Below are 50,172 nucleotides of genomic sequence, written 5' to 3' on the forward strand. Positions count from 1 at the left end.
GAGCTCCGCTCGCCGGTCGCCGGGTCGACCTCCAGCACGGTCACCCCTGCCGCGGCGACGACGGCCTGGCGCGCGGCGTCGCACAGCGGGGCACGTCCGAGGTTGGTGTGGATGACGATGCCGGTCGCGTTGATCGCCGGCGCGAGGCTCGGCGCGACCCGATCGACAAGCCGCGCCTGCACGTCGGCGAGCAGCGCATCCACGCTCACCGCGGCAGGTTCCGGGCCCCCCCGGAGCAACGTCGCGCGGGCCTGCTCGACCGCGTCCCGCGTACACGCCACGACGAGCGCGCGGGGATACGCGGCCAGCGTCCCCAACGCTTCGAGCCGATGGAGAATGCGCTCGACCGAAGGTAGCTGGCGGAGCGGGGTGGCCCCCATCCCCTGCCTACCGCACGCCGGCTACTTGAAGAAGGTGCCCAAGCCGAGTCCGACGACGATGACCACGGCGATCACCCACACGATGCGCAGCAGGTCGTACGTCAGCCGCCGCCTGAGCTCGTCGTCGCTCTCGCGGGCAGCCACCCCTCCGGGCGTCCCCGCCGCGATCGGCCGAATCCGGGCGCCGCAAACCCGGCAGATGATCTTGCCGGTCGGGTTCTCAGCACCGCACTTTGCACACTGCATGGTTACCCTCCATCTGCGATAACGAACTCAGGACAGCCGCGCATCCCGGGCGGAAACTCCGGGACGCCGCCCGGCCCAGCGCGCTCGGAGGGCCGGAACGACCTCCGGAGGGACCGGGACGCTCCCCAGCTGAACGCGGGTGGCAAACGCGCCCCCGTGGAAATCGGTGCCGCCCGTCGCCACCAGCCCATACCGACGGACCATGGCCAGGTAGGCCGCCAACATCTCCGGGGTGTGGTCGGGATAGTACACCTCGATCCCCGCGAGGCCGTGCGCGACGAGTTTCGGCACCCGATCGATCACCGGCCCACTGGCCTCCCAGCCCGGGTGGGCCAGCACCGGGACCCCCCCGTGACGCGCGATCACCTCAACCGCCTCTTCGGGCGCCAGCTTCAACCGTGCGACATACGCGGGTCCGTTCCGGCCAAGGTACCGTTCGAACGCCTCCTGGGGCGTGTCAACCCGGCCTGCCTCGACCAGCGCGCGGGCGATGTGCGGGCGCCCCACCGCGGCGCCGGCGGCGATCCTCTGGACTCTCGCCCACTCCACCGTCACACCGAGCGCGGCCAGCTTCCGCACCATTTCCTCGGCCCGGCGCAACCGCCCATCTCTCATCCGCCGCAGGAACGCCTGGAACGCGGGGTCGGCGAGGTCGATGAAGTATCCCAGGATATGGACCTCGTACGCGTCGACATCGGTGTTGATCTCGACCCCCGGGATCACCTCGACCCCGTACGTCCGGCCCGCGGCGATGGCCTCGGCCAAGCCATCGGTGGTGTCGTGATCGGTCAGCGCCAGGATCGTCACCCCGTGCTCGCGCGCGGCCATGACGAGGCGGGCGGGGGGGAGGAGACCGTCCGATGCCGTACTGTGGGTGTGCAGGTCGATCCGCAGGGGTCGGCCGGGCCTACCGCGGGGAGACGATCAACTTGATCGCCGTCCGATCTTGACCGTCGATCTGCACGTCCGCGAACGCGGGCACGCACACCAAGTCCAGCCCGCTGGGGGCCACGTACCCGCGGGCAATGGCGATCGCCTTCACCGCCTGGTTGATGGCCGCCGCCCCGATCGCCTGCAACTCTGCGGTCCCCTTCTCGCGCACGACCCCTGCCAGCGCGCCTGCAACGGCCGTGGGATTCGACTTAGCGGCGACTTTGAGAACGTCCATGGGTGCGTGCCTCCTCAACGGAGCGGCGACGTGTCCCCGCGGGGTGCCGCAGGGGACCCTATTCTTTCGCGGGCACCCTGGAGAATCCTCCCCCCTGAGCCCTGGCGGGGCGGCCAAAAGCGCGTGAAAGGGAAGAACGGCCAACCCCTCGGGGCCCGGCGCGCGGGGCGTTTGGGGTCCTAGGGACGCCAGGACGGCGGCCCGCACCCCCGGGACGCCGCCACTGCCGCCGTCCCCCACCTTCGACTCTTGAGGGTGCCGGACCGCCTGGGCGGCAGGGCCCGATTGTGAGGATGCACGCCTTCCGGGACTATCCTTCCGCCCGGTATACGCGCTGGATGTGCGTGGTGCGACCGGTCTGATCGTCCACCTCGAGGACGACCGCGTTGAGCTGAGCGGGGCCCTTCGCAACGTCGAACCGCGCGGGGAGCAGGGTAAGGAACCGCTGGAGAACCTCCTCACGACCCATCCCGATGACCGAGTCCCGCGGCCCCGTCATGCCGACATCGGTGATGAACCCCGTCCCGCTCGGCAGAATCCGCTCGTCGGCCGTCTGGACGTGGGTGTGGGTCCCGAGGACCGCAGATACTTGACCGTCGAGGTGCCAGGCGAGGGCGATCTTCTCCGAGGTGGCCTCGGCGTGGAAATCGACGACGATCACGGGCGTTTCCTGCCGCAGCCGCTCCGCCTGCTCCTGCCCGACCCGGAAGGGCGACTCCAGGGGATCGAGGAAAATCCGGCCCTGCATATTGAGCACGCCCACCGACGGCCCGCGGCGCCCCCCCGAGAGCGGGAAGACCCCCGCCCCCCGCCCCGGCGTTCCGGGAGGATAATTGGCCGGCCTCAAGAGCCGCAGGTCGCTGTCGAGCAGGGAGAAGACTTCGCGCGCCTGCCAGGTATGGTTGCCCCCGGTGACCACGTCCACCCCGGCGGCGACGATCTCCTCGAACGTCTCGCGGGTGATCCCGAATCCGCCGGCGGAATTTTCCCCGTTGGCAATCGCCAGGTCGACGCCCAACTCGCGGCGCAAGCCGGGGAGCATCTGAGCAAGCACTCGCCGCCCGGGTTTGCCCACGATATCGCCGATGAACAAGAGCTTCATCCCGATCCCCGCTCCTCCACACGCAATGAGGGGACGGGCCATCGCGACCCGTCCCCCCGAGCTTCCCGCAGACGCCGCTCGGGCTCGGTGGTCTACTTGGCGTATTCGATCGCCCGAGTCTCGCGCAGCACCGTCACCTTGATCTGCCCCGGGTACTGCAACTCCTCCTCGATCTTTTTGGCCATGTCCCGCGCCATCGACGCGGCAGTGGCGTCATCGATCTCCTGCGGCTTGACCAAGACGCGGATCTCCCGGCCAGCTTGGATGGCGTACGCTTTCTCGACCCCGATGAAGGACGTGGCGATGCGCTCGAGGTTCTCCAGCCGCTTGATGTACATCTCCACCGTTTCTTTCCGTGCCCCCGGGCGCGAGGCCGAAATCGCGTCGGCCGCAGCCACCAGGATCGACTCAACGCACGTCGCCTCGGCGTCCCCGTGGTGGTAGGCGATCGCGTTCAGCACCTCCGGGGGCTCGTGGTACCGTCGGGCGATATCCATGCCGAGGTCGCTGTGGGTTCCTTCCGCCTCGTGAGTGAGCGCTTTCCCGATATCGTGCAGCAACGCGGCTCGGCGCGCGAGCTCGACGTTGGCCTCGAGTTGCGTCGCCATCAGTCCCGCGAGCAGCGACACCTCGATCGAGTGTTGCATCAGGTTCTGTCCGTAGCTGAATCGGAAGTTCAGCCGGCCGAGGAGCTTCAACTCCTCCGGGTGGAGCCCGTGAACGCCGGCCTCGAAGGCCGCGCGCTCGCCGGCTTCGCGGATCCGGGTGTCGATCTCTTTTTGCGCCTTCTCGACCATTTCCTCGATCCGCGCGGGATGAATCCGGCCGTCGCTGAGGAGCTTCTCCAGAGCCATCTTGGCGACTTCGCGACGAATCGGATCAAACGACGAGAGGGTCACCGATTCGGGAGTGTCGTCGATGATCAGATCGACCCCGGTCAAACTCTCCAGGGCACGGATGTTCCGGCCTTCCCGGCCGATGATCCGCCCCTTCATCTCGTCGTTTGGAAGCGGGATCACCGACACCGTTACCTCGGCGGTGTGGTCGGCAGCGCACCGCTGAATGGCCAGGGCCACAATCTCCCGCGCCGTCCGCTCGGCTGTCTCCCGAGCCTCCGTCTCGATTTTCTTGGCGGTTTGAGCCGCCTCGTGCTGAATTTCGACCTCGACCTTTGCCAGCAGTTCGTGACGCGCCTGCTCCAGCGTCAGACCCGCGATCCGTTCCAGCTCGGTCCGCTGACGCCGCTCCTGATCGTGCAGCTCCTCCCTAACCTTGGTAACCTCCTGCTCTCGCTGCGCGAGGGTCTGGTCCCGCTTCTCCACTGCCTCGAGCTTCCGGTCCAGGACCTCCTCACGTTGAATCAGCCGTCGCTCGAGCCGCTGAGACTCCGCGCGCTGCTCCCGGATCTCCCGTTCGGCATCCCGCTTGATTCGGAACGCCTCATCTCTGGCCTCCAGAAGGGCTTCGCGCTTCTTATTGTCCGCCTCCCGCTCCGCTGTGGCTTTCGCGTTCTCAACGATTTTCTGCGCAGCGACTTCGGCCGTGCCGATCTTCGCCTCGCCGGCGAACTTCCGCAGAAGGTATCCAAGGAGGAAGGCCACCACCAACAACCCAAGTCCCGCACCAACATACAGAACGGGGTTCAAGGGTGTCACCCCCCCCAGTCAGCGTATGATCTATCTGTCGGCCGCTACCCCTCCATCCTGACCGCGTGGCCAGTGTTTGGTGTTGATGCTGGCATCCTCATCGGCAGATCTTCACCCTATTGTATCGTGATGGTAAAATGCGGTCAAGAAACCCTCAACGCGGGCGGTAACACCTCGGCGTCCATGGTATACTCGAAACGTGGCAGCTTCGAGGCAAGAACCAGAGGCACCCGCGACGGGGGCGTCCCGTCGGCGCCGCCTGCCGTGGGCCTGGGTCGTCGTCGGACTCGTCGTGATCGCCGCCGCCGCGGCGGTCGTGGCGCGGACGCACGTCGCCGCGGTGACCCTCCAGGGGGCCGTCGTCACCCCGCCCGCGCCCGCACCGGACTTCACCCTCTTCGATCAGGATCGCCGGCCGGTTCGGCTCTCAGATCTCCGCGGCAAGAGCGTCGCGCTGACGTTCCTGTACACGCACTGCCCGGACGTCTGTCCGCTGATCGCGACCAAGATGCACGAGACCTATCTCCAGCTTGGGGGCGCCGCAACACGGATCCAGTTCATCGCCGTCACCGTCGACCCGAAGGGCGACACCCCGGGCGCCGTCCGCGGGTTCCTCGCCACGCATCAGGTGGACGGTGAACTCCTCTATCTCACCGGGCCCGTCCCGGAGCTCCGGTCAGTGTGGGGCGAATACTTCGTCGGCACTGATGCCAAAGAGGTAAACCCCCAAGCGGTTTCCGCAGGGCCCACGTCCCCTGACGTAGTGGACCACACCGCGATCGTGTACGTGATCGACCCGCGTGGGATGCTCCGCGTCTTCCTTCCTGCGAACTTCGACCCCAAGGACCTTGCCGCCGACCTTCGGATTCTCAGCGCGGGCGCAAAGTAGCGGCACCGGTCAAGACCATCGCGGGTCGCCGGGCGCGGGCTCGCCCCTCCCGCCACAGCGCACCGCTCGCTCCGATCAGGAGTGACCCGCCCGGTTACGGGCCGTTCGCGGAGACTTCGTCGGGGGCGGCCGCGGAAAGGCCCAACTCCTGAGGGATGGCGCCGACGTCGTGTCCCAGGATGATCAGGTGATCCGCGTAGCGATGGTAGTCCTCGTGGCATGTAAAGAGAAAGATCTGCCGCTCGCGGGAGAGGTCCCCGAGGAGGCGCATCGCCGCGGCCTTTCGCCCTTCGTCGTAGGCGAGGAAGGGATCATCAAGAAAGAGGGGCGGGCGGCGGCCCTCGCACAGCACATCGATCAAGGCGAGCCGTAGAGCGAGATAACACTGATCCGCGGCCCCGCTGCCGATCTCCCGGGACGCCGCGTCGACCTCCGCCCACCCCTTGGGAGGACCCACCCACACGCGCGGCGCAAGGGTGTGTTCGTCCACCTCCACGCGGTCGTAGGCACCGTCCGAGACCACGCGCAGGTACCGACTCGCCCGTTCCTCGAGCAACGCCTTCCCCGGAACCACGGTGAGCCGGTGGGCCTCCCCCAGCACGCGGCGGGTCAGTCGGAGAATTTCGATGAATCGTTGGAACCGCACGATCCGCTCGCGGACCTCCGCGAGCTCCTCCTCCACCCGGGCCAGCTCTTCGTTCGGTGACCGTCCGCTCAACCGGCCGTCCAGCCGTTGCAGAGCCCCCCGCCCCTCCTCGAGCCGGCGTGCTCGGGCTGCCGCGTCGTTTTGGAGTCGTTGAAACCCTACGGGATCCAGCCGCCGCAGCGCCAAGTTGGGATCCTCTCGTTCCGCGCGGACCATCGCGAGGTCGAGCAGGCCCCGCCGGTGCTCGTCGACGATCTCCTGCAGCCGCCGGCCCCCCAGGAGCTCGTCGACGAGTTTGCCTGACGAGGCCTGCCGGTGGCGGGCGCGCCGACACCGATCGGCGAGGTCCGTCGCGGCCTGAACCGATGGCACGCCGAGCGATTCCAGTTGATGGCGGAGCGCGGCGGCGGCCTCCTCGGCGGCCCGGCGCCGCTCCTCGAGGTCGCGAACCCGGCCCTGACGGGCCGCCCGGGTCACCGCTTCCAGCGCTGCCGCCCTGCCCCGCACCCGCGCCGCGACCGCAGCACTCCCCAGCAGCCCTGCGACAACCAACAGGGTTATACTCCAGCCGATCCTATCGACGGCGAGGAGCGCCACCCCCACCGCTCCAGCCACCACGGCCGCGAGACCGAACCCGGCCGGGCCCACCCCCAAGAGCGCGTGGTCGACAAACGATCGTGCCGCCGGCCCGGACCTCTCGATCGGGAGATCCGCGTCCCCCCCGTCCCCGAGAGCGGCCCGGAGAATGCGAAGCCGGGCGTCTGCCTCTTGCAGCCGCTGCAGGGCCTCGGCGTCCGGCTCAGAGAGGTGCAGAGCCTCGTCCTCGGCGGCCAGGGCGGCCTCGCGACCCGCTTTCTCCAGGCGGTCGAGCAGCGATTGCAGTTCCGTAGCCCGCTCGGTCAGCTGCGTCGACCGGGCGTCGAGCTCCAGGAGCCGCCGATTGCCCCTCATCAGCTCCCCGTCGTCCCGAACCTGCTGCTCCAATTCCCCGACCTGGGCGAGCAGGCGGTCCCGATCGGTGGCCGCCCGCTCGATCGCCTCGACTTCCGAGGCCAGCCGGCTCTGCTCGGCGGTGAGCGCCGCGATGCGGTCCTGATTCCGCTTGAGCGGGCCCGGCGTCTTCGAGGGGTGCGAGAGCCCGACTTCGAGCCCCCGGATCTTGTCGTCGATCGTTCGGAGCACGCGAGTCGCATCGGTGTCGGCCCCGGTCACAATTCTCGCCAGGCGGGTCCCGATCTCGCGACCTTCGTGCTGGATTCCCGCGAGGTCCCACTGGCGAATGTGCGCGGTGGCACGAAACAGGGTGAGGCTGGTCAGGCCGAGCACCTCGCCGATCTGCCGCTCTACGTCCTTGGGGTTGTCCCACGTCTCGCCGCCAGCCGCCAGCGAGACCTTCTTTGCCCCGAGGTCTCGGTGCAACCGATACGAGCGATCCCCGGCCTCAAACTCCATGCTAACTTCGCCGGCCTCCGCCTCTCCCCAGGTCGCGTACGATCTGGCTTCCGCCGGCCTGACGGGAAACAGCGCCGCGGACACGGCAAGGTGGAGGGTCGACTTGCCGGCGTCGTTGCGTCCGTAGATGACGTTGAGCCCCGGGCCGCACTCCAGCGCCTGATCGACCAGTTTTCGAAACCCTCGGATCCGCAGGCGGCGGATGATCATCCGAGGACCTCCTTCCCCTCCAGCAGCGCGATCCCGAGCCGGAGGGCATCCTCCCCCACCGCGCGGGCCTCCCCTTCCCGGGCGGAGATTTCCGTCTGCATCAATTGCACGAAGCGACCGAGCACAGTGCTCTCGGGAAACTGCGCGGGATCGATCACATCGGGGCGGAGGTGCGATTCGTCGCGGATCTCGAGTCGGAAGAATTCCCCGGCAAGGTCCTGGCGGAGGCGGTTGGGGCTGAGGCGATCGGCCAGGGCGGCCAACCCGGTCAAGACGACCGTAAGGGCAAGATCCGGGTGCGCCTCGGCTTGGATCATGCGGGCCGCCTCTTCCTCCCCGCCCACGGTGGCGACGTCCAAGCTCAGGCGGCGGCTCCGGCGGCGCCCGACCCGCCGCGGAGTGACCTCGACGCGCCCCGGAGCCTCCAGGGTCACGAGGCAGACGTTCCCCGAGTCGGGCTCGTCCAGGTCGATCATCTCCGGCGCGCCGCTGTACCAGGCGGCCACCCCGCCGCTCGACACTTCCCGAGTGGAATGCCAGTCCCCCAACGCGAGGTAGTCGACCTTGCTCGCCGCGATCTCCTCCGGGGTGATGAGCCCGAACTGAACGGGGAGGTCCGGACGCTGGATGCTGCCGTGGGCGAGGCCGACCAGGAACCGGGTCGGGCGTTCGGCGGGCGGCGCTGCCAGCGCACTCTCGGCGGAGAGCTGACGCTGCCGCGAGCGGCCGATCACCGTCAGATCCAGGTCGGGGAATACCTGCGCGCCGGGCTCGGGGCCGAAGACCGTGACGGCCGCCGAGGCGGCGGCGAGATCTCGCCACACGACGGCACTTCCCTCGCCGAGGGGATCGTGGTTGCCGGCCACGGCGCACACCCGAATCCCGGCCGCCCCCAGGCGGCGGAGTTCCGGGACCGCGAACCCGACCCCGGCGCGGGACGCGGCCACGGAATCGAAGAGATCGCCCGCGATCAACATGAGATCCACGCGCTCCTCGATCGCCAGGGTAACGACCCGGGTGAACGTCGCTTCGAGCTGGCGCCGCTGCTCGCGTCCCCGCTCGCCCAGCATCCGGAAGGTGGCCCCCAGATGGACGTCGCTCGTGTGCAGCAGGCGCACGCTCATTCGGCGGTCGCGGTGAACGGGCAGATCTCGTTGAACGCACAGTACGGGCACGCTCGGTAGGGATCTGGGGTGGCGAGAAACTGCTGCGCGCGGATCCCGCCCGCCGCGTGCAGGATCATCTCCCGGGTTCGGGCCAGCTCGGCATCGGTCTTGCGGGCGCGGCCGACGAGCACCTGCGTCCCCAGGAAGTGGAGCTCGACGCGATCCGGGAGGCGGCCGAACACCTCCGAGTAGGCCAGCGTGTAAATGGCCAGCTGTTCGCTGTCCTTGGCGCGGCGATCGGCGTCCTGCTGGGTGCGGACATCGGTGCTCTTGAAGTCGATGATCGCCACTTCTCCGCCCCGGACGTCGACGCGGTCCCATCGGCCGCGGATCATCGTCGCGCCGACATGGAACCGAAATTCGCGCTCCACGAACGTGGGGACGGTCCCGCTGGCCTCCTGGTAGGCGTAGAAGCGCCGCAGCGCGACCCGGCCGGCCTCAAGGCGCTGGTCCTCGTGCTCGCGGCTGAGGAAGCCCTCGTTCACCCAGGCCCGCTCGAAGTGCGCGATCAGGTCGTCCGCGGTCACCGGCTGGTGACGCGCCTTCCGGCGGTTGTACTCTTGAACGGCGTCATGGAGCGCGGCCCCGTAGACCACCCGATGATCGCGGAGCACCGGAACGCGCAGGATGTGGATGTACTTGTACTTGAGCGGACACGTCGAGTAGTCGTCGACCTGCCGGAACGAAAGCGGGATCACCTGATCGCCCGGCGGCACGAGCGTGAGCTGCGGGTGCAGATCAACCGGGGGGGCGTGGCGCTCCACCGCCTGGACCACAGATGCGCGGAACGTTTCCGGATCCGCCCGTGGCAGATCGAGCGTCTCGAGGACGAAGCGGCTGACCTTCCGCGGGCGCGCGCCCCCGTAGTCCTGGGCGCTGGTCAGGTAGAGATCGCGCTTGGCCCGGGTCATCCCGACGTAGAACAGCCGGCGCTCCTCCTGCAGGTGGAAGTCTCCGCTCGGCAGCAGATCCTTCATCAGCGCGTCCGGCAGCGGGATCGGTTCGCCTCGGGCCCGCGATGGGAACTTGTCAGACACGAGGCTCACCAGAAACACGACGGGAAACTCCGACCCCTTGGCCTTGTGGATCGTGAGCACACGGACGGCGTCGGCCTCGGTGTCGAACTCGGCCGTCGGCGGGTCGTCGCCGGCCTCGATCAGCAGGTCGAGATACCCCACGAACCCCGGCACCCGATCGACCTGGGCGATCGCGCCGTACCGCGACACCAGGTCGAAGAACTTGGAGAGGTTGGCGACCTTCTGCTCGTCTTCCGGCCGGCCGGAGGCGGCCAAACGGCCGACGTACCCGGTGCGGGTCACCAGGTATTCGTAGAGCACCCGGCCGGTGGGATACCGCGAAGCCATCTCCGTCATCGCGTCGAGATCCTCGACGACCTTGGCGATCGAGGCGCGGCCCTCCGCGCTGACCTCGATTCCCTCGATCCGGTCGAGCTGCCGGTAGACGTGGCTCAGCGATCGATTCTTGCGGTTCGCATAGCTCATGCAGAGGGCGAGGTCCTGGGGGGGGACCTCGTAGAACGGGGCGGTGCTGAGCAGGTACAACGACAGGCCGTCCTGGGGATTGGCGAAACAGCGCAGGGCCGCGATCACCAACCGGATCTCCTCGCGGTCGTAGAGGCCCCGGGTTCCCGAGAACCGGAAGGGGATCCCCCGAAGGTTGAGCGCGCGCAGGAACGGATCGGCGTCACGGTTCGCGCGGACGAGAATCGCCACGTCCCCATACCGCCACTGGCCGTCGGCCACGCGGCGGACGATGCGCTCCGCCACACCATCGGCTTCGCTGTTCAAGGTGTCGAAGTGCAGGTGCCGGGGAAGACTCCCGGGGCCCGCGACGGCCACGAGGTGCTTGTCGATGTGGTGGCGGACCTCAAGCCGGTCCGGGTCGTTGTGTCGGATCAGGCGGTACGCCGTGTCGAGGATGAACTGCGTCGAGCGGTAGTTCTGCGTGAGCACGACGATCTTGGCATCGGCATAGGTTTCGGTAAAATAGGTGATGTTGCTGTAGGACGCCCCACGCCATCGGTAGATCGCCTGGTCATCGTCGGCGACCACGGTGAGGCACCTCCGGCCGCCGGCGAGGAGCTTCACGAGCTCGAATTGCGCGTAGTTGGTGTCTTGAAACTCGTCGACCAGCACGTATCGGAACTGCTCGCGGTACCGCTGCAGCACGGTGGGATGCTCGCGGAGCACGCGCAGCGTCATGGTGATGAGGTCGCCGAAGTCCACCCGGCCCTCCCGCGCGAGCAGCCGCTGGTACGCCCCGTAGGCCGCGGCGACCTCGCGCTGCTGGCGGACCTGTTCGGCGGCGGCGGGGTCATCGGGAGCGGCAGCGGCGGCGAGCCGCTCGGCGTAGGCGGCGTACTCCTCGGGGGTGGTGTCCTCGTCCTTCGCCCGGCTGAACAGCGAGGCCAGCGCGTCGATGTGCCGGGTCGGATCCCCCAGCGGGCGGTAGTATTCCAAGGGCAGCTCGAAGAGGCGCTCGCGGATGAAGATGATCTGTTCGGGCTTCGTCAGCACCCGGAAATCGGGGGAGAGCCCAAGGTGGAGCGCATGCTCCCGCAGCACCCTGTCCCCAAAGGCGTGAAACGTGCTGATCCACGCCTGCGTGTACCCGTACGGGACGAGCCGATCCACCCGCTCTTCCATCTCGGCCGCGGCGCGGTCGGTAAAGGTCAGCGCCAGGATCTCTTCCGGGCGCGCCCGGCGCGTGGTGATCAAATGGGCGATCCGCCGCGTAATCACGGTGGTCTTCCCGGTGCCGGCTCCGGCGACGATCAACAGCGGCCCTTCGGGGTGCACAACGGCCGCGAGCTGCTCGTCGGTCAGCCCGTCGAGGATCGCGTCCCCCGGGATCGGACGGGCCGCGGGCGCGGGCGGCGCAGCCAAGCCTGCGCCCGCGCCGTCCGACGGCGCAAGGGCGAGCACCAGCTGATCGTGCCGCAGCCGATCACCCTTCCGGTCAGCCATCGAACCGCTCCGCCTCAACCTCCCCGATCTCCCGCAGCGCCCGGATGATCGTCGCGTGCGCAAACCCTCGCCGCTCCAGCATCGCCGCGATGCGGCGTGTCCGTTGCGCCGGGGACAACCGCCGACAGGCCGGGAGGCGGCGCCGGACCAGCGCGGACGCAGACCGCTCCTCGACCGCGGCGAGATCGGGGTCCACCTCAAATGCCTCGCGGACCGCCCGGGCGATCAGTGCGGGGGCGACACCCTTCTGGCGGAGCTCCCACCGGATCCGCCCCACCCCGTACGCGCGCGACGCCAGGCGCGCGGTGATCCAGTCTTTGGCAAAGGCGAGATCGTCCAGGTACCCTCTTCCCTCGAGGTCCGCGATCACCGCCCGCAGCGTCTCCCGGGGGATCCGGTACCGAGTCAAGCGGGATCGCAGCTCCGCGGCGCTCCTCGGCCGGATCGCCAAAAGACGAAGGGCCCGATCCCGGGCCCGCAGGTAGCCATCGCGCGCCTCCAACTGCGCCACGAGACCCGGCGCGACCGCCTCGCCGATGGCGAGCCCGCACCGAGCCACCTCCGCGGCATCGACGCGGAACCGCCGGCCGTCGTCGAGCCGTACGATGCATCGTCCGCCGGCGCCGTCAGGGCTGGCGAGCGCCGTCACCGTCCGTAAGGAACCGGCGCGGCGCGGATCGTCGCTCAGCGGCACATCCGGAGGACCCGGGAGAAGAACCACCCCGCCCCCAACGTCCCTCGAAACCCTGCGGCGCCGACGGAGCCTCCCCGGCGCCAACGCACGCGCCCGGAGGTTCCGGCCGGCGTATCGGTCATCGAGGCGCGCGAGCCGCTACCCCCTTCGTGACCGGCGCGCCCGAGCGGGCATCGCGGGGCTGCGGCCCCACCTCCCCGTTGGCCGAGGCCTCGCGGCCCGCCGGGGGCTCGGGGACCGCGCCGGGGCGGCTGATCCCGAGTTTCTCCCGAAGGCGCCCTTCGATCTCCTTGGCCAACTCGGGGTTGCTCTCCAGAAACTCCCGTGCGTTATCGCGCCCCTGCCCGAGGCGCATTTCCTTGTAGGCGAACCAGGTGCCCGACCGGGCCACGAGGTTCTGCGCCACCGCCAGGTCGAGCAGGCTGCCAACCTTGCTGATGCCCTTTGGGAAGATGATGTCCAGCTCGGTGTCCCGGAACGGCGCGGCCAGCTTATTCTTCACGACCTTGACCCGTACCCGCTGGCCGAGGACCACGTCCCCCGACTTGATGGATTCGGTCCGGCGGATCTCCATGCGCACGGACGAATAAAACTTCAGCGCGCGCCCGCCCGTCGTCACCTCCGGGGACCCGAACATGACGCCGACCTTCTCGCGGAGTTGGTTGATGAAGATCACCGTGGTGCGGGACTTGCTGATCGCCCCCACAAGCTTGCGCAGCGCCTGGGACATCAGGCGTGCCTGGAGGCCCACATGGGCGTCCCCCATCTCCCCCTCCAGCTCCGCGCGCGGGACCAACGCGGCCACGGAGTCCACCACGATCACGTCGATCGCACCGGACCGCACCAACATCTCGGCGATCTCCAGCGCCTGCTCACCGGAGTCCGGCTGGGAGATCAGCAGGTTGTCGATGTCCACGCCCACGTTGCGGGCGTACTCGGGGTTGAGGGCGTGCTCGGCATCAATGAAGGCGGCCACCCCACCTTCCCGCTGCGCCTCGGCGATGATGTGATATCCCAGGGTGGTCTTCCCCGACGACTCCGGGCCGTAGATCTCCACTACCCGGCCCCGGGGCACCCCCCCGACACCCAGAGCCACATCGAGCGTGATCGCTCCCGTGGGGATGACCTCCACGCTTAGCCTGGCCTGGTGTTCACCGAGCTTCATGATCGAGCCCTTGCCGAACTGCTTCTCAATCTGCGTGAGAGCGAGGTCCAGGCTCCGCTGCCGCTCGTTCATCTTCCGCTCCTCCCCGGCGTCCTCAGACCGCCCTGAGGGCTTTCTGAGGCGGCTGGCTCGTTCGATTGACGGGCCCCAGTATACCAAACATATGTTCGCTTTGTCAAGGAACCCAGCACCTCAGCCCGATTCACCGAGTCCCACCTCTTGGACCTGCCGGTACACCGCCCCGGACGGATGCAGCGTGCTCTCCATGACGAGGAGGTTGGTGACGTCCTGAGCCCCGAGCGCGAACTCGCTGAAAGGGGCGATGGCCGCGGTGAGATCCGGCGCGGGGCCCGTACGCCGCACCCGGGCGATCGTGAGGTGCGGCCGAAAGGGCCGGGCCTCTTTCGGGAACGTCATCCGATGCAGCGCCCCATCGAGGTCGGAGGCGAGGGCGGCCAGACGATCGGCACCCTCGGCCACCCCCACCCAGACGACCTGCGGCCGGCGCGGGGAAGGAAACGCTCCCAGTCCCGCGAGTGCGATGCGAAATCCCTGGGCACGCGCGGCCACATCCTTGGCGGCGGCTGCGACCCGTGCCAGTTGCGCGGGCGTGATCTCGCCGAGGAACTTGAGGGTGAAGTGCAGGTTGTCGGGGGGGACCCAGCGGAGACTTTGCTCGGCCTCCCTCAGGTGGGGCGCGAGGCCGGCGACCGCGCGGCGCAGAGCCGAGGCCAGCGGCACGGCGACGAAGATCCGGCGGCGCGCCTGAGCCACCCCCGTCCCGGGTGGCACAGGTGCGGAGGTCTCCGTGGACCTTGGCGACATGCTCACGCCGTGGATCACCTCAGCAGGTGCAGCCGGATCATGTCGAGGGCCGACTGGGACGCAAGATAGCGCACCCCCGAGCGACCCGGCTCTGTCCCGTACCGCACCTCGCGCACGTCGGTCCCCTCGCTGTGGGCCAGCGCGATGTAGACGAGCCCGATGGGCTTTTCGGCTGTGGCGCCGGTCGGGCCGGCGATCCCCGTCGTCGCAATCCCGATGTCGGTGCCCGCCTGCGTGCGAACCGCCTCCGCCATGGCCCGGGCCGCTTCGACGCTGACCGCCCCGTGCCGCTCCAGGACGTCCGCGCCCACGTCGAGCCAGCGTTGTTTGGCCGCGTTGCTGTAGGTGATGATCCCCCCATCAAGAAAGGCCGACGCTCCGGCCGGGGTGGCGAGACGGTGGCCGAGGAGCCCCGCCGTGCACGACTCCGCAACCGCGACCGACACCCGCTTGGCGGTCAGGGCCCGCGCCACAACTTCCTCCAGGGTCGCCTCCCCCGCCGAGTAGATGGCCGGCCCGAGGCGCTCGCGGGCGGCCCCCTCGGTGCGATCGAGCAGCGACTCCACCTCGGCCTCGGTCCCCCGCGCGGTCAGCCGGACGTGGCACTCACCGGTGTGCGCGTAGGGAGCGATCGTGGGGTTCACGCTGCTCCGCATCAGGTCCCGGAGGCGGTCCTCCACCCCGGACTCCCCCAGCCCGGTGATCCGCAGGACGCGCGAGCGGATCACCTCGCGTCCGGCAAGTCCCCGCTCGCGGAGGTAGGGGACGATGGAATCCTGCACCATCCCCTTCATCTCGCGCGGCACTCCCGGGGTGAAGATCAACGTCTTCCCGTGGTGCTCGATGATCACCCCGGGCGCGCTGCCCCGGGGGTTTGGGATCATCCGCGCCCCCCGCGGCAGCATCGCCTGCTTGACCTGCTGGCTGCTGAGCGGGCGGTTGCGCTTGCGGAAGAACTCCTGAATGTGCGCCCAGGCCTCTTCGTGGCGCTCGATCGGCAGAGCCAGCGCCTCGGCCACGGCGGCGACGGTCAGATCGTCGTCGGTGGGGCCCAGCCCCCCGGTGGAGAGGATGAGATCGGCGCGGTCGAGCGCGTGCAGGAACACGTCCTGCACGCGCCGGACGTTGTCGCCGACCGTGGAGCGGAAGTAGACGGCGATGCCCAGGTCCGCGAGCACCGTGCACAGAAACGTGGCGTTGGTGTCGACGATCTGGCCGAGCAGGTGCTCGGTCCCCACCGAGATGATCTCGGCACGGACCAGCTGCCGCGGGTGGGGGCTGCCGCCATCGGCTGCGGGTTTGGCGGGATCTGTCACGGGGTCATCTCTCCTCCAACTTGATATGTGCGCTCGACGACCTGTCCGGCTCCCCCCAGGTGGCCAAGATCGCGCCCGTTGACCGAGACATTGACGCCGCTGGCGTTTCCCACCCGAATAATCAGTTCGCGCTTCGCGGACCAGACCTGCCGGTCGCCGGAGTTGACAATCCCCTCGAAGACGGTCGCCCCATCGGCGACCGCGCGTACCCAGGAGCGGTCGGAAGCCACCACGACGATCTGCAGCGGGGACGTCAGCCGGGCACCCGCCTGGGGCGCCCCGGCAGGAGGCGCCCCCGGCGGGGTACCCTGCCCCGCGGGGGGCGTAGCCGGCGGAGGGGTCGGGGATGGCGAAGCTGCGGGCGCGGGAGGCGGCTTGGGGGACGGTATGGGCTTGGCAGGTGCGGCGGGAGGCGACGTCTGGGGTGCAGACGCAGGGGCGAGCGAACTGGGGCCGCCAACGGCTGGCGCAATGGACGGAGCTGCCGCCGGGTGGGGCAGCGGAGCGACACGCTGAATCGGTGGAGCCTGGGGCGGGACGGGCTCGGTCCTCACCGGCGCCGTCGCACTCGAACGAACGGCCGGCGAAGTGGATCCGGAGGCGGGTCGGGATGCTTTTGGGAGAGGCGTCTGCGCGAACTGGCGGATCTGGCTGAGGAGGACGTAGCCCACGAGCAGAATTCCCACGCCGGCAACGATCCCGAGGCCGATCAGGAGCCCGCGCGTCCGCGAGAATCGGGTGGCCGGCGTGATCCGCACCTCGACCGGAGAATCCCTCCGGCCCAGCACCCCCGCGGCGCCGTGCAGCGGCGGGTTGCGGGGGTACGCCCCGAGCAGTTCCTCGGCGGGGATGCCCAGATAATCGGCGTAGCTGCGAAGAAATCCCCGGACGTAGGCGGGACCGGGGAGATCGCCAAACGCTTCTCGCTCCAGCGCGTCAAGGAAGGCGCAGCGGATTCGGGTGACGCTTTCGATTTCCTCGAGGGACAAACCGAGAGCCTGACGGGCACTCCGCAGCCGTTCGCCGATCCCAAGCGCTGCCATCCTCAGCAAGAGTTCTTGACTCGGGAAACACTTTCCTGCGACGTGAGTGCGGGGCACTGCGGCTCGAACTCGTAAACTCGAGGAACACACTGCGGCCGGCGAGGCGAATGTCCAATTTGACCAAAGAAAAGTGCATATATTCAGTGTGGGGGGCTCACGGACCCGCTTCCACGGAGCCCTCCGCCCTCATTTCCGCCACGTCAGACTCGGGGGGCAGATCCGATTGCCAGACGAAGCCATGAGGCGTTCGGCCACATCGACGAGTTCCACCCGGGGCATGTCGATCATCCAGTTCGTCGTCATGCTCGCGTTGATGGCGGCCGTCCTCACGGGCGGGGTGATGGGCATCAGCAAAGCGCTGGCCCACGAGCACCTCGACGGGTGGACCCGCACCATGACCTTCGACATCGCGGCGGGGCGGCAGGCGGCGCAAACGGAGCGGGCGACGGTGACGGTGACCCTGGGGACATCGTCGTACCTTATCGCCGTAACCGGTGGGAGCACCCTCAAGTACGGGGCCATGCCGACAGACATCGCGGTTACCACGACGTGTCCGGCGAGCATCTGTTCGTTCGACCGCCGTGGGGTGCCGATCGCGCCGGGGACCATCACCCTGACAAGCACCTCGCTCGGGCTCACCCACACGGTGACGATCCAGGCGGGCACGGGGAGGGTTTCCTACCAATGAGGCGACCGCGGGGCGGCGAGGGCGGGTTCACGATCGTCGAAGCCGTGGTCGCCACCGCGCTCCTGGGCGTCATCGCGATGACCGTCCTCGGCGGACTGCTCTTCGGGATGACCCAGGCCCACAGCGGCCTCAACCGGGCGGCGGCCGCCGCCTGGGCGCAGACCGAACTTGACTACCTCCGCCTGCAAGGATACGGGGGGCTGGGGGCGAATCCGCCGACCTGGACGCTCACTCCGACAAGCGTGCCCAAGACCTTTGCCAACATTGCGGAGCCATCCATCCCGGCGGGGTTTGACCACGCGGTGATCACGATCCAAACGCTGCCCGGGCTCCCCGTCAAACAAGTCACGGTCACCCTTTACCAGACCCCTTCATCCGTGTACGCGACCCTGGCGATGTATGTCTCCAACTACACGCACCCTTAGCGGGCCGTCCCCCCGTCGCCCGTCGGGCACGATCGGCGGGGCGGCCGCTCGGGGGCAACGGGACGAGGCGGGCCTCACTCTGCTCGAGATGTTGGTCGGGATTATGATCATGGCGATCGTGGGCGGGGCGATCTCGATCCTGGTGGGCGGGGCCGTGCAGAGCAAGATGATCTCTTCGGTCAGATCGGCCGACACCGAAACGGCCCGAGGGACCCTGGAGTGGATTACGGAGCGGGTCCGCAACGCCGGCTTCAACCTCCTCCCAGGGGGGCAGACGCAACTGCGGTGCAAGGACCGGGTCGTGGCGCAGGACGCAAGCCTCCTGCCCACGACGACCAGTGTCTTTGTCAGTGGAGAGATTCTCAACACGGATACGGTCGCCGGGAATGAAGACCTCACGATCGGGTACTACCTGGGGGTCGACCCCGTCACCGCCGCGCCCGTCGTCATGGAGTACAATCAGCCCTGTTCTACGGGCGCCACGTCGATCGCCACATATTCCAAGCCCCTTTCCAATCCCAGCCTCACCGTCACCAGCCTCTCCTTCCAGTATTACGACGCCAGCGGCAACACGGTGGCCGGCCTCACCACCCCCGCCACGATCCGCCAGATCCAGATCATCGGCATCTCGATCACGGTGCAGGGAGCGGAAGGCCGATCGGGAGTGCAGGCGCAAACCCTCACCCGGTATGTGCTGCTGCGGAATCCCGAGCCCAATACCAACAACTGGGTGGACCAAAATGAAAAGTTCTAGCGGCGGGCGGCCGAGGCCCGTCACCTCGCTGATCGCCAGCGAGCGCGGGGCCCTCCTGATGTTCGTCCTGCTCGTGATGCTGCTGATCGCGGCGATCACCCTCACCGTCATGCAGTTCATCGCCGCGGACCAAGCGGCGGGCATCCGCGAGCTGCAGGCCGTGGAGGTCTTTAACGTCGCGGAAGCGGGTGTCCACTACGCGATCGGACAGCTGCAGCAGTCGGGGGCCAGCGCGGACAAGGCGTGGACGCAAACGATCACGGCGGGATCCACCACCCTGGGCACCGCTCAGATCACGGTCAACTGCATCGACACCGGCGCGGTCCCCCCGTGCAGCGGGACCTGGGCGGCGTACCGCCGGATCATCTCCATCGGCACGCTCCCGATCGCCGGGCCGACCCGGACGATCGTCGCGGTCGTCCAGGGCAGCGGCTCGGCCGGGAATCCCTATGCCGTCTGCGGCTACCAGACGATCATGCTCGCCACCCAGGTGGACCTCTTCGGGGACTTGGGCAGCAACGGCGCGATCTCGCTCTTGGGCAACGCGGCGGTCAACGGGGACCCCAACACCCCCCAGAAGTACACCGGGGTCGCGCGCGCGAACGGATCCATCAGCTGTTCGGCGGGCTGCGGGAACATCCAGGGAGGCGCATTCCCCAACACTTCGGGGACCCTCTGTCCGGCGGTGGCCACCGGGCCCTTCGCCTTCAGCGGCAGCAACCTCACGGTGGGGTCCACGGGCTTTACCATAAATGCCCTCAACGGCCTGACGTGGTTCGATGTGCAGGTCAGCGCGGCCACGTGCGCGGGGGCCCAACCCTACAACGACCTGAAGATCCAAACCGGTGCCGCCGGGACGACGACCGTCGTGCAGATGCGGACGCTCACCATGGGAAATTGCACGCGGCTCATTGTCGTCGGCGCGGGAAACGCCGACCTCAGAATCGGCCTGTCGTCCGGAGCGGGGTTGGTAGTGGGATCATCCGATCACTTCGGCGTCGGCCCGTCGGATACGCAAGGCTCGCCCGCGCCGGTAGCGGCCGGCCAGCTCACGGTCGAGGTCAATTCCAATTCGTCGTGCGCCACCACGTGCGCGGCGAGCCTCGGGGCCAGCGGCGTGATCTCGGGCGTGTTCCTGGTCCCGGCCGGGGAGATCGACGTCGCGGACTCCCAAGTCAGCGGCGCCCTGGTCGCGAACGTGGACACGTTCGAGAAGGGGGCCACCTTCACGTATGACGCGAGCGCCGGCATCGGCGCCGCCACCTACAGCAACTTCAACAACCTGCGGTCCTGGAAGGACCAGTAGCGACCTCAGGCCTCCGCCGGCGTGGACTCGGCGGGCTTCGCCGCTACGGGGGAGGCGGGCTTGACGCCGAGGGGCTTCCCGCCTTTGAGCACCCGTTCCAAGTCGTCGATCCCCATCAAGACCTCGCGGGGGCTGCTGCCCTGCGAGGGGCCGACGATCCCTTTCTCTTCCAGCTGATCGACCACCCGAGCGGCGCGCACGTAGCCGATGCGCATCTTCCGCTGCAGCAGCGACACCGATCCATAGCCGGCGCGGACCACCAGCCGGGCCGCATCGGCGAGCAGGCTGTCCTCGTTCTCGTCCTCTTCGGGCGGGGCGCCCTCCCCGGCCTGCACCAACTCCTCGACGTACTCGGGCTGCCCCTGCGCGCGCCAGAACTCCACCAGCCGCTCGCTCTCCGCGTCGCTGATGTACGATCCCTGCACCCTCGTGGGCCGGGTGGCGCCGATCGGCGCGAAGAGCATGTCGCCTCGACCGAGAAGCTTCTCGGCGCCGGGGTGGTCGAGGATCGTGCGGCTGTCGACCTGGGACATCACGGCAAACGCGATCCGGGAGGGAATGTTCGCCTTGATCAACCCGGTGATCACGTCGACCGAGGGCCGCTGCGTGGCGACCACGAGGTGGATCCCCACCGCGCGGGTCATCTGCGCCAGCCGACAGATGATCTCCTCAAAGTCCTTCGGCGCCACCATCATCAGATCGGCGAGCTCATCGATGACGATTAAGATGTACGCCAGCGGGCGGTCCGGGTGCTCGCCGTTGAAGGCCTGGATGTTGCGCACCCCTTCGGAGGCAAACAGCGCATAGCGGCTCTCCATCTCCTGGATCGCCCAGCGCAGCTTCGCGGACGCCTCGCGGGGACCGATGACGACGGGGCTGAGGAGATGAGGGATGCCGTTGTAATTCGTCAGTTCGACCCGCTTCGGGTCGATCATCAAAAACCGCACCTGCTCCGGGGTGGCGCGGAACAGGATCGTCGCGATCATCGCGTTGAGCGCCACGCTCTTCCCGGCCCCCGTGGCCCCCGCGATCAGCAGGTGCGGCATCGCCACGAGATCGGCCACCACCGGCGTGCCGGCGATCCCCTTGCCCACGGCGACGGTCAGCGGCGACGCCGAGCGGGCGAGCTCCTGGCTCGTCAGGATCTCGCGAAGATGCACGAGCCCGGGGCGCTCGTTCGGGAGTTCGACCCCGATCGCCGACTTGCCCGGGATGGGCGCCTCGAGCCGCACGCTGCTCGCGGCGAGCGCCAGGGCGATATCGTTCTGCAGCGTGGTGATCTTCTGGACCTTCACCCCGGGCGCGGGCTGCAGTTCGTACCGGGTCACCACCGGCCCGGTCTCCCATCGGATCACCCGGGCCTCCACCCCGAAACTCGCCAGGGTGCGCTCGAGGTGGCGTGCTACCTCTTCGGGCTCCACCTTCCCCGCCCGCGCCTTCCCGGCCGCGTAGGGCTCGAGCAGCGACAGCGGCGGGAGGGTGTAGCCCTGCTGCGGCGGGGCGGGAAAGGGCAGCAGCTCCTGCTCCACGACGGGCTTTCTGCGCCGCTTTCCGCTCCGCTCGCGGCCTTCCCCGGACGCGGCCGCAAACTCCGCGGGGTCGGGCGGCGCCTCCATGCTGTCGGAAGCTTCGTCCGGCTCGGCGGGAGCTTCCACCACTGCCTCGGCGGACCGATCGGCCGCGGGAGCTTCCGGGACGTTCGTCGCACTCCGCTCAGGATCGTCGGGAGCCCCCCACACCGGCCCCCCTACCGGGATCATCCGGGACCTGGGGTGCGTCCGGATCAGTGTCTTGGCGAGATCGGTCACCACCGCCTGTGTCATGCGGACAAGCCGGCCGGGCAAGGGACGGGCGGTGCGGTAGAGGGCCGCCGCCGCGAACGCGGCCACCCGTCTCGCCGACATCTCAAGCGCGCGCGCCGCCGCGCCCGCCATCTCGCCGGTCGCGCGGAGCAGGTCGGTGAGCGATCGCCCGGTGAAGAGCAGCGCCGCGCCCACCCCCCCCAGCGCGGTCACCGTCCACAGACCGGGGTCGCCGACGGCCCGGCGCAGCAGCACCTCGAGCCGGGCTCCCACGTACCCACCGCCGCGGCGGGCGGCGGCGGCGGCGAACTCTCGCCCTCCGGGATACCGAAAGTGCAGCGCGACCAGCGCCACCAGGTAGCCGAGGAGGACGCCGTAGAGGCGGGCGCTGAGGTGAAAGGATTCCCGGACGAAGAGGGTCAGCCCAATCACGAGGCACAACACGGGCACGATGGGAAGGCCCACCCCAAACATCACGCCCAACCGCGCCGCCACAAAACGGGGCGCGTGGGCCGTCTGTGTGGGCATGAGGCTGATGCCGATCAGCAAGGCGAGGGCGATCAGAAAGGCACCTGCGATTTTGGCGGGCATCGACCCGCCGCGGGACCGTCTGCGTCTGGCCACGTGCGGCCTCCTCTGCTGCGATGAGTGCTGCGTCCGTTGCCGGAACGTCGGGTGCTACACTTCCACCAGCAATGGTAAGATCATCGGCTGCCTGTGGGTCTTTTCGAATACATAGCGGCTGAGCGTATCCCTAATGGCCGAGCGAACGCCTCCCCACTCCGTGATCCCGCGATCGTGACAGCGGGTCACGGTTTCCCGCACGCGCTGCTTGCATTCCTCGATCAGGCCCCCAGACTCGCGCACGTGCACGAACCCACGCGACACGATATCCGGTTCCGCCAGCAGTTCCCCGCTCTGGCGGTCGAGCGCCACGAGCGCGATCACCACGCCGTCTTGGGCGAGGTGCCGGCGGTCGCGCAAGACCACCGTCCCCACCCCCACCCCGAGCCCGTCGACGAGGATATTCCCCGCCTCCACGGTCCCGACGCGGGCGATCCGGGTCGGTGTCACCTCGACCACTTGTCCATTCTCCATGAGGAGGGTCCGTTCCTTTGGGATCCCCACCTCCTGGGCCAGGAGCTGATTCAGGACGAGGTGCCGGTACTCTCCGTGCACCGGGATGAAGAAGTTGGGGCGCAGCAGCGTCAGCATCAATTTCAGTTCCTCCTGACAGGCGTGCCCGGAGACGTGCACCTGCGGGCCGTAGATCACCTCCGCCCCCTGCCGGAAGAGCTGATTGATCGTGCGGCCGACCATCGCCTCGTTCCCCGGGATGGGACTCGCGGACAGCACCACCGTGTCGCCGGGAGCGATCGTCACCAGACGGTGCGTGCCGGCCGCCATCCGCGTCATGGCGGAGAGGGGTTCGCCCTGGCTCCCGGTGGTCAGGATCGCCACCTGCTTGACGGGGAGCCGGCCGATCTGCTCCAACGGCACGAGGGTCCCGCGCGGAATCGTGAGGACGCCCAGTTCCGAGGCGATGGCGACCGTGTCCACCATGCTCCGCCCGGCCAGGGCGACCTTGCGATCGTGCAGTGCCGCCGTTCGGAACACCTGCGCCACCCGGTGGACGTTGCTGGCAAACGTCGTCACGAGAATCCGCCCGCCGGCGCGGGCGAAGATCGCGTCGAGGGCGCCCCCCACCACGCGTTCCGACGGGGCATACCCGGGCCGCTCGACGTTGGTCGAGTCCATCAGCAGCAGCCGCACCCCGGCCTCCCCGATCTCCGCCAGGCGGGAGAAATCGGTCGGCTCGCCGTCGATCGGGGTTTGATCGAACTTAAAGTCCCCCGTGCAGACGATCGTCCCCGCGGGGGTGCGGACGACGATCGCACAGGCCTGGGGGATGCTGTGGTTGACGTGGACGAACTCAACGTCAAACGGCCCGATGCGCACCGGGCGGCGCGGCCGGACCGGGATCCCCTTCATGCGGGGAGCCTCCTTGGACTCCTCCACCCGGCGGCGGGCGAGCCCCAGGGTAAGGGGGGTGCCGTACACCGGGGCGGGTGCAGCCTGGAGAAGGTATGGCAGTCCGCCGATGTGATCTTCGTGCCCGTGCGTGAGCACCACGCCGCGGACGGTCCCCTCGGCCGCCAGGAGCCGAAAATCCGGGATGACGAGGTCGATCCCGGGGAGCTCCTCGTCGGGAAACATCAGCCCCGCATCGACGACGAGGAGGTCGCGACCGAGCCGGATCAGCGTGCTGTTCTTTCCGATCTCCCCCAGCCCCCCGAGCGGAATGACCTGCAGCCCGTCCCCCCGCCGGGCGGCGGGGGCGCGGCCGGACGCAGGAGCAGAGGGCAACGGTTCCTCAAGGGGTACGACCACCGGGGGCCCGGCCTGGGGAGGCGGGGGCAGGCGTCGGGAGCGCCGGCGCCGGCGGGCGCTCACGGCGGCGGCACCTCCGCGGACGGATGCAGCAGTGCGGCGAGTGCCTGGATGTCACGGAACAGCACCGGGCGCACGCTGGGATTATGAAGCGCGTAGGACGGGTGGTAGAGAGGCAGGATCGTCATCGCGCCCCGCCGCTGCGATCGGCCGTGGACCTCCTTGATCTGCGCGCCAGGGAGAAACGCCTCAAGCGCGTAGCGGCCCAGGGTGACGACGATGCGGGGGCGAAGCAGCGCCACCTGCGCCGTCAGCCAGGGTGCGCACGCCGCGATCTCCTGTGGGGTCGGCGGGCGGTCCCGCGGACGATCCCCCCCCGTCGTGGCGCGGTCCTTGACGACGTTCGTCACGTACACGTCCTCGCGTCCGAGCCCCACGCTTGCCAGTAGGGCATCGAGCAATCCGCCCGCCCGACCCACGAACGGCCGGCCGGTGAGATCCTCCTCCCTGCCCGGGCCTTCCCCCACGACGATCACGCCGCCGCGGGCGGAACCGTCGCCCGGGACGGCGTAGGTCCGCGTGCGCCACAGCGGGCAGCGCCGGCACCGCCGAATCCGACCGTGCAGGGCGGGAAGGCCGCGGGGCGATCGCGCGACGAAAATCCCTCGCTCAGGCCGCGACCGGGGCGAGCGCGAGATCCCTGAGGACGGCCCCGATGCGCTCGCGCTCCGCGGGGGTCGCCTCGATGAGCGGCAGACGCAGGCCGCCCACCTCGAAGCCCGCCATGGCCATCGCCGCCTTCACCGGGGTCGGGTTCGTCGTGATGAAGATGACCTTAAACAGGGGCCAGAGGCGCAGATGGATTCCCAACGCCCGCTTGACGTCCCCCGTCTGAAACGCCTGGATCATCGCCTTGATCTCCCGGCCCGCCAGGTGGGACGCCACGCTGACGACGCCGGTCCCGCCCACGGCCAGCAGCGGAAGGGTCAGGCTGTCGTCCCCGCTGTAGAGGTGAAACTCCGGGGGCGTCAGCTTGCGGATCTGCGACATCTGGTCGAGGTTGCCGCTCGCTTCCTTCACGGCGACGATGTTGGGCACGTCGGCGAGACGGGCGATCGTGGCCGGCTCGCAGTTCACCGAGGTCCGGCTCTGGATGTTGTAGAGCATGACCGAGAGCCGGGTGCTCTCCGCCACGGCCTTGAAGTGCTGGTACAGCCCTTCCTGGGAGGGCTTGTTGTAGTAGGGGTTCACGAGGAGCACGCCGTCGCAGCCGACCCGCTCCGCTTCGCGCGTCAGGTGGACGCTGTGCGCGGTGTTGTAGGTGCCCGTCCCGGCGATGACCTTTGCCCGCGTGCCGACGGCCTCACGGACCGTGGCGAACAACCGGATCTTCTCCTCATCGGTGAGCGTCGGCGACTCACCCGTCGTCCCGCACACCACCAGTCCGTCGGAGCCGGTATCAACGAGTCGCTTGGCCAGCGCCGCCGCCCGATCGTAGTCCACGGCCAGCGCGCGGTCCATCGGCGTCACCATGGCGGTGAGTACCTGTCCAAAACTGGCCATCGCTCTCCCTCCCTGAGTGGTCTCGGCAGGCCCGGGGTGCGGCCGTCCTCAAAAATGTTCAGGATCCCCCGGCAAGGCTCCTGCTCGGCGGCTTCGGATTCTGGCGTTCGGCGGCAAGCCCATCGGCGATCAGCGCCTCCGCGATCTGCACCGCGTTGAGGGCCGCGCCCTTCCTGAGGTTGTCGGTCACCGCCACCAAGCAGAGACCGTGGGGAACCGTCGGGTCGGGCCGCAGCCGCCCGACGATGCACGCGTCCCGCCCGGTCGCGTACAGCGGCGTTGGAAACACGCCGTGATCGGGATCGTCGGCCACCTCAACCCCGGGAGCGGCGGCCAGCACCGCGCGCGCCCGGTCGACGGGGAACGGCCGGGCGAACTCCACGTGCAGCGCCATGAGGTGGCTGATGAGGATCGGCACCCGCACCGTCGTCACGCTGACGGGGAGGTCGGCCTCCATGATCTTCCTGGTCTCGTGAATCATCTTGTCTTCCTCTTCCGTCACGCCCCCGGGCATCCACTTCCACTGCGGCAGGAGGTTGAAGGCGATCGGCTGTGCGGTGCCGGCCACCCGCTCCACCGCGTCCGGTTGGGGCCGCTCCCGCAGCAGCGCCTCGTCGGCCAGCAGGCGGCGGGCCTGGTCCAGGAGCGCGTCCATCTGATCGCGGCCGGCCCCCGAGACGGATTGGTAGGTGCAGACCACCACCCGGCGGATGGGGACGACGGCGTGGAGGGGAGCGAGCGCCATCAGCATCGTGATCGTGGAGCAGTTCGGGTTCGCGATGATCCCCCGGTGCCCCCGCAGCGCGTGGCGGTTGACCTCCGGGATAACCAGCGGCACGTCGGGGGCCATCCGAAAGGTGGAGCTCTTGTCGATGACCAGCGTCCCCGCCGCGGCGGCCGCCCGGGCGAAGCGTTCGCTGGCCCCGTCCCCGCCGCCGAAGAAGGCGATCTGGACGCCGGCGAGTGCCTCCGACGTCGTCTCCACCACCGTGTGGGGCTGGCCTCGAAACGTCACGGTGCGTCCGGCGGAGCGCGCGCTGGCCGTCGCCCGCAGCGCGGCGACGGGGAAGGATCGTTCCTCCAGCACCCGCAACACCGTCTGCCCCACCGCACCCGTCGCGCCGACGACCGCGACCTCAAACCCAGGCATCCCTCTCCCTCCCACTACAGATCGAGCACGTGCTCCAACCCTTCCACGAAGCGGCGCAGGGCCCCGACCCGCTGAATCGCGAGCACCAGCCCCGGCATGAACGACTCCTCGCTCGTGGAGTCGTGCCGGATGGTCAGCGTCTGCCCCGGCCCGCCAAACAGCACCACCTGATGGGCGACCAATCCGGGCAGCCGCACGCTGTGGACCGGCACCGCATCGATCGAGGCACCCCGCGCGCCCTCGGCGACCACCGTCTCGGTCACGGGCGGCTCGGGCGCGGCTCCCCGCGCCTCGGCCACCAGACGCGCGGTGCGCGCGGCGGTGCCCGACGGCGCGTCGCGCTTACGGTCGTGGTGCAGTTCGATGATCTCCGCGTGCGGGAAGAACCGGGCCGCACGCCGAGCAAACTCCATCATCAACACGGCTCCGAGCGCGAAGTTGGGGGCGAGGATGCCGCCCAGCTCTTGGGCGGCGCACCGCTCCCGCAGGACGGTGACGGCCTCGACGGAGAGCCCGGTCGCACCGATCACCACCGGCACCCGATGATCGAGGGCCACGGCGGCGTGCTCCGCGGCGGCGTCGCCGTGGGTGAGGTCGACCAGCACCGTCGGCCGACCCATCAGGAAGATGTCCACCAGGCTGGCGGTGATCGGCACGCCGATCGTTCCCGCTCCGGCCACGCCCCCCGCATCCTGGCCCACGCCGGTCTTGCGGCCGAGGGCACCCACCACGGTCATGTCCTCCCGCCGTGCGATCGTCCGCACGGCCGCCCGCCCCATCCGGCCGGCGGCGCCGGCCACGACCACCCTATGCACCTGCACGGGCCCGCACCTCTTCCTCGATGGCTGCGATGAGCGCGGGCTGCTGATCGAAGGGGCCGATCGCCGCGAGCGCCAGCCGATCGGGAACCAGAAGCGAATCTGCCAGGTGCCGCACGGCCTCGCCCTCGACGGCATCGACGTCGGCGATGATTTCGTCCAGGGTGATCTGGCGCCCGAAGTACTGCTCCGAGCGGGCCAGTTTGCTCATCCGGCTGCCGGGGGTCTCCAGGGCGAGCATCAGGTTCCCCTTGAGCGATTCCTTGGCCCGGGCCACCTCGTCAACGGTCAGCCCGTCGCGCGCGCGCACCAGGCCGGCGAGGATCAGTCGCACGACCTCCCGCGTCGCGGCGGGGCTCGTGCCGGCGTAAACGACGAACGCCCCCGCATCGGCGTAGGCGGACTGGTAGGAGGAGATGGAGTACGCCAGCCCGCGCTCCTCCCGGATCTCCTGGAAGAGCCGGCTGCTCATCCCGCTCCCCAGCGCGGAGTCGAGGACCGCCAGGACGTACCGATCCGGGTGGGCCTGGGCGAGGCCGGGCACGCCGAGACAGAGGTGCACCTGCTCGATCTCCTTACTCCGGTAGGCTGTCGCCCGCTGGGGCCGGGGCGGCACGTGGACGGCCGGGGCGGCGCGCCCGGCCCATCCGCCCAGAAACTGGTCGGCGAGATCCACGATCTGCTCGTGATCCAACAACCCCGCCGCGGTGACCAGCACGGCGTCGGGGCGGTACCGCTCCGCCATGTAGGCCTGGAGATCCTCACGGGTCAGTCCGCCCAGGCTGGCCAGGCTCCCGGAAACCGGGCGGCCGAGCGGGTGCTCGGGCCACAGGGTCTCCGCGAACACGTCGTGCACGAGGTCGTCCGGAGCGTCCTCGTACATCTTGATCTCCTCGGCGAGCACCTGTCGCTCCTTTTCGACCGCCTCCGCGTCCATCGCCGGGTGGAGGAGCATGTCCGTGAGGATCGCCATCCCCTCCGCCAGGTGATCGCGCAGCACCCGCAGGTAGTAGCAGGTGTGTTCTTTGTCCGTGAACGCGTTGAGCTGGCCCCCGATCGCGTCCACCGCCTCGGCGATGGCCAGCGCCGATCGCGTCGCGGTGCCCTTGAACAGGATGTGCTCGATAAAATGGGAGATCCCGTTGTGCGGAGTGTCTTCGTACCGAGACCCCGCCGCGATCCAGACGCCCAGCGCCACCGTGCGCACGTGGTCCATCGGTTCGGTGATCACCGTCACCCCGTTGGAAAGGGTCGCGCGCCGGTACAGCGCCTGGTCAACCGCCATCGTCATCCCCATGCCGCGGCCCCCCCACCGGGCGATCCCGCCCGGAGCCCCATAGGTAGCCGAGAAGCCTCCTCGCGGAGGCTTCCCCAACGCCAGGATGAACGCCCGTCACTACGGCCCCGGCTTTCGACGCGGGGGTCGTGGCCCCCGGTGATCCCGATCCCGAGGTCCGCGATCGTGCCGGTCGAACCGTTCGGCCCGGCGCGTCTCCCCGCCGCCGCCATCGCCCCCCTCGGGGGACAGCCCCGCCGGCACTTCGTCCCCCGGCACCAACCCCCGCCGGGTCAGGTTGACGCGCCCGAGGTTATCGATCTCCTTGACCTTCACCTCAAGTTCGTCGCCCACCTTGACGACGTCCTCCACCTTGTTGACCCGTTCGCGGGAGAGTTCGGAGATGTGGACCAGCCCCTCCTTGCCCGGGAAGATCTCCACAAACGCGCCGAAGTTCATCAGGCGGGTCACCCGTCCCTTGTAGATCTCGCCCGGCTTCGCCTCCTTGACGATGTCCTCGATCATTCGCTGCGCGCGCGCGGCGGCCTCTTCGTCCGCCGAGGCGATCAGCACGCGTCCGTCCTGCTCGATGTCGATCTTGACCCCGGTCTCCGCGGTGATCTTGTTGATCACCTTCCCGCCTGGACCGATCACCTCGCGGATCCGCTCCGGGTTGATGACGATCGTGATGATCCGCGGCGCGTACGGCGACATCGTGGACCGTGGGGCGGGAATCGTCCGCACGATCGCATCGAGGATCCGCATCCGCGCCTCCCGCGCTTGGGCCAGGGCCTGGCGGAAGATCTCCCGGGAGAGCCCCCCGATCTTGATGTCCATCTGCAGCGCGGTCACCCCGTCTCGGGTCCCCGCCACCTTGAAGTCCATGTCGCCCATCGCGTCCTCGATCCCCTGAATATCCGTGAGGATCGCGACGCGCGGATCCCCCGCCGGCCCGGTGATCAGCCCCATGGCGATCCCCCCGACCGGCTTGCGAATCGGCACCCCCGCATCCATCAAAGCCAGCGTGCTGCCGCAGACCGAAGCCATCGAGGTGGACCCGTTCGACTCGAGCACGAGGGAAACGAGACGGATGGTGTACGGCCACTCCTCTTCCGGGGGCAACATCGGCTCCACGGCACGCTCGGCCAGGGCCCCGTGCCCGATCTCGCGTCGACCTGGACTGCGCATCGGACGGGCCTCGCCCACGCTATAGGGCGGGAAGTCGTAGTGGTGCATGTATCGCTTCCGGTCCCGCGTGCTCAGGTCGTCGATGATCTGTTCGTCCTGTCCCGTCCCCAGCGTGCACGCCGTCAGGACCTGGGTCTGTCCCCGCACGAACAACCCGGAGCCGTGCACCCGAGGCAGCAGCCCCACCTGCGCGGAGAGCGGACGGATCTCCGTGGGGGTGCGGCCGTCGGTCCGGATGCCGTCGTTGAGAATCATCCGGCGGACTTCCGCCTTGATCACGCCGTCCACTAGGTCGCCGACGATCTTGGCCTGTCCGGGAAATCGATCCGCCAGCGTGGTCTGCGTGTCCGCGGCGACTTCGGCTAGCGCCGTTTCCCGCGCCAGCTTGTCGCCTCGGCGCAAGGCCTCGGCAATCTTCGCCGCCGCCGTTTCCCGCACCGCCGCCTCTATTTCGGGGTACGCGGGGGGCGTCACCGAAAGTTTGGCGCGCCCTACCCGGCGGACCAGGTCGTCGATCCCGGCGATGATCCGCTTGATCTCCCCGTGGGCGAGGTCGAGGGCCTCGAGCAGGCGCTCCTCGGAGACCTCACGCGCGCCCGCTTCCACCATGGTGATGCCGTCCCGGGTGCCGGCGACGACGAGATCCAAGTCCATCGCCTTCTCATCGATCAGCTTCAGCGAGGGGTTGACCACCAACTGACCGTCGACCTGGCCGATCCGGACCGCGGCGATCGGCCCATGGAACGGGATGTCTGAAATCGCCAGCGCCGCCCCCGCGCCGCACACCGCCAGCACGTCGGGAGTGTTGTCGAGGTCGCTGCTGAGCACCGTGGCGACCACCTGAACATCGTTCCGGAAGCCTTTGGGGAACAGCGGCCGGATCGGGCGGTCCATCAGGCGCGCGCTCAGAGTCGCCCGCTCTCCCGGCCGCCCCTCGCGCTTAAAAAAACCGCCGGGGATCTTCCCGGCGGCGAACATCTTCTCTTCGTAGTCGCAGGTCAGCGGGAAAAAATCGATCCCCTCACGGGGCGCCGACGACATCGTCGCGGTGACCAGAACGAGCGTGTCCCCGGACCGAACGACCACCGCGGCGTTGGCCTGTTTGGCTAAGGTGCCGGTCTCGATCGAGATCGGGCGGGCGCCCACCTCCACGTCCACGCGGCCCGTCCTCCCCCCGTGCGCGACCTGGTCCGTTGTCACCGCTGCCGTCCTCCTCCGTGCATTATGTGGGTCGGTCCAATTCCCCGCCGAAACGGCGACGGAGCGGGATCCCCGCTCCGTCGTCTACCGCCGCAACCCAAGCCGATCGACGATTGCGCGATATCGCTCCAAGTGGTGGGTGTTGAGGTACGTCAAGAGCCGACGCCGCAACCCGACCATGCGCAGCAAACCCCGCCGCGAATGAAAATCGTTCTTGTGGATCTTCAAATGTTCGCTGAGGTGGTTGATGCGTCCGGTCAAACGCGCGATCTGAACGTCGGCGGATCCACTGTCCTTGGCGTGTCGCTGAAACTCGTTCACCGGGACCTGCTGCGTCGTCTCACCCTCTGCGCTCATCGCTCCACCTCCCATCAACCGTGCTCACCGCCGGAATCTGGCCCGCCCGCCGAAGCGCCGCCGGAGCTGCGGCCGCCCCCGCCACCTGCCTGGGTGCCACCGGTAAGTGAGGTATACCCCGACCCGGGGAAAAGACATGCCTGCCACACTTCTACCTATAATAACACACGCGTTCCGATGCTGGCAAACCTGGGTGGACGGAACCTTGCCGACGCTACCGCACGCGCTCGATGTAGTTCCCGGAGCGGGTATCGATCCGCACGGTCTCCCCGGCGGTCACAAAGAGGGGCACCTGCACGACGGTGCCCGTCTCCAATGTGGCGGGTTTGGTCCCGCCGCTTACAGTGTCGCCTCGAAAACCCGGCACGGTCTCGATGATCTTCAGGTCCACCGAATTGGGCAGCTCGATGCCGAGCGGCGTCTGCTCGTGGAAGACCACCGTCACATCCATGTTCTCCCGGAGAAACCGGGTCGCGTCGCCGACCAGGGCCGCCGACAGATGGAGTTGCTCGTAGTTGGTCTTATCCATCATCACGTACTCGTCGCCGGTCGAGTACAGATACTGCATGGTCTTCCGCTCGAGATACACCAGCGGAACCCGCTCGGCCGTGCGAAACGTCCGCTCCGTCGTGGAGCCGGTCTTGATATTCTTGATCTTGGCTTTGACGTAGGCCGGCCCCCGACCCACCTTCACATGGTCGGAAGCGATGATGACATACATCTCCCCGTCGAGCAGGAAATGCACCCCTGGACGAAAGTCATTGCTCGAGATCACACACGATCACCCATTCGGCAGTGTACCCGCAACCCTGCCGCCCTGTCAAACGCGATGGAGCGGACGGCCCTCGAAACACCCGCGGACCCGGAGGCGGGAAGAGCCCACCCGCCCCACTCCCTTCGAAACCCGCCGCCGGATTTGCCGCACACCCGGGCTACCCCAACACGACCCGGAGCTCTTTCGGCGCCCGCGTCAAGATGCGGCACCCGTCCGCGGTGACCACGACGTCGTCTTCGGTGCGCACCCCGCCCCACCCCGGGAGGTAGATCCCCGGCTCGACGGTGACGACCATGCCGGGGCCCAAGACGGCGTCCTCCAACGGCGAGAGCCGCGGCCCCTCGTGCACCTCCAACCCCAGACCGTGGCCGAGGGAGTGCCCGAACGCCTCCCCAAATCCCGCCGCGGCAATGACGGACCGGGCCGCCTCGTCCACAGACCGGCAAGGGACGCCCGGCCGGATCATGTCGAGGGCACGCCGCTGAGCGTCGAGCACAACCTGATACACCCGGCGCTGCTGGTCATCGGCGCTTCGGAGCGCGACCGTCCGGGTGCAATCCGAGCAGTACCCACCGCATTGCGCGCCAAAGTCGAGGGTGACGAACTCCCCCCCGGCCATCACCCGGTCCGTCGCCCGGCCGTGCGGCAGGGCCGAGCGGGGGCCGCTGGCGACCACGCTGTCGAAGGCGACCCGGTCCGCTCCGGCGCGGCGCATGAACGATTCCAGTTCGACCCCGGCCGCGCGTTCTGTGAGTCCGGGGCGGAGCACCTCGAGCATGTGCACGAATGCCTGATCCGCAATCTCCACCGCGCGCGAGATCGCCGCCAGTTCCTCGGCGTCTTTCACCCAGCGGAGACGGTCTACCGAATTGAGGGGCACCAGCTCGGCGGGAGCAAGCTTCTCCCGCAGCCGCAGCACCTGGGCGTAGGAGACAAACTCGGCCTCGAATCCGATCGTGCGCGGCTTTCGCTCACCGACGGCCGCCGCCAGCGCGCCCAGGGGATCCCGCCCGCCTCGCAGCACGGTCCAGCCGGGGGCCTCCGCCGCCGCCTGCTCCTCGTAGCGAAAATCGACCGCGAGGAGCGCCTCCGGCGGAGTGACGAGGGCCAATCCGGCCGACCCGGTGAATCCGGTCACGTACCGACGGTTCTCTGTCTTCAAGAGCAACAGGGCCTCGGTCCCGGATGTCCCGAGGTACTCCCGGGCGCGGTCGAGGTGGGAACGGAGCGTCGGGGTCGTCCCGGGCATCACCGGCTCACCGGCGGCCTCCGGTGATGGCCCGCTCGACAAACCGCATCAACCGGGTGAGCACAAACTCCCGCCGACCCTGCGGGCGAACGAGAATCGTGTGCAGGCCGAGGCGGTTCCCCCCGAGAATATCGGTCAGCACCTGGTCTCCCACGAGAGCCGTCACCTCAGGGGTCGTCTCCATCACCGAGAGCGCCCGACGAAGCGCTTTCGTCCACGGCTTCAGCGCTCCCGTCACGACGGGGAGTCCGAGCATCATCGCCAGCTTCGTCACGCGACTCCCCATGTTGTTGCTGACGATGCACAAGCGCAGGTCGGCGGCGCGGGCGGCGGCGATCCACCCGGGGAGCTCGGGACTCGGCCGATGAGCGCCCCAGGGGACGATCGTGTTGTCCAAATCCAAGATCACACCGCGGATGCCCTGTGCGCGAAGGGCGCGCAGGTCAATGTCGTAGACCGTCGGGACCTGCGACGCCGGCCGCAGCCACCGAAGCACATGTCACCTGCAGTACTGACCATCAGTGGGATGTCTCGCCGGAGCCCTCCGTCGACGAGCCGGACGCGGTTTCCACATGGACCTCGGTCTCTCCTTCATCCGAGGCCTCAAACGCCTGGCGGACTCGCTCGAACTCCGCATCGTCCTCAATCGTCACGAGGGTGTCATCCTCCATCCGGAAGATCACCGCGGTCTCCGACTCCTCCCCACCCATCACGGGCTGGAGCACCGCGTATCGACGCTGATCCACTTCCAAAACATCGACGACGCTGAACTCGTGCTCGACCCCATCCTCATCGAGCAACTTAATGACGTCCTCGTCGCCGCCCACGCGGGACACCCCCTTGTGGTTCATTACGATGCGCCCACCGCGGGCGTCAAGCGCAAGAGCAGTCTAACATTCGTCATCAGGATGGTCAACGCATCATCCATGGAAGTTCCGCAGCACACGCAACGATGCTCTCGCTGACTTGCATTGACACACGTTCCGCAGACCGCGTATCATCGTCGTGCAGACGCACCGTTCGAGGGCGGGGAGAGCATGCGTCATGCACCCCGCTCAGCAACGAGGCCGGATCCTCCTCCCGGCCTCGTTGTATTTTTTCCGGCGGACCGGTTGGGCATCGTGGACGCACTTGGGCGACGTGCGTGAGGCGTCGTCGGCTGGTGAACATGGAGTCGAGCGGGTCAGACCGCGTTAGGCGCGAAGCCCATCGAACACCCACAGGACCGCCCACACGTACCACTGCGTCTCCGCGAAGGGCGGGATCCCCTCCCAGCGATGGACCGCCCCGCTCCCCGCGTTGTACGCGGCCAGCACCAGGGGAAGATTCCGAAACTCATCGAGGTCGAGCCGAATCAGCCACGCCGCACCGAAGAGGTTCTGGAGGGGATCGTGGGGATTCACGCCCAGCCCGTTCGCGGTCCCGGGCATCAGCTGCCCGAGTCCCTCCGCCCCGGCCGAAGAGATGGATTGGTGATTGAACCGGCTTTCGATGTAGACCACCGAGGCGAGAAGGCGCGGATCCAGTCCGTAGCGTGTGGCCGCGGCAACCACGGCGTAGCCCAACCAGCGCGCCTGCCCGGATGTCAGCCGCGGGTTCGACGCCCGCACGAAGGCGGCGTACTCCTCGGGGGTGCGCACGCGCCACCGCGGGCGGGTCACTTCGATCCCCAAGAGGTTGAGCCAGACCGCAGCGCACCTTGTTCCGCCGTGCTGGGATGCCGCCGGAGCGCTTCTGTAAACCACGCCGTCGCCCCGGCCCGATCTCCCCGCGCCACCTCCACCGCCCCCATCCACAGCGCGGGGCGTGCGGACATCGGGGCTTCGGCCGCGGCCCGGCCAAACGCCTGCGCCGCCTCGACGAACGATCCCGCTCGGTAGTCGGCCGCCCCACGGATCATCCACGACTCGATGCCCTCGCCATGCGCGGGAGGGCTGAAGGCGAAGGCAAAAACGAGGGCGATCGGCAGGATAACCGCGCCGGACCACGCGCGGCATCGTCTCAGGCCACGCATGGACGGTTAGGTCCGCGACTCCGCGTACACCGCGACGTGGTTCTTGCCCAGGTCCTTCGCGTGCTGACAGGCGCGGCGGGCGTGCTCGACAAGTTCCTCCGCGGTGGCAGCATCGTCGGGAAAACCCGCCACGCCGGCGGAGATCCGGACCGGGCCAGACGCTCGGAGTTCCGCGGCGAAAAACCCGTGCGCCTCGGCGGCCGCCCGGATTCGCTGGGCGACCATGACGGCCTGCGCGATCGGCGTCTCCGGAAGGATCACCGCGAACTCGTCGACGTCCAGACGGCACATGATGTCGACCTCGCGAACGCGTCCCGGCACAACCTCGGCGAGCTCTTTGAGCACGCGATCGCCCTCGAACGTCCCACTCTGGTCGACCAACCGCGAAAAGTCGTCGACGTCGAAGATCACCAGCGACAACAGATGCTGGTACCGGCGCGCCCGCTGCACTTCCCGCGGCAGGTATTCGTTCAAGACCCGCACCGTGAATAACCCGGTGAGGTCGTCGAGGCTCGCCGACTGCTGGATCTGCCGGCTCAGCTCGTCCATCTCCTGCTGGTGCGCGGCGATCTGCTGCGCCAGCAGCCGCTGGTACTCCTTGACCGTCTCTTCGATGCTCACGGCAATGGCCCCGCCAAGATCCCACAGCGCCGGTCCCGCGGACTCACTCGTCCCCTCCCGTCCCACCCGTTCCCAGAGCAGATCCTGCAGCACCCGGTAGCCGGTCACCAGGTCCCCCAGCGGGAACCGGATGCGGCACCGCCTGGCCGCCTCCTTCGCCACGCCAATCCGCAGGGCCCGCTCGTCGCGGTGGAGGAGATAGTGGCCGAGGTCGGTGATGTAGACTTCGCACGTGCGCCGAACTTCATCGCGCGGCCGGTGGGTGAATCCGGAGCCGTCGGCCGCGAGCATCCGGTCGACCCAAGCAGCGGCGATCCCCCCCGCGTCGGCGACCAGCGCATCGCCCAGCGAGTGCGCGTCCGGCAACGGACCTCAGCCCACCAGCCTGCTCAAGTACCAATTCAGTAGACCCGGGCCCCACCACATCGCGGTGATCGCACCGGCGGCCAGCGCCGGGCCGAACGGAATTTGCTCCCGGCGCCCCTTGATCCGCAGGGCCAGCAGGAACACGCCCAGCGCCCCGCCGATGAACACCCCCAGCAGGATCGCCACCCCGCCGATCGGCCACCCCAGAAAGGCGCCGATCATTGCCGCCAGTTTCGCGTCCCCCATTCCCATCCCTTCTTGCTTGAGGAGGGGGATGCTCAAGAGGTTCACGAGGATAAACCCGCCTCCGAGCGCGATCGCGGTCACCGCGGCGACGGCCGCGTGCCGCACGTCCACCCCCCCGCCGGACACGGCGGCGAACACGAGCCCGACGACGATGCCCGGGTAGGTGATCCGGTTGGGGATGATGAAGTGGTCGAGATCAACAAAGAACACGATGAGGAGCAGGGTGCCCAAGACCATGCTCTGGACCGCCCGCAAGCTGGCCCCGAACGTCGCCACGCTCACGAGAAACAGCACCCCCGTGAGAAGTTCGACGAGCGGGTAGCGCCAGCTGATCGGGGCACCGCACCGGCGGCAGCGCCCCCGGAGCAGGACAAAGCTGAGCAGCGGGATGTTATCGTACCACTGGATCGGCGCCTGGCACTGCGGGCAGTGCGACCCCGGCCAGACGACCGACTCCTGTCGTGGGAGTCGATAGATACAGACGTTGGCAAAGCTGCCGCCAATGAGCCCCAGGACGAACGCGACACCGTCCATAAATGCTGCGGGGCGTCGCTAGTCCTGACCCGACCGGGCGCATCGGGAGGCCCCGGGGCCTGAGCCCGGAGCCGACCGAACGGCGCTGATCACGGAGGCGTGCAGACGGTGGCCGGCTTATACCCCCTGGCAAACGCCTCCCACTTGGTCAAAAACAGCGCCGGGTGCGCGATCTTCGGAAGCGACGAGCAGGGGAATTGATACACGAGCTTCGAGTCCTGGTCGACAATCACGTAGAAGTCGGCCGGATTGTACTTCTGCCGGGTGGGCAGCGATGGATAGATCACCGCGATCTCACCATTGTGGGCGCCGGGACGGGGCGATCCCTTGTAGGCCACGGCGCGGTCCTCGCTCAGGTCGACCACCTTCTGGGCGGCCCGATCCCCCTTGTCGTCGTCGCTCAACTGGCCCTGGGGCGAGGCGCCGCTCGGCGCCGACCCCCGGGTCGGATACGCCTGCGCCAGCAGTTCCCAGGCCGCCAGGTTCTTGTCGTCGAGGCTCACGGCGTGCTCAAGCGCGTCGATGGCCCGGTCGAGGTACCCACCGCCGTACGGCACGAGGCCGTTCCGGGATCGGATCGAGCCCTCCCAGTAGGCGAACCCGAGCCAGTAGTAGGCGTCCGAATCCTGAGGATTGGCGGCGAGGGCCCGCTGATAGACGGCAACCGACCGCACGAAATCGCCCTCGGTGGGGTAGATATTTGCAGGGTCGTACGGCGGCACGGCCGCAGAAACGCCCCCGACCATGAGTGCCACCAGGCTTAGGACAGCCAGCGCGATCCGCATCGACGGCGCCCTCGCTACCCGATCTTTTGGAGGATGTGCGGGGTGATCACGAAGATCACCTCGTTGTCGGTCTTATCCGTGGACACGCTCTTGAACAGCCAGCCGATCAGGGGGATATCGCCGAGGAGCGGCACCTTTACGGTGTTCTGAACCTCGTTCTTTTGGATGAGCCCGGCGAGCACGATCGGCGTCCCGTCCTTCACCGTGAGCTCCGTATCCGCCTCGCGGGTGGCGATCGTCGGCGGGACGTTCGGCGCCGGCGCGGTCACGATGCTGCTCACCTCGGGGTGCATCTTAACGGTCACGTAGCCGTCGGCGTTGATCCGCGGCGTGATCTCCAACTGGACGCCGGCCTCGATGATCACGACCGACGGGACCCCTTGGGCGTTGACGACCTGGAACGGGATCTTGTCGCCGATGTTCATCTTCGCGGTTTCCCCGTCGCGGACCGCGAGCCGGGGATTGGCGAGGAGCTTCGACTTGTTCTCCTGGATCAAGGTATTGAGCGTCGCCAGGATCGCCGGCGAGGTGATCGTCGCATTCGGGCAGCACGGGTATTGACCCCCCGTGCTGGTGATGGTGAACGGCGTCGAGGTCTGCCACGCCACCCCGAGGTTCTTCGTCTCCTCCGTCGGCACTTCGACGACCATCGACTCGATCAAGACCTGCGGAATCGCGGTGTCGACCTGGCCGAGCAGGCCGTCGATGATCTGCATCTGCGCCGCCGATGCGGTGAGGACGATGGAGTTACTCGCCTTGTCGATCTTTGTGGTCCCGGTCACGCTCGCGGGCAGCCGCGCGCCCATCAAATCCACGAAGGAGGCGGGGTCGAGATAGCTCAAGCGGATCACCCGCGTCACGGCCCGTTCGGCGGGAAGATCCACGCGTGCGAGCAGATCGGACACCTTTGCCTGGTCTTCGGCCGTCCCGACGACGAACAGTGAGTTGGTGTTGTCGTCCACGACGATCTGGGCCTTGTTGATCCCGGTGATAGGCAGGTAGCTGCCGGCAAACTGCGACGCCAGCATGTTGCTCACCTCGTACTGGCGCAGAACCGGCCGGGCCAGCTTCTCCTTCTTCGCCACGACGATGTTGTTCCCGACCATCGCATACCCCAAGCCATTGGGGTCGAGGATCAGGTGCATGGCCTCGTCAAACGTCACGCCGATCAACCGGACGGTGATCTTCCCGGTGACATCGGTGTCGGTGACGATGTTGACATTCGCGAGCTTGGCCAGGGCAGACAACACGTCGGCGATGTCCGCGTTCCGCAGCTCCAGGTTGATGGTCTTGCTGGACGAGGGCCCGGCGTTCATCGCCGGTGTGGGTGTGGGCTGCGACGTCTTCGATGGGGCGGTAGGCGGAAGCGGCAGCTGCGCCGACTCGGCCCGTTCAGGGATCGGCTGTCCGGCCTGGGTGGGGATGACGACGAGGACCGCCATGTTACCAGGGGAGGTGGTGACGTGGAATCTCACCGGCTGGGACAACTCCACAACCACCCGAACGGTATCGGTCGTGTACTCCCCCACCCTCACCTTCGTCACCGGCCCGCGCGCGATCGGCAGGTCGCCGGCCGGCATCCCCAGACTTGTCCCGGGAATGTCCACGACGATCCAGTTCGGGTTGAGGTCGCGCACCTGGAACCGCACCGGGCCGGTGGCGACAATCGCCATCTGCACCTGGGTCGCGAGCTCCTTCAGGTTGATCCCGGTCACCTTCACGGGGGCAGCCTGCGCCTGAGCAACCGGCCAAGTCGCGAAGACAAACAGCAGCATCACTCCGAGCGCGATGGATCGCATAGGACCCCGCAAAGGGACTATCATAGCGACTTCTCACCTCCGACGCCCAACTCGAACGTCATATTATTTTGCTTCATGGTGACCTTGTCGGGGTCTATGGATACCACGACGGCGTCGTTCACGCGTTCCCCCACGCCCACGATATAGCTCTTACCCTGTGCCTCGATGATGGCCACCCGCGAACGCGAGCCCATGATCCCTGCGACCCGCATCCCCGCTCCGGGCGGGGGGGGCGGCGGCGCCGTGCCAGGCCCACCTCCTGGAGCGGTGAATCCCGGAGGTAGCGGTAAGCCGACCCCAGGAGAAGGCGGAAGGGTCGCGGTTGGGCGCGGTAGCTCCGCCGAAGCCAGCGGGGCAAACGGATCCGATCGGCCTCGCCCACCCGTTCCCACGATGGTCTCCGTGGGATTCTGGGTCGGTGGCATCTTCCCCGATGGAGCCGGGGTGCCTGGGGCCGGGTTCCCCGTCGTCGACGGCGTCCCCGCTGCCGCCGCGCTCCCCGCGGCAGGGGTCGCCGCTTGAGGCGCAGATCCGGCGGGCGCCGACGAAGCGGTCTGGGTGGAGTGGATGGTCGCGCCGGGCCCAGGTAGCTTTCCCCCAAAGTTCTTGTACACCACCGCGGCGAGAATGACGACCAAAACAATGACGACGAGCGGGAGGGCTTTGCGGAGTTTATCAGGCGTCATCGACCCGCCCCGCTTTCCGGCACCACGTACGTCGTCGCCTGAAGTGCCAGGGTGAGCTTCGGAGGATTCGTCCCGGCCTGTCCGTTTGGGCTCATCCGGATATCGGTCATGGAGATGAAGCGCGGGAACGTCTCGATCCCGTGCAAGAAGCTTTGGATCTGATCAAACGTGCCGTCGGCGGTGAGCTCCAAGCTGAAGGTCTGATAGCTGGGACCTCCGGCCGCCGCCGCCGCGGGAGCGCCCGGTTTGGGGGGCTGGCCCGGCGTCTGCTGGGGGGCCTGCAGGGGGCCCGGCTTGATCAGCGTCAGGTCCGCGCCGACCTGAGAGGCGAGACCCTCCAGCTGCACCAGCAGCACGGGGATCTCGCGAGCCGAGGGAAGCTTCGCTTCGCTCGATTGCACATCTTTCTGCAGCGCCGCGACCTGTCGCTCCAACTCGTCCTTTTGCGCCGCTTCGGCCTGCAGGCGGGCCAACTCGGTCTGCTGGGTCTTCAGTTGCTGGGAGAGCAGGTTGATTTGCTTCATCTTGGGTGTGTAGATGTAATAATAGAAGCCAAGCGCCACTACCAGCGCGCCCAGGAACACCAGGATCGCCTTCTCACGCGGCTCGAGCCGTCTCATTGAGGATCACCACTCTTCTGGGCGGTGACGCGAGAGGGGGCCTCCCCCTCCGGAACCTCCGAAGGGGTGGCGCGTGCCGAGTGCGTCGGCGCCAGCTCTCCGGTCACCTGGAACTTGACCACTTCCCGTGCCCCGATTTTGTCCTTCTGCGTTGAGGTGAGATCGATGTTGCGAAACCGGTTTGAGTCCTTCAGCGCGACCATGAACCGGGCGACGCCCTTGTAGGAGAACGTGTACCCGTCGAAGAGGACCGCCTTACCCCCCGACGTCGTGAGGTTGACGAGCCAGACGTCCTGAGGAATCACGGTCCGGATCGCCGTCAACGAATCGGTCGCGGGCAGTTGGTTGGCCAAGAGCGCCTGGATGACGGCCTGGCGGGCCTGCAACTGGCGCACCGTCGCCCGGAGCTGCTCCACCTCGAGGGCGACCGGCCGAAGGGCCTCGATCTGCTGGGTAACCTCGGCCACTTGACGCTGCAAGGAGGCCACCCGGCTCCCCAAAAAGAGCGAGATCGCGATGAGGATGACGACAAGCAGCGCCGCCCCCGCGATCCCCAATATCGTCCCGGGCGTGGGGCCGACCGGCCGCCGTTTTCCCGGTGCGAGGAGGTTGATCGTGATCATCGAGTCTTACTCTCCTCTCAGCGCGAGGCCAACCGCCACGGCCATCGTGGGGCCGACGTCGTTCAGGTATTCTGGCGGAAATGCGTCCGCGCGGAAGGTGGTAAAGGGGTTGCCGATCTCCACCGGCAGCCCGAGCTCCTCGCTCAGGAACGGCCCGAGGTTCTTCAGCTTGGCGGTCCCACCCGTCAGGACCACTTTGGCCACCGCTTGCCCGCGGGATCGGGTCTGGTAGTAGTCGAGCGACCGGCGGACTTCGGTGAAGATGCTGTTGATCACCGGCAGGATAGCGGTGTGGACCTGCACGAGGGTCGGATCGTCGGGCTGTTGACCCTCAAGCAGCAGTTGCGCCTTCTCCTCTTTCAGGGTCTGGGCTGCGGGGAACTCGAGGCTCAGGGCTTCGGCGATCGCTTTGGTCACCGCGTTGCCCCCGTTGGAGATATTGCGCGCGAGGCGAAGGCGGTCGCCTTCCATGATGATGATGTCGGAGCTCTCCGCCCCTAGATCAATGTAGACGATCGTCCCCTCCGCTTGACCGTTCCGCCGGCCGACGGAGCGGAGCATGGAGAACGGGGCGACATCGAGGACCCCCGCCGACAGCCCGATCGTCTGCAGGGCCGCTAGTTGACGGCTGACGACCTCCTTGCGCGCCGCGACGAGAAGGATCTCCACCTGTCCTTCCTCCACCGCCTTCCCCAGCACCTGGAAGTCCCGGCTGACCTCACGGACACCGTAGGGGAGGTAACGCTCGGCTTCGTACGCGACCGCCTGCTCCAGTTCCGCCGGGGGCATCTCGGGAAGCTTCAACTCGCGGACGATCACGGCTTCCCCGCCGAGCGCCGTGACGACCCGAGTCCCCTTGATCCCCGCGGCGATCATGAGGTTGCGGATGGCCGCACCCAGGACGTCGGCGCTCGCCGCCGCACCGTCAGCTACGGCGCCGGCGGGTGTCGGGGCCGCAGCGAGGTGAGTGACCTTAAATCCCCCACCGGAGGGCACCACCTCGACTGCCTTCAGGGTGTGGCTTCCGAGATCCAGGCCAATGGATACCCGGCTACCGAACAAGCCCATGGTTTTGGGCCTCCTTCAAGGTGGTGCGAACCCGTATTCGCCTTTCTAGGGCCTGGGTCCTGCAACCGGATGCGAACAACTGTTTGGATCACCAGCAACTCGAACTGCGCGACGGGCGACTCGGAGGTCCCGTCCGTCGGGTTTGCCTCCTGATGACTAAGGGTGCCTAAGAACCGGCCTCGCCGCCCTGCCAACGGCGTGGGTCGTACCGAACATGCTGGAAGCCGACGTCACCTAACTCCACTTTCCGAGATCCGCGTGGGTAATCGCCGCGAAGGCGCCTGCGGTTCACCACCGAACCGCGCTTGACTCTTAGAATGTATGCCGAAATTCCCCAGATCTTAGACACCGAACTTCGCCCCGGATCTCCCACGAGACTAACGCCCCCCCAAGATGACCGGAACGGTCTTCACGAGAACAATAACATCCAACCACAGGGACCAGTTGTTTACGTACCAGCGATCCAGGCGCGCGCGCTCGCGCAGGTCCAATGCGTTCTTGCCACTCACCTGCCACAACCCCGTCATCCCGGGGAGCACGCCGCACATGCTGTCGTGGTCGAGCAGCGTCATCTCCGGAGGCAAGTACGGCCGAGGGCCGACCAAGCTCATCTCCCCGCGCACAACGTTAAGGAGCTGCGGGAGTTCATCGAGAGAGTATCGCCTGAGGATCTGCCCAAGGCGGGTGACCCTGGGATCGTAGCCGCGCAGCTTGCGGAAGCGTGCCCATTCGTCGGCCGAGTCCGGATGGGCGGCGAGGAACTCGCTCAGGCGCTGATCGGCATCAACGAACATCGTCCGCAGCTTGTAGCAGGCGAACGGAATGTGTCTCCGGCCAACACGCGGTTCGACGTGGAAGACCGGCCCCCGGCTTTCGAGCCGGAGCAGCAGCGCTGCCGCCGCGATGAACGGAAGAAGCATCAGGCCGACCGCGGAGGCCACGGCCAAGTCGAAGGCCCGCTTCACGGCCAGGTTCCACGGCTTGAGGAGATTGTTCGGGACCCGGAGAAGCAGGGCGCGATCCTCCAGGAGCCCCAGAACCTCTACCCCGAGGACGGGCACCTCAGCGAGGTCGGGGACGATCATGATGTTCTCGGCGACCTCACGCAATTGCTCCACGAGGCGAAGGAACTCGGCTCGTCCCAGGTCGGGCGTCGCCAAAATAACCTCGCGGGCGCCGGCGGCAACAGCCCGGGCTGCCGCTAAGGCGGGGTCCGAGATCACCTCAACGACGTCATACCCGAGGGTGCGATTGCGCCGAAACCCCTCCAGAAGCGTCTCAGCCATGACGCCCTCCCCGACGAGGAGGGCGCGCTTCCGCCACGGGCCCGCGATGAACAAGGCTTCCTTGACGGCACCTCGGGAGAGCGGCAACGTCACGAGCAGGAGACCCCACGCCATGGCGACGACCGGACGCGAGACGTCGTCAGAGATCTTTGCGACAGAGAGCACGGCAAAGATGAGGACCGTGCCGACCGTCGCGCCGATGAGGCAGCGCCGAACCTCCTCCCAATACGGATCGCGACGCGTATACAACCCCGCGTAGGCCAGCGCGCCGAGGTAGGCGGCGGGAATCCACCATAGGGCCGCGTAATGGGGCAGCGAGTAGGTCGGCCGATCAAACGCCTTGGAGATCACGGGAAGGATCGTGATTCGCACCCCGACGGCCGCCCCGAGGGCAATGGTCAATGCGCCCAAGTCGCAGAGCACCAGCGCGAGGAACGACACCCCCCGAGCCCACGCCCGGGACCGGGCCCAGACGGCGGGCAGCCAAAATGCGCGGGAGCTTACTTTCTGAAGGTCCGGGTCCGCTCTTTCCACCATTCCTTCAGCAATATGCCCAGAAACGCGCCGTCTCGGACCAGGTATCGCCTCCAAAGCCGCCTCGGGTCGAGAGCCAACCGCCACAGCCACTCAAGCCCCGCCCGCTGCATCCAGCGCGGCGCGCGGCGCTGAGTCCCCGCCGCAAAATCGAGGGCCGCCCCGACGCACACGACCACGGTGGCGTTGAGCCTGGCCCAATGGTGATGCACCCAGAATTCTTGCTTGGGGGCACCGAGGGCCACAAACAGCAGGGCCGGTTTAGTTGCATTGACTGCCCACAGGGCTGCCGCCCCCGCCTCGCCAAACGGTTCGAAACGATCGGGTGGAGTGTAAGTACCTGCGACACGCAGCCCTGGATACCGTGCGGCTAGACGTGCCGCAGCTTGATCCGCGACCCCCTTCTGACCCCCCAAGAGGAAGACGGTGTGGCCTCGCTCAGCCGCCATCTCGCATAGCGCGGGGAGGAGGTCAGCGCCGGCGACCCGGGCACGGAGCGACCGGCCGAGGAGGCGGGTTCCCCACACCACCGGCATACCGTCGGCAACGCGCAGCGCCGCGCCATCGCATGCGGCGCGGAAGGCCGGATCCCTCTGATACTGAACCACGTGGTCGACATTTGGGGTTACCACGTATCCTTGCGTGCCCCCGGTAATAGCTCGATCGAGGAGGGCAACGGTTTCGGCAAGATCGAGGTCGTCAAAGGCGATCCCCGCAAGCGCCAATCGTCGAGGCCGGAGGTCACCGTTCCCTTGAAGCAACCGCGCAAACGCGCCGCCCTCACTCTTTAGCACACGACATTCCTTCCAAGGGCATGGCGATAAACTTGCTCCACCTGCCCCACCACAGCATCCCATCTGAACTGCGAGGCCGTTGCTCTCGCTTGCGCGCCAATCTTTACCCGCTCGACGAGCGGGAGTCGCATGGCGGCTACGATTGCGTGAGCGGCAGTCCGTGCATCTGCGAAATCGACCAGGAATCCGTTCACTCCCGAGTGGATAATCTCTCGGAACGCGATCATTGCATTCGCTACCACGAGTGCGCCGGCCGCCATCGCCTCCACGACGGAAATCCCAAAGCCCTCGTAGTCTGAGGGGGCGAGGACCAGATGCGCCCTCGCCACATACTCGCGTAGGGTCTCGTCGTCAACCGCACCGACAAAAAAGACGGACCTCCCCACCCCACGCGCTCTGGCCTGGGCCTCCAACGTTGCTCGCAACCCATCTGAATCTGGCCCTATAATCACGAGCTGCGATTCTGGGATCTCCCGCCGGATCAACGGGAGCAAGTCAATCAGTCTGTCGATGCGCTTATTCTCGGCGATCCGCCCGACAACGAGCAGGAGTCCGGGCTCCGCTGACTCATGAGAGCGGAAGAACATGTCATCAATGCCATTTCCAATGACAACTCGTTTTGCCGACGGCACTATTGAGGCAAAGAGGCGATCATCCTGTCTGCTGACGCAAATAACCCGGTTTACCTGGCCCAGTGCCAAACGGGTTACGGTGTGGAAGTAGGCCCATTTGGCACCAAGCGCCCAGGAGGTGTGGAAGAATCCTCCGTGCGTGGAGACGATCAACGGCCTACCGTGGTACCACTTGGTGATGGCGAGGTAGTCCACGAAGAAATCAATAGCATGTACATGCACCAAATTGTACTTCGTGACTCTTCCCAAAATGGTCGGGGCAAGGAAAAACCTGCGCCCCCCCGTGAACGGGAGCCTGAACACTTTCACGCCATCCACGACATCATTCGGAGGCAACACTTCGGAGGTCCGCCATAAACGTCTGAGTGTCGCAACATCGCAATCGTGCCCTCTTTGTTGTAGGTGATGACAGAGAGCCATTACCGCCTTCTCGATCCCACCCACGGAAGGATGGAACTGGCGGACGACGTGAAGAATCCTCAGCATATTCCTGTCCCCATTATCCCCCTTAAGTTCCCCGCCCCTCCCAATTGTGGACACTCTTACCCGACCCCCTTCTAAAGCAGCTCGAACATTCCACTTCTTGGCGCGCTGCACAACGGGCAAAGTTAGCTGGTTCGCGCAATACATCTCAACCGTAAGTTGGCAGGGCCGCGCGACCTCCCCGCAGATCTTGAAGTTTCGCCCGCCAAGGTTCGACAATAATTGGATCACAAAAAACACTCTATCCCACAAGAAAAAAGGGCCAGTCCCCTCCTTTACGCCCAAGGGCGTGGGCGCCGGTTCAACGGCTGCAAACCAAGCACAAGATCACGCGCCCCTTTCGGCCGCAGATCAACGAAAAAGCCGAGCGGTTCGTGCAAACGTTGCCGCACGAATCGGCGTACGCGTGGCTTTATTGCTTGAACCAGGAGCGCCGAATCACGTTTCCTAAATGGCTGGACTATTACAATCATTGTCACCTCTCGCACGGCGCTTGAAGGACGGGTACCAGCCATGTAAGTGTCAACAACGTGTAGGAAACACACCTCGGACCTGATCGCAATGCTTTCTCCGAACCCGCCGATCAAACGCTTTCTGCCGAAGGAACATTGTGGTGGACACTCACCCCGTTCCCCATGACTATCTCGATACTTCCCCCATTTTCCCGTTTGCGCTCATTAAAGCAGGCTCGTACGCAATGACCGCGCGGCCCACCAAAACCCAAGCACACGAGGTGCTCTCATAAAGAATCAGCGAGCATGGCTGCAAGTCCGACAGTCGCAAGGACCGCCGGGGGTCGGGTGGGGACGGGAAATTAATCCCCTAAGGCTAGCATGAAACCGCTAAACTCGGCCTTGAATTGGTAATAGGTATTGTGGAACCAATTGGTATGTTCGGGGAGAACATGATGGAAGGCATCGAGTGACATGAATGAGCTGGTGATCAAGGGAAACCGGCCCCCAGGGGTCCTCGACGGTTTGCGAGAGGTCTGGTTCTTCCGGGAGGTCGTTTGGGCTTTCGCTGAGCGCAACGTCCGGCTGAAGTACAAGCAGGCCACTCTCGGCGTCGCGTGGGCAATTATCCAGCCGCTTGCCTTTCTCGGCATTTTTACGGTCATCTTTGGGCGATTCGCTGAATTGTCAAAAGGGAACCACTCGTATGCCGCGTACGCCCTGTCCGTACTGGTGCCGTGGATATTCCTCCAAACCGCCGTTTCGATCGGTGCACAGATGCTCGTGTTAGATGGGACACTTGTGAAGAAAGTGTACTTTGCTCGCGAGGCACCAATTTTAGGCGCGGTGCTTGCAACAGGACTTGATTTCATCATTGGGCTTGCCTTAGTGCTCATCATGAACCGGTATCTCGGTGGGCGGCTGGCATGGACCGTGCTGCTCGCCGCGCCCCTTTGGTTATTGATGGCCATCCTGGCCGCGGGCTTAGCCATGACATTCGGGGCGCTAACAGTCTACTATCGCGACTTTCGATATGCACTGCCGATTCTCTTGCAGCTCTGGATGTTTGCCAGTCCAGTCGCTTATCCCCTAACAGCTGTGCCGGCGAAGTGGCGGGCACTGTATGTGTTGGCAAACCCTGCGGCCGGGATCCTTGACGCCTTTCGGCGGATCCTCGTTGAAGGAGTGGCCCCTGATGGGGGGCTCCTCTTCACCAGCACGATAATCACGTTGATCACGGCCTGGGTGGGCTATCTGATCTTCAAACGCATGGAGCCCGGGTTCGCCGATGCGATTTAGCTCATGACCTGGGCGGTCAGATTTGAGGAGGTCAGTAAGCGGTATCGTGGAGGAGGACCACGCCATGCCTCCTTACGAGAAGATCTAACACAATTGGGGGCAAGAGCCGTTGCCCTTCTTCGTCGCCGCGAAACCGTCGACCAAGGAAGAATAGCTCTCGATAAAGTCTCCTTCGAGGTGGAAGCTGGGGAGTCATTCGCCCTTATAGGGCCTAACGGAGCTGGCAAGACGACCGCCTTAAAGCTCCTGGCTCGGATTTCATACCCAACGCGTGGAAGCGTTCGTTTTCGTGGACGCGTGGGCGCGCTCATTGAAGTTAGCACGGGCATACATCCTGAGTTGTCCGGGCGTGAAAACATTTGGATGTACGGACGGATCATGGGAATGTCCGGGCGTGAGATCAAACGACGGTTCTTCAACATCGTAGATTTTGCTGAACTCGGCAGTGTATTGGATATGCCGACAAAAATGTATTCGAGCGGCATGCAGTTGCGCCTCGGATTTGCGATCGCCAGTCACATCGATCCAGACATCTTCGTTGTTGATGAGGCTCTGGCTGTTGGAGATGCGGGGTTTCAAGCGAAATGCGTGGAACGGATGACGGCGTTAGTGAATGAAGGCAGAACGCTTCTCTTTGTTTCGCACAATCTCTCCGCGGTCGAAACCATTTGCCGGCGAGGAATGTTCTTGCTCGATGGGCGTGTCGAGGTCATCGGCAAGAGCGACGAAGTTCTGCGTCGCTATCTGGACTGGGTAGATACACGCCAGCTTGAGCGGATCGGGCGCGAAGTACAATTCCGGCCCTCAGGTCTTCTCCGGATCGACCACGTTTCGTTCCACGATGGCACAGGCATAGAGAAAGGAGTCTTCCGCACCGGCGACGATGTGGAGATTCGCCTCGCGGTAACGGCTGAGGCGCGCATCGCCCGGCCATTTTTTTCCATTGGGATCACAGACGGGCGCCCGGGCAGCCTAATCCTTTGCTCGATGCTGGTCGATGGAAAAGTTCCGGACGAGATTGAGGGCATGTCCACTTTGGCCTGCCGCATCCGGCGGATTCCCCTCCTTCCCCGAGTCTATCAGGTCTGGTGCTCGGTCCGGAGCAACCATGGCTATGGGGAAATCTTTGACGGCCAGATCGTTGGCGCTTTTCGGGTCGCGGAGACCTCTCTGAAGTTTAATGGCCCCGGAGCGATTGCCCACACCACTGCCGACGCTCCCATTTTTACCGAATATGAGTGGCTCTGGTGACTCCGCCGGGCGACACCCAAGGACGCCATACCGTATTGACCTTTAGTGCGTCGGTAGGCATCTAGTTGCAGTTCCCATTTAGGTTGTTGACACTGGAACGCCTTCCAGCGTTTGTGTGGGGCGGAAGCAGTGAGCCCCAAGCTGGGAGGCGTTCATGGGTCATACACGGGGCAAGCTCACGCCGGTGGGCCGGTTGTTGCTC

At 67.1% G+C, this 50,172-nt stretch carries 47 protein-coding genes and 1 pseudogene; 8 read left to right on the forward strand and 40 right to left on the reverse strand.

Annotation, left to right across the window (positions count from 1 at the left end; all coding sequences use genetic code 11):
* From VKV57_17240 to rny, 6 genes are all read right to left on the reverse strand, one after another.
* A partial coding sequence (locus VKV57_17240) for an L-seryl-tRNA(Sec) selenium transferase (protein HLW61649.1) occupies window positions 1–380 on the reverse strand: 380 nt, incomplete at its 3' end.
* Window positions 381–401: 21 nt separating this feature from the next.
* Window positions 402–626: a hypothetical protein gene (locus tag VKV57_17245; protein ID HLW61650.1), complete on the reverse strand. Its 225-nt coding sequence runs from the start codon at window positions 624–626 to the stop codon at window positions 402–404.
* A gap of 27 nt (window positions 627–653) precedes the next feature.
* Window positions 654–1,520: a PHP domain-containing protein gene (locus tag VKV57_17250; protein HLW61651.1), complete on the reverse strand. Its 867-nt coding sequence runs from the start codon at window positions 1,518–1,520 to the stop codon at window positions 654–656.
* A 13-nt stretch (window positions 1,521–1,533) separates the two neighbouring features.
* On the reverse strand, window positions 1,534–1,794 hold the full coding sequence (locus VKV57_17255) for a stage V sporulation protein S (protein ID HLW61652.1): 261 nt from the start codon (window positions 1,792–1,794) through the stop codon (window positions 1,534–1,536).
* A 310-nt stretch (window positions 1,795–2,104) separates the two neighbouring features.
* Window positions 2,105–2,938, reverse strand: a complete 834-nt coding sequence (locus VKV57_17260; GenBank protein ID HLW61653.1) for a TIGR00282 family metallophosphoesterase — start codon at window positions 2,936–2,938, stop codon at window positions 2,105–2,107.
* Between the two features lie 50 nt (window positions 2,939–2,988).
* Window positions 2,989–4,542 carry a ribonuclease Y gene (gene rny, locus VKV57_17265; GenBank protein HLW61654.1) on the reverse strand — a complete coding sequence of 518 codons (1,554 nt, stop codon included), beginning with the start codon at window positions 4,540–4,542 and terminating at the stop codon, window positions 2,989–2,991.
* A gap of 199 nt (window positions 4,543–4,741) precedes the next feature.
* Here rny and VKV57_17270 point away from each other — a divergent pair, with 199 nt between their 5' ends.
* Window positions 4,742–5,431: an SCO family protein gene (locus VKV57_17270; GenBank protein HLW61655.1), complete on the forward strand. Its 690-nt coding sequence runs from the start codon at window positions 4,742–4,744 to the stop codon at window positions 5,429–5,431.
* Between the two features lie 94 nt (window positions 5,432–5,525).
* Here the strand turns inward: VKV57_17270 and VKV57_17275 are convergent, their stop codons facing one another.
* The 8 genes from VKV57_17275 to VKV57_17310 all read right to left on the reverse strand — a co-directional run bounded on the left by VKV57_17275 (window position 5,526) and on the right by VKV57_17310 (window position 16,935).
* Entirely contained in the window at window positions 5,526–7,739 is a 2,214-nt protein-coding gene (locus VKV57_17275; GenBank protein HLW61656.1) for an AAA family ATPase, read from the reverse strand.
* On the reverse strand, window positions 7,736–8,863 hold the full coding sequence (locus VKV57_17280; GenBank protein HLW61657.1) for a DNA repair exonuclease: 1,128 nt from the start codon (window positions 8,861–8,863) through the stop codon (window positions 7,736–7,738). Before VKV57_17280 ends, VKV57_17275 begins: the two co-directional genes overlap by 4 nt.
* Window positions 8,860–11,892: a UvrD-helicase domain-containing protein gene (locus VKV57_17285; GenBank protein HLW61658.1), complete on the reverse strand. Its 3,033-nt coding sequence runs from the start codon at window positions 11,890–11,892 to the stop codon at window positions 8,860–8,862. Before VKV57_17285 ends, VKV57_17280 begins: the two co-directional genes overlap by 4 nt.
* Complete coding sequence (locus VKV57_17290; protein ID HLW61659.1) at window positions 11,885–12,613, reverse strand: regulatory protein RecX; 729 nt, start codon at window positions 12,611–12,613, stop codon at window positions 11,885–11,887. Before VKV57_17290 ends, VKV57_17285 begins: the two co-directional genes overlap by 8 nt.
* A gap of 91 nt (window positions 12,614–12,704) precedes the next feature.
* Window positions 12,705–13,823: a recombinase RecA gene (gene recA, locus VKV57_17295; GenBank protein HLW61660.1), complete on the reverse strand. Its 1,119-nt coding sequence runs from the start codon at window positions 13,821–13,823 to the stop codon at window positions 12,705–12,707.
* 120 nt (window positions 13,824–13,943) lie between these two features.
* On the reverse strand, window positions 13,944–14,543 hold the full coding sequence (thpR, locus tag VKV57_17300; GenBank protein HLW61661.1) for an RNA 2',3'-cyclic phosphodiesterase: 600 nt from the start codon (window positions 14,541–14,543) through the stop codon (window positions 13,944–13,946).
* Between the two features lie 47 nt (window positions 14,544–14,590).
* A complete protein-coding gene (locus tag VKV57_17305) occupies window positions 14,591–15,892 on the reverse strand; it encodes a competence/damage-inducible protein A (protein ID HLW61662.1) in 1,302 nt (433 codons plus the stop codon).
* Window positions 15,889–16,935 (reverse strand): RodZ domain-containing protein, encoded by a 1,047-nt coding sequence (locus VKV57_17310; GenBank protein ID HLW61663.1) that lies wholly within the window; start codon window positions 16,933–16,935, stop codon window positions 15,889–15,891. Before VKV57_17310 ends, VKV57_17305 begins: the two co-directional genes overlap by 4 nt.
* A gap of 277 nt (window positions 16,936–17,212) precedes the next feature.
* On the opposite strand from VKV57_17310, the gene VKV57_17315 reads away from it, so the two are divergent.
* Genes VKV57_17315 through VKV57_17330 form a run of 4 tightly spaced genes read left to right on the forward strand, consistent with a single transcriptional unit; the run spans window position 17,213 to window position 20,108 of the window.
* On the forward strand, window positions 17,213–17,623 hold the full coding sequence (locus VKV57_17315) for a hypothetical protein (protein HLW61664.1): 411 nt from the start codon (window positions 17,213–17,215) through the stop codon (window positions 17,621–17,623).
* Window positions 17,620–18,048 (forward strand): hypothetical protein, encoded by a 429-nt coding sequence (locus VKV57_17320; GenBank protein ID HLW61665.1) that lies wholly within the window; start codon window positions 17,620–17,622, stop codon window positions 18,046–18,048. The genes VKV57_17315 and VKV57_17320 overlap by 4 nt, the downstream gene beginning before the upstream one ends.
* Window positions 18,023–18,802 carry a type II secretion system protein gene (locus VKV57_17325; protein HLW61666.1) on the forward strand — a complete coding sequence of 260 codons (780 nt, stop codon included), beginning with the start codon at window positions 18,023–18,025 and terminating at the stop codon, window positions 18,800–18,802. The genes VKV57_17320 and VKV57_17325 overlap by 26 nt, the downstream gene beginning before the upstream one ends.
* Window positions 18,789–20,108, forward strand: coding sequence for a hypothetical protein (locus VKV57_17330; protein HLW61667.1), 1,320 nt, complete (start codon window positions 18,789–18,791; stop codon window positions 20,106–20,108). The genes VKV57_17325 and VKV57_17330 overlap by 14 nt, the downstream gene beginning before the upstream one ends.
* A gap of 5 nt (window positions 20,109–20,113) precedes the next feature.
* On the opposite strand, the gene VKV57_17335 is transcribed toward VKV57_17330, so the two are convergent.
* The 26 genes from VKV57_17335 to VKV57_17460 all read right to left on the reverse strand — a co-directional run bounded on the left by VKV57_17335 (window position 20,114) and on the right by VKV57_17460 (window position 46,971).
* Window positions 20,114–22,534: a DNA translocase FtsK gene (locus VKV57_17335; protein ID HLW61668.1), complete on the reverse strand. Its 2,421-nt coding sequence runs from the start codon at window positions 22,532–22,534 to the stop codon at window positions 20,114–20,116.
* Between the two features lie 54 nt (window positions 22,535–22,588).
* Window positions 22,589–24,277 carry a ribonuclease J gene (locus VKV57_17340; protein HLW61669.1) on the reverse strand — a complete coding sequence of 563 codons (1,689 nt, stop codon included), beginning with the start codon at window positions 24,275–24,277 and terminating at the stop codon, window positions 22,589–22,591.
* Between the two features lie 83 nt (window positions 24,278–24,360).
* Entirely contained in the window at window positions 24,361–24,963 is a 603-nt protein-coding gene (locus tag VKV57_17345) for a uracil-DNA glycosylase (GenBank protein HLW61670.1), read from the reverse strand.
* A 7-nt stretch (window positions 24,964–24,970) separates the two neighbouring features.
* Window positions 24,971–25,864 carry a 4-hydroxy-tetrahydrodipicolinate synthase gene (gene dapA, locus VKV57_17350; protein ID HLW61671.1) on the reverse strand — a complete coding sequence of 298 codons (894 nt, stop codon included), beginning with the start codon at window positions 25,862–25,864 and terminating at the stop codon, window positions 24,971–24,973.
* 58 nt (window positions 25,865–25,922) lie between these two features.
* Window positions 25,923–27,014, reverse strand: a complete 1,092-nt coding sequence (locus VKV57_17355; GenBank protein ID HLW61672.1) for an aspartate-semialdehyde dehydrogenase — start codon at window positions 27,012–27,014, stop codon at window positions 25,923–25,925.
* Window positions 27,015–27,028: 14 nt separating this feature from the next.
* A complete protein-coding gene (dapB, locus tag VKV57_17360; protein HLW61673.1) occupies window positions 27,029–27,835 on the reverse strand; it encodes a 4-hydroxy-tetrahydrodipicolinate reductase in 807 nt (268 codons plus the stop codon).
* Complete coding sequence (locus VKV57_17365) at window positions 27,822–29,129, reverse strand: pitrilysin family protein (protein HLW61674.1); 1,308 nt, start codon at window positions 29,127–29,129, stop codon at window positions 27,822–27,824. The genes dapB and VKV57_17365 overlap by 14 nt, the downstream gene beginning before the upstream one ends.
* 99 nt (window positions 29,130–29,228) lie before the next feature.
* Window positions 29,229–31,496, reverse strand: coding sequence for a polyribonucleotide nucleotidyltransferase (locus tag VKV57_17370; GenBank protein ID HLW61675.1), 2,268 nt, complete (start codon window positions 31,494–31,496; stop codon window positions 29,229–29,231).
* An 84-nt stretch (window positions 31,497–31,580) separates the two neighbouring features.
* A complete protein-coding gene (gene rpsO, locus VKV57_17375; GenBank protein ID HLW61676.1) occupies window positions 31,581–31,853 on the reverse strand; it encodes a 30S ribosomal protein S15 in 273 nt (90 codons plus the stop codon).
* Between the two features lie 214 nt (window positions 31,854–32,067).
* Window positions 32,068–32,628 carry an elongation factor P gene (gene efp, locus VKV57_17380; GenBank protein ID HLW61677.1) on the reverse strand — a complete coding sequence of 187 codons (561 nt, stop codon included), beginning with the start codon at window positions 32,626–32,628 and terminating at the stop codon, window positions 32,068–32,070.
* Between the two features lie 157 nt (window positions 32,629–32,785).
* A complete protein-coding gene (locus VKV57_17385) occupies window positions 32,786–33,877 on the reverse strand; it encodes a Xaa-Pro peptidase family protein (GenBank protein ID HLW61678.1) in 1,092 nt (363 codons plus the stop codon).
* Between the two features lie 7 nt (window positions 33,878–33,884).
* Window positions 33,885–34,373 carry a YqeG family HAD IIIA-type phosphatase gene (locus tag VKV57_17390; GenBank protein ID HLW61679.1) on the reverse strand — a complete coding sequence of 163 codons (489 nt, stop codon included), beginning with the start codon at window positions 34,371–34,373 and terminating at the stop codon, window positions 33,885–33,887.
* Window positions 34,374–34,395: 22 nt separating this feature from the next.
* Entirely contained in the window at window positions 34,396–34,704 is a 309-nt protein-coding gene (locus tag VKV57_17395) for a DUF1292 domain-containing protein (protein HLW61680.1), read from the reverse strand.
* Between the two features lie 366 nt (window positions 34,705–35,070).
* Window positions 35,071–35,538 (reverse strand): lytic transglycosylase domain-containing protein, encoded by a 468-nt coding sequence (locus VKV57_17400; protein HLW61681.1) that lies wholly within the window; start codon window positions 35,536–35,538, stop codon window positions 35,071–35,073.
* The gene (locus VKV57_17405; GenBank protein ID HLW61682.1) at window positions 35,535–35,891 is read right to left on the reverse strand and encodes a hypothetical protein; all 357 of its coding nucleotides are present in this window, start codon (window positions 35,889–35,891) and stop codon (window positions 35,535–35,537) included. Before VKV57_17405 ends, VKV57_17400 begins: the two co-directional genes overlap by 4 nt.
* Window positions 35,892–35,897: 6 nt before the next feature.
* On the reverse strand, window positions 35,898–36,878 hold the full coding sequence (locus VKV57_17410) for a GGDEF domain-containing protein (GenBank protein ID HLW61683.1): 981 nt from the start codon (window positions 36,876–36,878) through the stop codon (window positions 35,898–35,900).
* 6 nt (window positions 36,879–36,884) lie between these two features.
* Window positions 36,885–37,658, reverse strand: coding sequence for a prepilin peptidase (locus VKV57_17415; GenBank protein ID HLW61684.1), 774 nt, complete (start codon window positions 37,656–37,658; stop codon window positions 36,885–36,887).
* An 89-nt stretch (window positions 37,659–37,747) separates the two neighbouring features.
* Complete coding sequence (locus tag VKV57_17420; GenBank protein ID HLW61685.1) at window positions 37,748–38,443, reverse strand: tetratricopeptide repeat protein; 696 nt, start codon at window positions 38,441–38,443, stop codon at window positions 37,748–37,750.
* Window positions 38,444–38,457: 14 nt separating this feature from the next.
* Window positions 38,458–40,242 carry a secretin N-terminal domain-containing protein gene (locus VKV57_17425; protein ID HLW61686.1) on the reverse strand — a complete coding sequence of 595 codons (1,785 nt, stop codon included), beginning with the start codon at window positions 40,240–40,242 and terminating at the stop codon, window positions 38,458–38,460.
* A gap of 20 nt (window positions 40,243–40,262) precedes the next feature.
* On the reverse strand, window positions 40,263–40,454 hold the full coding sequence (locus tag VKV57_17430) for a hypothetical protein (protein HLW61687.1): 192 nt from the start codon (window positions 40,452–40,454) through the stop codon (window positions 40,263–40,265).
* 470 nt (window positions 40,455–40,924) lie between these two features.
* A complete protein-coding gene (pilO, locus tag VKV57_17435) occupies window positions 40,925–41,548 on the reverse strand; it encodes a type 4a pilus biogenesis protein PilO (protein HLW61688.1) in 624 nt (207 codons plus the stop codon).
* The gene (locus tag VKV57_17440; protein ID HLW61689.1) at window positions 41,545–42,171 is read right to left on the reverse strand and encodes a PilN domain-containing protein; all 627 of its coding nucleotides are present in this window, start codon (window positions 42,169–42,171) and stop codon (window positions 41,545–41,547) included. The genes pilO and VKV57_17440 overlap by 4 nt, the downstream gene beginning before the upstream one ends.
* 6 nt (window positions 42,172–42,177) lie before the next feature.
* Window positions 42,178–43,239: a type IV pilus assembly protein PilM gene (gene pilM, locus VKV57_17445; protein ID HLW61690.1), complete on the reverse strand. Its 1,062-nt coding sequence runs from the start codon at window positions 43,237–43,239 to the stop codon at window positions 42,178–42,180.
* Between the two features lie 377 nt (window positions 43,240–43,616).
* The gene (locus VKV57_17450; protein HLW61691.1) at window positions 43,617–44,966 is read right to left on the reverse strand and encodes an exopolysaccharide biosynthesis polyprenyl glycosylphosphotransferase; all 1,350 of its coding nucleotides are present in this window, start codon (window positions 44,964–44,966) and stop codon (window positions 43,617–43,619) included.
* Between the two features lie 59 nt (window positions 44,967–45,025).
* Entirely contained in the window at window positions 45,026–45,853 is an 828-nt protein-coding gene (locus VKV57_17455) for a WecB/TagA/CpsF family glycosyltransferase (GenBank protein HLW61692.1), read from the reverse strand.
* The gene (locus tag VKV57_17460) at window positions 45,847–46,971 is read right to left on the reverse strand and encodes a glycosyltransferase family 4 protein (protein HLW61693.1); all 1,125 of its coding nucleotides are present in this window, start codon (window positions 46,969–46,971) and stop codon (window positions 45,847–45,849) included. Before VKV57_17460 ends, VKV57_17455 begins: the two co-directional genes overlap by 7 nt.
* Window positions 46,972–47,279: 308 nt before the next feature.
* Here VKV57_17460 and VKV57_17465 point away from each other — a divergent pair.
* The 3 genes and pseudogenes from VKV57_17465 to VKV57_17475 all read left to right on the forward strand — a co-directional run bounded on the left by VKV57_17465 (window position 47,280) and on the right by VKV57_17475 (window position 49,970).
* Window positions 47,280–47,441 (forward strand): annotated as a pseudogene (locus VKV57_17465) (integrase core domain-containing protein).
* A gap of 453 nt (window positions 47,442–47,894) precedes the next feature.
* A complete protein-coding gene (locus VKV57_17470; protein HLW61694.1) occupies window positions 47,895–48,719 on the forward strand; it encodes an ABC transporter permease in 825 nt (274 codons plus the stop codon).
* Window positions 48,720–48,722: 3 nt separating this feature from the next.
* The gene (locus tag VKV57_17475) at window positions 48,723–49,970 is read left to right on the forward strand and encodes an ABC transporter ATP-binding protein (GenBank protein HLW61695.1); all 1,248 of its coding nucleotides are present in this window, start codon (window positions 48,723–48,725) and stop codon (window positions 49,968–49,970) included.
* The last annotated feature ends 202 nt before the right edge of the window (window positions 49,971–50,172 follow it).

The organism is bacterium (genome assembly GCA_035307765.1).
GTDB lineage: Bacteria > Sysuimicrobiota > Sysuimicrobiia > Sysuimicrobiales > Segetimicrobiaceae > Segetimicrobium.

Excerpts from the sequence above, each read along its gene's own strand:
- VKV57_17245 (HLW61650.1), bottom strand. The coding sequence starts at position 626 with ATGCAGTGTGCAAAGTGCGGTGCTGAGAACCCGACCGGCAAGATCATC.
- VKV57_17255 (HLW61652.1), bottom strand. The coding sequence starts at position 1,794 with ATGGACGTTCTCAAAGTCGCCGCTAAGTCGAATCCCACGGCCGTTGCA.
- VKV57_17260 (HLW61653.1), bottom strand. The coding sequence starts at position 2,938 with ATGGCCCGTCCCCTCATTGCGTGTGGAGGAGCGGGGATCGGGATGAAG.
- VKV57_17275 (HLW61656.1), bottom strand. The coding sequence starts at position 7,739 with ATGATCATCCGCCGCCTGCGGATCCGAGGGTTTCGAAAACTGGTCGAT.
- VKV57_17280 (HLW61657.1), bottom strand. The coding sequence starts at position 8,863 with ATGAGCGTGCGCCTGCTGCACACGAGCGACGTCCATCTGGGGGCCACC.
- VKV57_17285 (HLW61658.1), bottom strand. The coding sequence starts at position 11,892 with ATGGCTGACCGGAAGGGTGATCGGCTGCGGCACGATCAGCTGGTGCTC.
- recA (HLW61660.1), bottom strand. The coding sequence starts at position 13,823 with ATGAACGAGCGGCAGCGGAGCCTGGACCTCGCTCTCACGCAGATTGAG.
- VKV57_17310 (HLW61663.1), bottom strand. The coding sequence starts at position 16,935 with ATGGCAGCGCTTGGGATCGGCGAACGGCTGCGGAGTGCCCGTCAGGCT.
- VKV57_17315 (HLW61664.1), top strand. The coding sequence starts at position 17,213 with ATGTCGATCATCCAGTTCGTCGTCATGCTCGCGTTGATGGCGGCCGTC.
- VKV57_17320 (HLW61665.1), top strand. The coding sequence starts at position 17,620 with ATGAGGCGACCGCGGGGCGGCGAGGGCGGGTTCACGATCGTCGAAGCC.
- VKV57_17325 (HLW61666.1), top strand. The coding sequence starts at position 18,023 with ATGTCTCCAACTACACGCACCCTTAGCGGGCCGTCCCCCCGTCGCCCG.
- VKV57_17330 (HLW61667.1), top strand. The coding sequence starts at position 18,789 with ATGAAAAGTTCTAGCGGCGGGCGGCCGAGGCCCGTCACCTCGCTGATC.
- dapA (HLW61671.1), bottom strand. The coding sequence starts at position 25,864 with ATGGCCAGTTTTGGACAGGTACTCACCGCCATGGTGACGCCGATGGAC.
- VKV57_17355 (HLW61672.1), bottom strand. The coding sequence starts at position 27,014 with ATGCCTGGGTTTGAGGTCGCGGTCGTCGGCGCGACGGGTGCGGTGGGG.
- VKV57_17365 (HLW61674.1), bottom strand. The coding sequence starts at position 29,129 with ATGGGGATGACGATGGCGGTTGACCAGGCGCTGTACCGGCGCGCGACC.
- rpsO (HLW61676.1), bottom strand. The coding sequence starts at position 31,853 with ATGAGCGCAGAGGGTGAGACGACGCAGCAGGTCCCGGTGAACGAGTTT.
- VKV57_17385 (HLW61678.1), bottom strand. The coding sequence starts at position 33,877 with ATGCCCGGGACGACCCCGACGCTCCGTTCCCACCTCGACCGCGCCCGG.
- VKV57_17405 (HLW61682.1), bottom strand. The coding sequence starts at position 35,891 with ATGCGTGGCCTGAGACGATGCCGCGCGTGGTCCGGCGCGGTTATCCTG.
- VKV57_17415 (HLW61684.1), bottom strand. The coding sequence starts at position 37,658 with ATGGACGGTGTCGCGTTCGTCCTGGGGCTCATTGGCGGCAGCTTTGCC.
- VKV57_17420 (HLW61685.1), bottom strand. The coding sequence starts at position 38,443 with ATGCGGATCGCGCTGGCTGTCCTAAGCCTGGTGGCACTCATGGTCGGG.
- VKV57_17425 (HLW61686.1), bottom strand. The coding sequence starts at position 40,242 with ATGCGATCCATCGCGCTCGGAGTGATGCTGCTGTTTGTCTTCGCGACT.
- VKV57_17430 (HLW61687.1), bottom strand. The coding sequence starts at position 40,454 with ATGCGGGTCGCAGGGATCATGGGCTCGCGTTCGCGGGTGGCCATCATC.
- pilO (HLW61688.1), bottom strand. The coding sequence starts at position 41,548 with ATGAGACGGCTCGAGCCGCGTGAGAAGGCGATCCTGGTGTTCCTGGGC.
- VKV57_17440 (HLW61689.1), bottom strand. The coding sequence starts at position 42,171 with ATGATCACGATCAACCTCCTCGCACCGGGAAAACGGCGGCCGGTCGGC.
- pilM (HLW61690.1), bottom strand. The coding sequence starts at position 43,239 with ATGGGCTTGTTCGGTAGCCGGGTATCCATTGGCCTGGATCTCGGAAGC.
- VKV57_17460 (HLW61693.1), bottom strand. The coding sequence starts at position 46,971 with ATGCTGAGGATTCTTCACGTCGTCCGCCAGTTCCATCCTTCCGTGGGT.
- VKV57_17470 (HLW61694.1), top strand. The coding sequence starts at position 47,895 with ATGAATGAGCTGGTGATCAAGGGAAACCGGCCCCCAGGGGTCCTCGAC.
- VKV57_17475 (HLW61695.1), top strand. The coding sequence starts at position 48,723 with ATGACCTGGGCGGTCAGATTTGAGGAGGTCAGTAAGCGGTATCGTGGA.